The 56479-nt window shown below is 73.9% G+C and carries 47 protein-coding genes, 1 pseudogene and 2 riboswitches (2 of these 50 running past the window's edge); of the genes and pseudogenes, 23 read left to right on the top strand and 25 right to left on the bottom strand.

From position 1 onward, the window contains the following. The 3 genes and pseudogenes from J5Y04_RS15595 to J5Y04_RS41770 form a co-directional block, all read right to left on the bottom strand. A protein-coding gene (locus J5Y04_RS15595) for an MFS transporter (RefSeq protein ID WP_209412593.1) crosses the window boundary here: on the bottom strand, window positions 1–678 show its 5' portion. The gene continues 813 nt to the left of window position 1, outside the view; 678 of the gene's 1491 nt are visible here — the first part of the coding sequence; the start codon lies at window positions 676–678; the stop codon falls past the left edge of the window. 144 nt (window positions 679–822) lie between these two features. Beyond that, on the bottom strand, window positions 823–1782 hold the full coding sequence (locus J5Y04_RS43970; RefSeq protein WP_256463506.1) for a YsnF/AvaK domain-containing protein: 960 nt from the start codon (window positions 1780–1782) through the stop codon (window positions 823–825). Beyond that, window positions 1765–2145, bottom strand: a pseudogene (locus J5Y04_RS41770) (PRC-barrel domain-containing protein); the annotation flags it as partial. The pseudogene J5Y04_RS41770 and the gene J5Y04_RS43970, both read right to left, overlap by 18 nt. 223 nt (window positions 2146–2368) lie before the next feature. Next, window positions 2369–2472, top strand: a riboswitch (glycine riboswitch). A 242-nt stretch (window positions 2473–2714) separates the two neighbouring features. On the opposite strand from J5Y04_RS41770, the gene gcvP reads away from it, so the two are divergent. Then, window positions 2715–5615 carry an aminomethyl-transferring glycine dehydrogenase gene (gene gcvP / locus J5Y04_RS15585; protein WP_209412591.1) on the top strand — a complete coding sequence of 967 codons (2901 nt, stop codon included), beginning with the start codon at window positions 2715–2717 and terminating at the stop codon, window positions 5613–5615. A 147-nt stretch (window positions 5616–5762) separates the two neighbouring features. On the opposite strand, the gene J5Y04_RS15580 is transcribed toward gcvP, so the two are convergent. Beyond that, entirely contained in the window at window positions 5763–5954 is a 192-nt protein-coding gene (locus J5Y04_RS15580; protein WP_148641485.1) for a DUF5999 family protein, read from the bottom strand. A 503-nt stretch (window positions 5955–6457) separates the two neighbouring features. After that, window positions 6458–7030, bottom strand: coding sequence for a hypothetical protein (locus J5Y04_RS15575; RefSeq protein ID WP_209412590.1), 573 nt, complete (start codon window positions 7028–7030; stop codon window positions 6458–6460). A gap of 368 nt (window positions 7031–7398) precedes the next feature. On the opposite strand from J5Y04_RS15575, the gene J5Y04_RS15570 reads away from it, so the two are divergent. Both J5Y04_RS15570 and J5Y04_RS15565 read left to right on the top strand, forming a co-directional pair. Next, the gene (locus J5Y04_RS15570) at window positions 7399–8901 is read left to right on the top strand and encodes a glutamate--cysteine ligase (protein ID WP_209412589.1); all 1503 of its coding nucleotides are present in this window, start codon (window positions 7399–7401) and stop codon (window positions 8899–8901) included. Window positions 8902–8977: 76 nt separating this feature from the next. Continuing rightward, on the top strand, window positions 8978–9766 hold the full coding sequence (locus J5Y04_RS15565) for a CPBP family intramembrane glutamic endopeptidase (protein WP_209412588.1): 789 nt from the start codon (window positions 8978–8980) through the stop codon (window positions 9764–9766). On the opposite strand, the gene J5Y04_RS15560 is transcribed toward J5Y04_RS15565, so the two are convergent. The 6 genes from J5Y04_RS15560 to J5Y04_RS15535 all read right to left on the bottom strand — a co-directional run bounded on the left by J5Y04_RS15560 (window position 9744) and on the right by J5Y04_RS15535 (window position 15397). Then, window positions 9744–10277 carry an HAD domain-containing protein gene (locus J5Y04_RS15560; RefSeq protein ID WP_209412587.1) on the bottom strand — a complete coding sequence of 178 codons (534 nt, stop codon included), beginning with the start codon at window positions 10275–10277 and terminating at the stop codon, window positions 9744–9746. The two genes, J5Y04_RS15565 and J5Y04_RS15560, sit on opposite strands and share 23 nt — an antisense overlap. A 100-nt stretch (window positions 10278–10377) precedes the next feature. Continuing rightward, entirely contained in the window at window positions 10378–11655 is a 1278-nt protein-coding gene (locus J5Y04_RS15555; RefSeq protein WP_209412586.1) for an MFS transporter, read from the bottom strand. 86 nt (window positions 11656–11741) lie between these two features. Then, window positions 11742–12443, bottom strand: coding sequence for a dienelactone hydrolase family protein (locus J5Y04_RS15550; RefSeq protein WP_209412585.1), 702 nt, complete (start codon window positions 12441–12443; stop codon window positions 11742–11744). A gap of 117 nt (window positions 12444–12560) precedes the next feature. Beyond that, window positions 12561–13895: a sugar porter family MFS transporter gene (locus tag J5Y04_RS15545; protein ID WP_374106033.1), complete on the bottom strand. Its 1335-nt coding sequence runs from the start codon at window positions 13893–13895 to the stop codon at window positions 12561–12563. 204 nt (window positions 13896–14099) lie between these two features. Continuing rightward, on the bottom strand, window positions 14100–14723 hold the full coding sequence (locus tag J5Y04_RS15540; RefSeq protein ID WP_209412583.1) for an FMN-binding negative transcriptional regulator: 624 nt from the start codon (window positions 14721–14723) through the stop codon (window positions 14100–14102). Between the two features lie 11 nt (window positions 14724–14734). Next, window positions 14735–15397 (bottom strand): pyridoxamine 5'-phosphate oxidase family protein, encoded by a 663-nt coding sequence (locus tag J5Y04_RS15535; RefSeq protein ID WP_209412582.1) that lies wholly within the window; start codon window positions 15395–15397, stop codon window positions 14735–14737. Window positions 15398–15431: 34 nt separating this feature from the next. Here J5Y04_RS15535 and J5Y04_RS15530 point away from each other — a divergent pair, with 34 nt between their 5' ends. Both J5Y04_RS15530 and J5Y04_RS15525 read left to right on the top strand, forming a co-directional pair. After that, on the top strand, window positions 15432–16769 hold the full coding sequence (locus tag J5Y04_RS15530; RefSeq protein ID WP_209412581.1) for an aminotransferase class I/II-fold pyridoxal phosphate-dependent enzyme: 1338 nt from the start codon (window positions 15432–15434) through the stop codon (window positions 16767–16769). A 156-nt stretch (window positions 16770–16925) separates the two neighbouring features. Continuing rightward, complete coding sequence (locus J5Y04_RS15525; protein ID WP_307853128.1) at window positions 16926–18113, top strand: GDSL-type esterase/lipase family protein; 1188 nt, start codon at window positions 16926–16928, stop codon at window positions 18111–18113. A 74-nt stretch (window positions 18114–18187) separates the two neighbouring features. Here the strand turns inward: J5Y04_RS15525 and J5Y04_RS15520 are convergent, their stop codons facing one another. Continuing rightward, window positions 18188–19546, bottom strand: coding sequence for an NAD(P)/FAD-dependent oxidoreductase (locus J5Y04_RS15520; RefSeq protein WP_209412580.1), 1359 nt, complete (start codon window positions 19544–19546; stop codon window positions 18188–18190). A gap of 171 nt (window positions 19547–19717) precedes the next feature. Between J5Y04_RS15520 and J5Y04_RS15515 the strand changes: the two genes are divergently transcribed. The 3 genes from J5Y04_RS15515 (at window position 19718) to J5Y04_RS15505 (ending at window position 21428) form a co-directional block, all read left to right on the top strand. Then, window positions 19718–20473 carry a HipA family kinase gene (locus tag J5Y04_RS15515; protein WP_174315593.1) on the top strand — a complete coding sequence of 252 codons (756 nt, stop codon included), beginning with the start codon at window positions 19718–19720 and terminating at the stop codon, window positions 20471–20473. Further along, on the top strand, window positions 20470–20889 hold the full coding sequence (locus J5Y04_RS15510) for a DUF3037 domain-containing protein (protein WP_209412579.1): 420 nt from the start codon (window positions 20470–20472) through the stop codon (window positions 20887–20889). Before J5Y04_RS15515 ends, J5Y04_RS15510 begins: the two co-directional genes overlap by 4 nt. Window positions 20890–20972: 83 nt before the next feature. Next, on the top strand, window positions 20973–21428 hold the full coding sequence (locus J5Y04_RS15505) for a MarR family winged helix-turn-helix transcriptional regulator (protein ID WP_209412578.1): 456 nt from the start codon (window positions 20973–20975) through the stop codon (window positions 21426–21428). A gap of 48 nt (window positions 21429–21476) precedes the next feature. On the opposite strand, the gene J5Y04_RS15500 is transcribed toward J5Y04_RS15505, so the two are convergent. Continuing rightward, window positions 21477–21656 carry a hypothetical protein gene (locus tag J5Y04_RS15500; protein WP_209412577.1) on the bottom strand — a complete coding sequence of 60 codons (180 nt, stop codon included), beginning with the start codon at window positions 21654–21656 and terminating at the stop codon, window positions 21477–21479. Between J5Y04_RS15500 and J5Y04_RS15495 the strand changes: the two genes are divergently transcribed. Continuing rightward, window positions 21643–22194, top strand: coding sequence for a hypothetical protein (locus J5Y04_RS15495; protein WP_307853127.1), 552 nt, complete (start codon window positions 21643–21645; stop codon window positions 22192–22194). The genes J5Y04_RS15500 and J5Y04_RS15495 overlap by 14 nt on opposite strands. 133 nt (window positions 22195–22327) lie before the next feature. After that, window positions 22328–23758, top strand: coding sequence for an adenylosuccinate lyase (purB, locus tag J5Y04_RS15490; RefSeq protein ID WP_209412576.1), 1431 nt, complete (start codon window positions 22328–22330; stop codon window positions 23756–23758). A 7-nt stretch (window positions 23759–23765) separates the two neighbouring features. Here purB and J5Y04_RS15485 read toward each other — a convergent pair whose 3' ends face one another. Beyond that, window positions 23766–25319, bottom strand: coding sequence for an MFS transporter (locus tag J5Y04_RS15485; protein ID WP_307853126.1), 1554 nt, complete (start codon window positions 25317–25319; stop codon window positions 23766–23768). 310 nt (window positions 25320–25629) lie between these two features. Then, window positions 25630–25787, top strand: a riboswitch (cyclic di-AMP (ydaO/yuaA leader). Between the two features lie 5 nt (window positions 25788–25792). Here J5Y04_RS15485 and J5Y04_RS15480 point away from each other — a divergent pair. Next, window positions 25793–26833, top strand: coding sequence for a LysM peptidoglycan-binding domain-containing M23 family metallopeptidase (locus J5Y04_RS15480; protein ID WP_209412575.1), 1041 nt, complete (start codon window positions 25793–25795; stop codon window positions 26831–26833). A gap of 375 nt (window positions 26834–27208) precedes the next feature. Continuing rightward, a complete protein-coding gene (locus tag J5Y04_RS15475) occupies window positions 27209–28774 on the top strand; it encodes an APC family permease (RefSeq protein ID WP_209412574.1) in 1566 nt (521 codons plus the stop codon). Between the two features lie 89 nt (window positions 28775–28863). Here the strand turns inward: J5Y04_RS15475 and J5Y04_RS15470 are convergent, their stop codons facing one another. The 4 genes from J5Y04_RS15470 to J5Y04_RS15455 form a co-directional block, all read right to left on the bottom strand. Further along, complete coding sequence (locus tag J5Y04_RS15470; protein WP_209412573.1) at window positions 28864–29583, bottom strand: DUF2470 domain-containing protein; 720 nt, start codon at window positions 29581–29583, stop codon at window positions 28864–28866. Between the two features lie 168 nt (window positions 29584–29751). Then, window positions 29752–30177, bottom strand: coding sequence for a RidA family protein (locus J5Y04_RS15465; RefSeq protein WP_209412572.1), 426 nt, complete (start codon window positions 30175–30177; stop codon window positions 29752–29754). Between the two features lie 134 nt (window positions 30178–30311). Beyond that, entirely contained in the window at window positions 30312–31055 is a 744-nt protein-coding gene (locus J5Y04_RS15460; protein WP_209412571.1) for an IclR family transcriptional regulator, read from the bottom strand. Continuing rightward, window positions 31052–32323 (bottom strand): sugar kinase, encoded by a 1272-nt coding sequence (locus tag J5Y04_RS15455; RefSeq protein ID WP_245204835.1) that lies wholly within the window; start codon window positions 32321–32323, stop codon window positions 31052–31054. Before J5Y04_RS15455 ends, J5Y04_RS15460 begins: the two co-directional genes overlap by 4 nt. A gap of 129 nt (window positions 32324–32452) precedes the next feature. Between J5Y04_RS15455 and J5Y04_RS15450 the strand changes: the two genes are divergently transcribed. From J5Y04_RS15450 to J5Y04_RS15430, 5 genes are all read left to right on the top strand, one after another. After that, window positions 32453–33790 (top strand): amino acid deaminase, encoded by a 1338-nt coding sequence (locus J5Y04_RS15450; RefSeq protein WP_307853125.1) that lies wholly within the window; start codon window positions 32453–32455, stop codon window positions 33788–33790. Continuing rightward, the gene (locus tag J5Y04_RS15445) at window positions 33790–35418 is read left to right on the top strand and encodes an amidohydrolase family protein (protein ID WP_209412569.1); all 1629 of its coding nucleotides are present in this window, start codon (window positions 33790–33792) and stop codon (window positions 35416–35418) included. The genes J5Y04_RS15450 and J5Y04_RS15445 overlap by 1 nt, the downstream gene beginning before the upstream one ends. Further along, entirely contained in the window at window positions 35415–36062 is a 648-nt protein-coding gene (locus tag J5Y04_RS15440; protein WP_245204834.1) for a bifunctional 4-hydroxy-2-oxoglutarate aldolase/2-dehydro-3-deoxy-phosphogluconate aldolase, read from the top strand. Before J5Y04_RS15445 ends, J5Y04_RS15440 begins: the two co-directional genes overlap by 4 nt. 218 nt (window positions 36063–36280) lie before the next feature. Next, window positions 36281–37903 carry an alpha-amylase family glycosyl hydrolase gene (locus J5Y04_RS15435; RefSeq protein ID WP_209412568.1) on the top strand — a complete coding sequence of 541 codons (1623 nt, stop codon included), beginning with the start codon at window positions 36281–36283 and terminating at the stop codon, window positions 37901–37903. Window positions 37904–38220: 317 nt separating this feature from the next. Next, a complete protein-coding gene (locus J5Y04_RS15430) occupies window positions 38221–39306 on the top strand; it encodes a hypothetical protein (RefSeq protein WP_209412567.1) in 1086 nt (361 codons plus the stop codon). A 107-nt stretch (window positions 39307–39413) separates the two neighbouring features. Here the strand turns inward: J5Y04_RS15430 and J5Y04_RS15425 are convergent, their stop codons facing one another. The 3 genes from J5Y04_RS15425 to J5Y04_RS15415 form a co-directional block, all read right to left on the bottom strand. Beyond that, window positions 39414–40586: an acyl-CoA dehydrogenase family protein gene (locus J5Y04_RS15425; protein WP_209412566.1), complete on the bottom strand. Its 1173-nt coding sequence runs from the start codon at window positions 40584–40586 to the stop codon at window positions 39414–39416. Then, window positions 40583–41686, bottom strand: a complete 1104-nt coding sequence (locus J5Y04_RS15420) for a CoA transferase (RefSeq protein ID WP_307853134.1) — start codon at window positions 41684–41686, stop codon at window positions 40583–40585. Before J5Y04_RS15420 ends, J5Y04_RS15425 begins: the two co-directional genes overlap by 4 nt. 155 nt (window positions 41687–41841) lie before the next feature. Continuing rightward, a complete protein-coding gene (locus J5Y04_RS15415; protein ID WP_209412564.1) occupies window positions 41842–43377 on the bottom strand; it encodes an aldehyde dehydrogenase in 1536 nt (511 codons plus the stop codon). Between the two features lie 464 nt (window positions 43378–43841). Between J5Y04_RS15415 and J5Y04_RS15410 the strand changes: the two genes are divergently transcribed. Beyond that, window positions 43842–44807 carry a hypothetical protein gene (locus tag J5Y04_RS15410; RefSeq protein ID WP_209412563.1) on the top strand — a complete coding sequence of 322 codons (966 nt, stop codon included), beginning with the start codon at window positions 43842–43844 and terminating at the stop codon, window positions 44805–44807. A 168-nt stretch (window positions 44808–44975) separates the two neighbouring features. Here J5Y04_RS15410 and J5Y04_RS15405 read toward each other — a convergent pair whose 3' ends face one another. Continuing rightward, the gene (locus tag J5Y04_RS15405) at window positions 44976–46514 is read right to left on the bottom strand and encodes a PucR family transcriptional regulator (RefSeq protein WP_209412562.1); all 1539 of its coding nucleotides are present in this window, start codon (window positions 46512–46514) and stop codon (window positions 44976–44978) included. 469 nt (window positions 46515–46983) lie between these two features. Here J5Y04_RS15405 and J5Y04_RS15400 point away from each other — a divergent pair, with 469 nt between their 5' ends. Continuing rightward, window positions 46984–47781, top strand: coding sequence for a FadR/GntR family transcriptional regulator (locus J5Y04_RS15400; protein ID WP_209412561.1), 798 nt, complete (start codon window positions 46984–46986; stop codon window positions 47779–47781). Window positions 47782–48353: 572 nt separating this feature from the next. Here J5Y04_RS15400 and J5Y04_RS15395 read toward each other — a convergent pair. Together J5Y04_RS15395 and J5Y04_RS15390 are read right to left on the bottom strand one after the other, a co-directional pair. Next, the gene (locus tag J5Y04_RS15395) at window positions 48354–49082 is read right to left on the bottom strand and encodes a ferric iron reductase (RefSeq protein WP_209412560.1); all 729 of its coding nucleotides are present in this window, start codon (window positions 49080–49082) and stop codon (window positions 48354–48356) included. Beyond that, window positions 49079–49249, bottom strand: coding sequence for a hypothetical protein (locus J5Y04_RS15390; RefSeq protein ID WP_209412559.1), 171 nt, complete (start codon window positions 49247–49249; stop codon window positions 49079–49081). Before J5Y04_RS15390 ends, J5Y04_RS15395 begins: the two co-directional genes overlap by 4 nt. A gap of 794 nt (window positions 49250–50043) precedes the next feature. On the opposite strand from J5Y04_RS15390, the gene J5Y04_RS42880 reads away from it, so the two are divergent. The 3 genes from J5Y04_RS42880 to J5Y04_RS15375 all read left to right on the top strand — a co-directional run bounded on the left by J5Y04_RS42880 (window position 50044) and on the right by J5Y04_RS15375 (window position 53440). Further along, window positions 50044–51360, top strand: a complete 1317-nt coding sequence (locus J5Y04_RS42880) for a sensor histidine kinase (protein WP_209412558.1) — start codon at window positions 50044–50046, stop codon at window positions 51358–51360. Between the two features lie 763 nt (window positions 51361–52123). Beyond that, window positions 52124–52558 carry a hypothetical protein gene (locus J5Y04_RS15380; RefSeq protein ID WP_245204833.1) on the top strand — a complete coding sequence of 145 codons (435 nt, stop codon included), beginning with the start codon at window positions 52124–52126 and terminating at the stop codon, window positions 52556–52558. 162 nt (window positions 52559–52720) lie between these two features. After that, complete coding sequence (locus J5Y04_RS15375) at window positions 52721–53440, top strand: response regulator (protein ID WP_374106031.1); 720 nt, start codon at window positions 52721–52723, stop codon at window positions 53438–53440. 370 nt (window positions 53441–53810) lie between these two features. Here the strand turns inward: J5Y04_RS15375 and J5Y04_RS15370 are convergent, their stop codons facing one another. Next, complete coding sequence (locus J5Y04_RS15370) at window positions 53811–55637, bottom strand: helix-hairpin-helix domain-containing protein (RefSeq protein ID WP_209412556.1); 1827 nt, start codon at window positions 55635–55637, stop codon at window positions 53811–53813. A 644-nt stretch (window positions 55638–56281) separates the two neighbouring features. On the opposite strand from J5Y04_RS15370, the gene J5Y04_RS15365 reads away from it, so the two are divergent. Next, window positions 56282–56479, top strand: the beginning of a protein-coding gene (locus J5Y04_RS15365) for a hypothetical protein (RefSeq protein WP_209412555.1). Its footprint extends 429 nt past the window's final position; 198 of the gene's 627 nt are visible here — the first part of the coding sequence; it begins with the start codon at window positions 56282–56284; its stop codon lies off the right edge, out of view.

Here is a 56479-nt window from a genome sequence, read left to right as displayed (position 1 = left end):
GCCCTGGCTGACCGCGACGAGCAGGGCGGAGAGCCAGCCGGCCAGGGTGAGGGCGCCGAGCGGGTCGGCCCCGCCGTCCTTGTCGGTGACCGGGTCGCTGGGCACCCGCAGGGCGACCAGGGCGACCGCGATCAGGCCGAAGACCAGGCCCATCCAGAAGATCGACTTGTAGCTCCAGTGCTCCAGCAGCAGGCCGGTGGCGACCAGGCCGAGGCCGCTGCCGACGCCCATGGAGGCGCTGATGGCGGCGACGCCGCCGGTCACCTTCTGCTTCGGCAGCTCGTCGCGGACGATGCTGATCGCCAGCGGGAGCACGCCACCGCCGGCGCCCTGGAGGACACGGGCGACGACCAGCCAGGTGAAGGAGTGGGTGCTGACCGCCAGCGCGGAGCCGGCCACCAGACCGGTCAGCGATATCAGCAGCATCGGCTTGCGGCCGCGCAGGTCACCGAAGCGGCCCAGCAGGGGGGTCAGCACGGCGGCGGAGAGCAGGTTGGCCGTCATCAGCCAGGTGATGCTGGAGCCGGAGACGCTGAGCTCCTTGGCCAGCGAGGGCAGGATCGGGACGACCGCGGTCTGCACCACGCTGAACGACAGCATCGCCAGGATGAGGGCCGGCAGGACCCGGGCGCTGCTCTGCTTCTCGGCCGCGGTGGTGGGCTGTGGTGCCTCACTCACGGTTGCTTCCTCCCGTACATAGTGAATGAACTGAAGTAACCATGCAGGGAGATACTTCATTGTGTCAAATATCGATCGGTGAAGCTTTGGCAAAGTCGAAGGACCCCGGGCCGCGGCGGGCCCGGGGTCCCCGGTGAGGCGTCGTCAGGCAAGCGGCCTGAGCGTGGCCGGGCGGGACGGTTCGTCGGCCGCGGCGGAGGCCGGCGTGGGGGTCGGCGCGGAGGTGGGCTGGGCGGGGGCGTGTGCGTTCGGGGAAGTGGGGCCCGGGGTCGAGGCGGCGGCGGTGTTGTCGTGCACCTCGACGTGCTCGCGGCGCAGCTCGTCGCGGATCACCTCCTCGGAGGTGTACCGCTCGACCACCAGGCGCACCCGCTCGATCGGGGCCAGGTACTTGCGGACCACCGGGCGCTCCTCGCGCAGGGTGACCTCCTCCACCGCCTCCGCGATCTCCTTGTCGCTGAGCGAGGCCCGCTCCGTCTCGCCGACCGGCATCCGCTCCACCCGGACGCGCTCGCGGACCACCGGGACCCGGCGCTCCACCGGCTCGCTGGTCACGTACTTGCGCAGCTTCGCGGTGCCCAGGACGTGCCACTCGGTGGTGATGTCCAGGCGCTCCTCGCGGCAGGTGATCTCCACCGGGCCGCTGGGCGCGGACGAGGCCGGACCGGAGGCGGTGGAGTCGGCAGGGGTGGTGGCTGGGGTGGTGGCGGAGGTGGCCGGGGTGGCCGGTGCGGCCGCGGGGCGCGGCTCATGGGTGACCGGCGCCGCGGGGGCGGCGGGCGCGGTGGTGCTGAGGGTTCGCACGTTGGCCTCCGTGGCGGGTTCGGACGGCTTGCCGAGGTCGGCCGCCGGGGTGATGAGGGGGGACGGGGTCGCGCTGTCGGCCGAGTGGAAGCTGTCGGCCGAGTGGAAGGCGAGCGGCTTGGGTGCCGGTGCCGGTGCCGGTGCCGGTGCCGCGGCGGCGGGTTGGTCCGCGGACTTCGACGCCGGGGCCGCTGCTGCTGCGGCGGCTACCGTGCCCGCCGCTGCCGCCGTGCCCGCCGCCGTGCCCGCCGTCGGGGCCGCGGGTTGGGCCGCCGCGGGCGGGACGGAGCCGAAGTCCAGGTCGGCCGGCTCGGAGCCGGAGCCGTCGCCCGCCGACGGGCGCCCGTCCACCGGGGTGTCCAGCCCGTAGTAGCGGTAGAGCTGGAGCTCCTGGGCCGGTGACAGGTGCTGGCCAACGCCGAAGTCCGGCGACTCCTTCACCAGCGACTTGTCGTACGGAACCCGCAGCTCGTCGCCGGAGAACTCGCTCGTGGTCAGGGGGACGAAGGCGTCCCGGCCGAAGATGCCGGTCCGGACGGCGGCCCACTCGGGCTGTCCGGTGGCGTCGTCCAGGTACACCTCGTCGACCGTGCCGATCTTGTCTCCGTTGCGGTCGACCGCCTTGTGGCCGATGAGGTCCCGGGGGTCGATATCGGTCTGCACTCTTTCCTCCAGTGCGCTGCGCCTGCGGGACTCCCGCAGGCCGGCGGCCGGCCCGCCCGTCCCATCCGCCACTTCACACCAAAAGCCATGAACCGGACAGCCGCGACCGGGGCGGGGCCGGACGGGCCCGGTGGTGCGCCGTCCGGGTCACGGGCGAAGTCCCGGAGTGACCTGACGCACCCGTGATCGAAGGGCCTCCCGCTGGTACCCTGGGCGCGACCGCCGAGCCCGCTCGGGAGAGTCCCCGACAGTGAAAACCACTGGTCGGGGCGCCGAAGGAGCAACTCCTCCCCGGAATCTCTCAGGCATCCGTACCGTGTGGGATAGGTCACTCTGGAAAGCAGGGCAGGACTGCGGGCGAGGGAGCCGGCGGCCACCACCCTCACCGACGGTGCAAGCCGGCGGCGCGCCCACCGCGTGCCGCGCGGGTGAAGCTCTCAGGTCCCGATGACAGAGGGGGAGGCCTGTCGGGTCCGCCCGCCCAGGCCCGTCCGCTGTTGTCCGCAGCGGCGGAAGCCGTACGGGCGTGCGTACCCCCGCCGGTCCGTGACCAGGAGGCCTCGACCACCATGAACGCCCAGCCGAACGCGGGACGCCCCACCGGCGCCTCGACCCTCACCGAGCTTGAGCTGGCCAGCCCCTTCGAGAACCGCCACATCGGCCCCGACGCCGCCGCGCAGGAGAAGATGCTGGCGCAGGTCGGCTACGGCTCGCTGGACGAGCTCGCCGCCACCGCCGTGCCCGAGGCGATCCGCTCCATCACCGCCCTGGACCTGCCCGGCGGCCGCAGCGAGGCACAGGTCCTCGCCGAGCTGCGCGAGCTGGCCGGCCGCAACCAGGTGCTCCAGCCGATGATCGGCCTGGGCTACTACGGCACCTTCACCCCGCCGGTGATCCTGCGCAACGTCCTGGAGAACCCGGCCTGGTACACCGCCTACACGCCGTACCAGCCGGAGATCTCGCAGGGCCGCCTGGAGGCGCTGCTCAACTTCCAGACCCTGGTCTCGGACCTGACCGGTCTGCCCACCTCCGGCTCCTCGCTGCTGGACGAGGGCACCGCGGCCGCCGAGGCGATGGCGCTGGCCCGCCGCGTCACCAAGGTCAAGGGCGGTGTCTTCCTGGTCGACGCCGAGACCCTCCCGCAGACGATCGCGGTGATCGAGACCCGTGCCGAGCCGACCGGTGTCGAGGTCGTCGTCGCCGACCTCTCCGCGGGCATCCCCGCCGAGATCGCCGAGCGCGGCGTCTTCGGCGTGCTGCTCCAGTACCCGGGTGCCACCGGTGTGGTCCGCGACCTCACCCCCGTCATCGAGCAGGCCCACGGCCTCGGCGCGATCGTCGCCGTCGCCGCCGACCTGCTGGCGCTGACCCTGCTGAAGTCCCCGGGCTCGCTCGGCGCCGACATCGCCTGCGGTACCTCGCAGCGCTTCGGTGTGCCGATGGGCTTCGGCGGCCCGCACGCCGGCTACCTGTCGGTGCGTGCCGAGTACGCCCGCTCGCTGCCCGGCCGCCTGGTCGGCGTCTCCGTCGACGTCGACGGCAACCGCGCCTACCGCCTGGCGCTGCAGACCCGCGAGCAGCACATCCGCCGCGAGAAGGCCACCAGCAACATCTGCACCGCCCAGGTGCTGCTCGCCGTCATGGCCTCGATGTACGCCGTCTACCACGGTCCGGACGGCCTGGCCGACATCGCCCGCCGCACCCACCGCTACGCCGCCGCCCTCGCCGAGGGCCTGCGGGCCGGCGGCGTGGAGCTGCTGCACGGCGAGTTCTTCGACACCGTCACCGCCGTCGTGCCCGGCCGGGCCGCCGCGATCGCCGAGGCCGCGCGCGCCCACGGCATCAACGTCTACCAGGACGGCGAGGACCGGATCTCGGTCTCCACCGACGAGACCACCACCCGCGAGCACCTGGCGGGCGTCTGGGCCGCGTTCGGCGTCGAGGGCGTGGAGGTCGCCGAGGGCGCCGACGCGCTGCCGGCCGCGCTGCTGCGCGAGGACGAGTACCTGACCCACCCGGTCTTCCACAGCCACCGCTCCGAGACCGCCATGCTGCGCTACCTGCGCCGCCTGTCGGACCGCGACTACGCGCTGGACCGCGGCATGATCCCGCTGGGCTCCTGCACGATGAAGCTCAACGCGACCACCGAGATGGAGCCGGTGACCTGGCCCGAGTTCGGCCAGCTGCACCCGTTCGCGCCGATCGACCAGGCCCAGGGCTTCCTGACCCTGATCCGTCAGCTGGAGCAGCAGCTCGTCGAGGTGACCGGCTACGACGCCGTCTCGATCCAGCCGAACGCGGGCTCCCAGGGTGAGCTGGCCGGCCTGCTGGCCGTCCGCGCCTACCACCACGCCAACGGCGACACCCAGCGTGACGTCTGCCTGATCCCGTCCTCCGCGCACGGCACCAACGCGGCCTCCGCCGTGATGGCCGGCATGCGCGTGGTCGTGGTCAAGACCCTGGTCGACGGCGACGTCGACGTGGACGACCTGAAGGCCAAGATCGAGCAGCACCGCGACCAGCTCGCGGTGCTGATGGTCACCTACCCGTCCACCCACGGCGTGTACGAGACCGAGATCACCGACATCTGCGCGGCGGTGCACGAGGCCGGCGGCCAGGTCTACGTGGACGGCGCCAACCTGAACGCCCTGGTCGGCCTCGCCAAGCCGGGCAAGTTCGGCGCGGACGTCTCGCACCTGAACCTGCACAAGACCTTCTGCATCCCGCACGGCGGCGGCGGCCCGGGCGTCGGCCCGGTCGCGGTGCGCGCGCACCTCGCGCCGTACCTGCCGAACCACCCGCTCCAGGCGGAGGCGGGCCCGGCCACCGGTGTCGGCCCGATCTCGGCCGCGCCGTGGGGCTCGGCGGCCATCCTGCCGATCTCCTGGGCGTACGTCCGGCTGATGGGCGGCGAGGGCCTCAAGCGCGCCACCCAGGTCGCGGTGCTGAACGCCAACTACATCGCCAAGCGCCTGGCCCCGCACTTCCCGGTGCTCTACACCGGCCCCGGCGGCCTGGTGGCGCACGAGTGCATCATCGACCTGCGCCCGCTCACCAAGGAGACGGGCGTGACGGTGGACGACATCGCCAAGCGCCTGATCGACTACGGCTTCCACGCGCCGACGATGTCCTTCCCGGTGGCCGGCACGCTGATGATCGAGCCGACCGAGTCCGAGGACCTGCACGAGATCGACCGGTTCTGCGACGCGATGATCGAGATCCGGGCCGAGATCGAGAAGGTCGGTTCGGGCGAGTGGGCGGCCGAGGACAACCCGCTGCGCAACGCCCCGCACACCGCCGCCACGCTGGCCGGCGACTGGGCGCACGGCTACTCGCGGCAGGAGGCGGTCTTCCCGGCGGGCGTGAACCCGGCGGACAAGTACTGGCCGCCGGTCAGCCGGATCGACGGCGCGTACGGCGACCGCAACCTCGTCTGCTCCTGCCCGCCGCTGGACGAGTACGGCGTCTGACGCAGGGCGTCCCACGGACGGTGTCCGTGGAGGACGACAGGTGGCAGGGCCCCGGCGGAACACTCCCGGTCTTCGACTGGGAGGTGTTCCGCCGGGGCCCTGCCCGTTCCGCTGCGTCTGTCGGCCGCCGCCCCCGCCGGCGGCGGGTCAGGCCGCGTGGGCGACGGGGCGGCGCGGGGCGATCACCCGGCCGTCGGGCAGCAGTTCGCCGGTGTCCTCGAAGAGCAGGACGCCGTTGCAGAGCAGGCTCCAACCCTGCTCCGGGTGGCAGGCCACCGGTACGGCCGCCTCGCGGTCCTCGGACTCGGCCGACGGGCACTCAGGACGGTGCTGGCACATACGTACCCTCGCTTCGCTCTGCGATCCTCCCCGTGGTGCGGCGCCGTTCGGATGGCCGTCGGGAGCCGCCGCGGTAGTCGGATCCTGTCCGGCGCCGGGCAGGTGTGGACCGGCGCTCAAGTGGGTAGGACAGGTGGTCCTTCCACGCTGGTTCCCAGTGTCGGCATCCCGGGACGATCGCGCAGCCATTTGGTGACATGCGCCACAACCCGGGGGCAGAGATCACCCGTTCGGGTGGCGGCGGACGGAAAAAGCGCCCGGACGGGCCACCAGGTGGCTGGCCCGGTGGGGCCATGCCTGATGGCCCGTCCGGGTGGGGCGGGCGAAGCGGAGCGTGCGACGGCGGCCGGCCGGGGCGACCCGGCGACCGGGGGGGACGACCGGCGGGGGAGCCCGCCGGGGAGCGCTCGGGCAGGGGAGTGCTCGGGTTGGGGAGCGTCCGGGCCGAGGGGTGCTCAGGTCGGGGGGTGCTCAGGCCCGGGAGCGTCCGGGCCGAAAGGTGCTCAGGAGGAGCCGAGCAGCAGGGGGCGGCCCAGCGGCGCCCGGGCCAGCACCGGCAGCAGGTCGGCCGCGGGGTAGGCGCGGTGCGCGGTGACCCCGAGCGGGGCCGGCGCCAGCGGGATCAGCAGGTCCGATGCCGGGTCGGCGTCCGGCCCGTGCAGCCACAGCGCCGTCGCGTACTGGCCCGGGAAGGTCAGCAGCCGGGGCTGTCGGCGGGCCCGCGAGGTCTGGGCGAGCTGCCAGGCCTGGCGCAGTGCCCGGACGGTGGAGTCCAGGTAGGGCCCGGCGGTGAAGTGGGAGAAGGTGTGGCCCTCGGCCCCCTGCACCACCTCGGCCGCGGCGGCGACCTCGCTGCCGTCCTTGATCAGGAAGCGCCAGCCCGTCCGCCGGGCGGCGGTGAGCTCCGGGCGCGGCCCGTCCAGGACGTGGACCGCGAGCGGGTGCGCGGGGAGCAGCGGTCCGGCCGGATGACGCAGCGCTGCGGCGGCGGGTTGGCGCAGCGCGTCCTCCGAGTCGAGCGCGGCGAGGACCGCGCGCAGGGCACTGGGCGGGGGCTGGGGGGTCTGCAGAGTCATGGCGGGGTCGCCTCTCCGTGCGAGATCGGCGTGCGAGTGCGGCATACCGGCATGGCGCGGTGTGTCGTCGGTGACGGGACCTGGCCGTGTCCGGTTGTGCATGATCGCGGTGCTGGTACGGCCGCTGCCGTCGACGAGGTTTTCGGAGCAGCAGCGGGCCGGCCTTGGCGCAGTGCGAATTCTATCGAACAGGTGCGCAGGGTGACCTGTTTATCACAGGCGGTGGCGCCGGGCAAGTCGGCGGATGTGCTGAAAGTCCGTCAGTTTCCTTGCATTGCAAGCCGTTCGAAGCAATCGGGTATCGATCTTCGAGGTGGGCATGATGCATGCACGGTCGCTCGGCCGGGCGGCTCAGGAGGAGGGGACCCATGGGCGAGAAGGTCGTGGCGACGCGGGCTGACCTGTCGGACCGGCAGCTCTACCGCCGCAAGCTCCAGTCCTGTCTCGACGCGCTCGGACGGATGCTGCGGGAGGACCGCTTCGACCGGCCCCGGGCGGTGATGGGCCTGGAGATCGAGCTCAACCTGGCCGACGAGCAGGGCCTGCCGGTGATGCGCAACGCGGAGGTGCTCAGCGCCATCGGCTCCAGCGACTTCCAGACCGAGCTGGGCCAGTTCAACATCGAGGTCAACATCACCCCGCACCGGCTCTGCGGCCACGTGTTCGAGGAGCTGCGCGAGGAGATCGACACCGGGCTGCGCTACGCCGACCGGCGGGCGGCCGAGGCCGGCGCGCGGATCGTCATGGTGGGCATCCTGCCGACCCTGGAACACGACCACACCGGGCTGGACGCGATGTCCCTGAACCAGCGGTACAGCCTGCTCAGTGACCAGATCCTGGCCGCGCGCGGCGAGGACATCACGCTGGACATCGAGGGCGTCGAGCACCTCCAGCTGGAGTCGATCACCATGGTCGCCGAGGCCGCGGCGACCTCGTTGCAGCTGCACCTGCAGGTCACCCCCGAGCGGTTCTCCTCGGTCTGGAACGCCGCCCAGGCGATCTGCGGCCCGCAGCTCGCGCTGGGCGCCAACTCGCCGTTCCTGTTCGGGCGGGAGCTCTGGCGGGAGACCAGGCCGGTGCTCTTCCAGCAAGCCTGCGACACCCGTTCGGCGGAGCTCAAGGCGCAGGGCGTGCGCCCGATCACCTGGTTCGGCGAGCGCTGGGTGGACTCGGCGTACGACCTGTTCGAGGAGAACCTGCGGTACTTCCCCGCGCTGCTGCCGATCTGCGACGACGAGGACCCGGGCAAGGTGCTGGCCTCCGGCGGCGTGCCGCGGCTCGCCGAGATGCGGCTGCACAACGGCACCATCTACCGGTGGAACCGGCCGGTCTACGACGTCAGCGGCGGCGTGCCGCACCTGCGGGTGGAGAACCGGGCGCTGCCGGCCGGGCCGACCGTGGCCGACACGCTGGCCAACGCGGCCTTCTACTACGGCCTGGTGCGGGTGCTGGCCGAGCAGCCCCGGCCGATCTGGACCAGGCTGCCGTTCGAGCGGGCCGACGAGAACTTCCGGCAGGCCGCCCGGTACGGCATCGACGCGGTCTTCCAGTGGCCGCGGCACGGCCGGGCCGGGCGCGGCGGCATGACGACCGTCCCCGCCGTCGACCTGATCCTGAACGAACTGCTCCCGATGGCCCATCAGGGGCTGGACGAGTGGGGTGTGGAGCCGGCCGACCGGGACCGCTACCTCGGCATCATCGAGCAGCGCTGCCTGCGCCGGGTCAACGGCGCCTCCTGGCAGAGCGCCACGTTCCACCGGCTGCGCGAGCAGTTCGGGATGGACCGGCCGGCCGCGCTCGCGGCGATGACCCGGCGCTACGTCGAGTACATGCGCGGTGGCGAGCCCGTCCACACCTGGCCGGTCGGTTAGCACCCCTCCTGTGGAAGGATGACCGCTCCGGTGGTCGGCCGACGGCCGGAGCGACGCCGCACCGCTGGAGCACGCCGTGACCACCGCCTCGACCGAACCGGAGACCGCGAAGCCGACGCGTCGGCTGCTCGGCGTCGAGCTGCTGACCGTCCTCGGCCTCTCCCTCGGGGCCAGCGGCATCGGCGCGCTGATCAGCTTCACCGGCTCGCTCACCGAGACGCTCAACCTCGGCCAGCAGGTCGCCACCCTGAACGCCTCGCGCGCCCCCGGCCGCCCCTGGCTGGACCTCGCCTGGCAGCTCTACTACATCGGCCGCGGGCTCATGCCGGTCGTCCTGGTCGGCTACCTGCTGGTGCGCGAGGGCGTCTCGCTGCGGGTGCTCGGCTTCGACCTCGGGCAGAAGCTGCGCGACCTCGGCCGCGGAGCCGCCGTCGCGGCCGCGATCGGCGGCTCCGGGCTGGCGCTCTACCTCGCCTCGCAGGCGGCCGGCTACAACCTGACGGTGGCGCCGTCCGGGCTGCCGGACGTCTGGTGGCGGATCCCGGTGCTGGTCGCCTCGGCCTGGCAGAACGCGATCCTGGAGGAGGTCGTCGTCCTCGGCTACCTGCTGCGCCGGCTCGGGCAGCTGGGCTGGTCGTGGCCGGCCGCAGTGGTGGCCAGCTCGGTGCTGCGGGGCTCGTACCACCTGTACCAGGGGGTCGGCGGGCTGGTCGGCAACATGGTGATGGGCGCGGTGTTCTGCCTGCTGTACCGGCGGTGGGGGCGGGTGATGCCGCTGGTGGTGGCGCACGCGTTGATCGACACGGTGGCGTTCGTCGGGTACGCGCTGCTGGCCGGGCACGTCAGCTGGCTGCCGACCGGCTGAACGGCGACCGGAAGGCCGGGGCGCGCGGCGGGCGGGCGAGCAGCCGGTCGACGTGCCGGCGCTCCAGGCCCTGGCCGGGGTCGATCGGGAGCAGGACGCGGTCGCGGCGCCAGAACGCGTTGCGCACCAGCCGGCCGGGGATGACGTCGTCGATCCAGGCGAACGGGCGGCCGCCGGCGTAGCGCAGCAGCGGTGCCCACTTGCGGGCGGAGAACAGCTCCATCAGCGGCACCCGCGGGTCGCCGGGCTGCGGGAGGTAGCCGGTGAAGCGGACCACCGGCAGGTCGGGCAGGCCGATCGCCGGGGCGACGTGGGTGTTGGCGTGCTCCTCCCAGGTGGTGGCCCAGACCAGCTCGTACGCCTCGGCCAGTTCGCGCAGCCAGCTGCCGTGCCGGGCGGACAGCAGCACGGTGTGGCCGAGCAGGGTGTGCGCGTCGAAGTCGCCGTCCGGCCCCGGGCAGACCGGGTTGAGCACGCCGTCGACGTCCAGGAACAGCAACGGCTTCGGCATCGGTGCCCCCCAGGAGTGACTCTGTCATCACCTGGTCGGACGAGCGGCGCCCATCGGTGGTTGCGGACCGGAGGGCGCACGCGGGGGCGCATCGGGCGCGTCAGCGTGCGGAGGCGGGCTCCGAGGGTGCGTCGGCGGGCCGGCCGAGGGTGCGCCGGGAGAGGCGGCGGACCTGCGGGTCGAGCAGGACGACGGCGCTCAGCACCAGGCAGAGCGCCGTACACGCCCAGAGCGCGCCGGACAGGCCGAGCGTGTCCGCGGCCGGGCCGGCCAGTGCGGTGCCGACCGGGGCCAGCGAGAGCGAGCCGAGGTGGTCGTACGCCGAGACGCGGGAGAACGCCTCGGCCGGTATCTCCTGCTGGAGCGCGATCATCCAGTTGACGCCGAAGACGGTGACCCCGGCGCCGGAGAGGAACATCGCCGCGACCAGGGCCGGCAGCGGCGCGGTCAGGGCCAGCGCCAGGGCCGGCAGGCCGAAGAGGAAGACGCCCCAGTTGCCGACCAGCAGGATCCGCCGCGGCTGCCAGCGGACCATCACCAGGCCGGTCACCACCAGGCCGACGCCGTGTGCGGCCAGCGCCAGGCCCCAGTCGCGGGCCCCGCCGAGCCGCTGCTCGGCGACGATCGGCCCGTACACCGCGTCCACGGCGGTGATGCAGGCCATCAGCACGGCGAACTGCAGCACGATCACCCAGAGCCAGCGGCGGGAGGCGAACTCCTGCCAGCCCTCGCGCAGGTCGCGCAGCATGCCGCCGCCGGGTTCGGCGGGCGCGGCCGCCTCGGCCTCCAGGAGGAACCGCAGCGAGGCGGCGAGTAGGAAGCAGCCGGCGTCCAGGGCGAGCACCCAGCCGGGGCCGACGGCGGCGGTGAGGGCGCCGCCGAGTGCCATGCCGCCGATCTGGGCGGAGTTGAGCGCCAGCCGGAAGACCGAGAAGGCCCGGCCGGCGTGCTCGGCGGCCACGCTCTGCATGATCATGCCCTCGGAGGCGGGGGCGTAGAAGGCGTGGCCGGCGCCGCCCGCGGCGGAGAGCAGCATCAGCTGCCAGAGCTGGACGTTCCCGGCCAGCACCAGCGCGGCCAGCACGGCCTGCGAGACGGCGCTGAACAGGTTGGCCGCGACCATGACGTGGTGGCGCGGCAGGCGGTCGGCGAGCGCACCTCCGACCATCAGCAGCAGGACCACCGGGACCAGCCGGGCGGCGGTGACGTAGCCGACCTCGGCGGTGGAGCCGCCGCTCTCCATGACGGCGAAGGCGGTGGCGATCGGGGCGCCGGCGTTGCCGAGGCCGCTGATCACGGTGGCGGCGGTCTGGATGCGGAAGTTGCGGCCGGCCCAGGGGAAGCGGCCTCGGTGCGGGGGTGGGGGATGGCTCTGCACCTGGTGACTATGGCCGGGGAACTGTCAGCTGTCCAGCCGGTTTTCGGGTCTTACCGGCCCATCGGCGCGGGCCGCTGCCGGCCGGCCTACCCGAGGTGTCCCCAGAGGAAGCTGAGCGTGCGGCGCCAGGCGATCCGGGCCTGGAGCGCGTCGTAGGTGCCGAGCAGGTTCTCGTCGTTCATGAAGGCGTGCCCGGCCGGGTAGAAGTGGATCTCGGGCCGGACGTCGGTGGCCTCGCCGATCCGGATCGCCGCCTCGTCGACGGCGTCCATCGGGATCGAGCGGTCGTGCTCGGCGTAGTGGCCGAGGACGTGGGCGGTCAGGCCCCGGTAGTCGAAGTCCGGGTCGGGCGGCAGCCCGTAGAACGGGACCGCCGCCGCCACCCGGTCGCCCTCGGCGGCGGCCAGCAGCAGGGCGAAGCCGCCGCCCATGCAGAAACCGGCCACCCCGACCGCGTCGCCGACCACGCCGTCCAGCCCGAGCAGGTGGTCGACCGCGCCGCGCAGGTCCACCACGGCCCGCTCGACCGGGAGTTCGCGCTTGAGTCGCGCGGCCTCGGCGGTGTCGTGGGTGGTCGCGCCGCCGAAGAGGTCCGGCGCGAGGACGGTGAAGCCCTCGGCGGCGAAGCGGTCCGCCATCGCCGCGACGTGCGAGGTGAGGCCCCACCACTCCTGGACCACCACCAGGCCGGGGCCGACGCCCTGCGGGGGCCGGGCCAGGTAGCCGTGGGCCTCGCGGCCGTTGCTCGGGAAGGTGACGTTCTGCCGGGAGCCGCCCTGCTCAGGCATGGCTTCCTCTCGGTGGGACGGGCCGCCGACGGCGGCGTGGACGGTGCTGCTGCGGACGGGGGCGCGGACGGGGGTGGCGTGGACGGTTGCGTGGACGGCGGTGCCGCGGGCGGTGGGTCAGCCCATCTCCTCCAGCGCGCGGCCCTTGGTCTCCCTGATGCAGAAGGCCACGAAGGGGATGGAGAGCAGCGCGAAGCAGGCGTAGATCACGTACGTCGCCGACAGGTTCCAGTCGGCGAGGTCGGGGAAGCTGACCGTGATCGCCCAGTTGGCGATCCACTGGGCCGAGGCGGCGACGGACAGGGCGAGTGCCCGGATCCGGTTGGGGAACATCTCGCCGAGCAGGACCCAGACCACCACGCCCCAGGAGAAGGCGAAGCAGAACACGAACACGTGCGCGGCGACCAGCGCGACGGTGGCGTACGTGTCGGCCAGCGTGGCGGTGTCGCCGGTGCCCTGCCGGTAGGAGAAGGCCCAGGCCGCGGTGCCCAGGGAGAGCGCCATGCCGGCCGACCCCGCCAGCGCGAGCGGCTTGCGGCCGATCCGGTCGACCAGCACCATCGCGACCACCGTGCCGATCACGTTGACGATCGAGGTGGAGAGGCTGATCAGCAGCGAGTTGGCCTCGTTGATGCCGACCGACTGCCAGAGGAACGAGGAGTAGTAGAAGATCACGTTGATGCCGACGAACTGCTGGAACACCGAGGCGCCGATACCGACCCAGACGATCGGCAGCAGCCCGAACCGGCCGCCCAGCAGGTCCTTGATCCGGGGTTTGTGCGAGGACTCCAGCACGGCGCGGATCTCGGCGACCCGGGAGTCGAGGTCCACCCCCTCGCCCTCCACCTCCAGCAGGACCTTGCGGGCCTGCGCCTCGCGGTGGTCGGCGATCAGGTAGCGCGGGGACTCCGGGATGGCCAGCGCCATCAGCCCGTAGACCAGGGCCGGGACCGCCTCCACGCCGAGCATCCACTGCCAGGCCTGGACGCCGCCGAGGTGGCCGGTGGACTCCCCGCCGGCGGCCTGGTTGAGCGCCCAGTTGGCGAGCTGGGAGACGGTGATGCCGAGCACGATCGCCATCTGCTGGAAGGAGGCCAGCCGGCCGCGATAGGCGGTGGGCGCGACCTCGGCGATGTAGGTGGGCGCGATGACCGAGGCGATGCCGATCGCCACGCCGCCGACCACCCGCCAGGTGGCGAGCACCTGGATGGTCGGCGGGAACATCGAGCCGACGCCGCTGATCGCGAACAGCACGGCGGCCAGCAGCATGGTGCGGACCCGGCCGAGGTGGTCGGCGAGACGGCCGGCGGCCACCGCGCCGGCCGCCGAGCCGAGCAGCGCGATGGCCACCACGAAGGCCGTCTCGCCGTTGCCGACCCCGAAGTGCTTCTGGATGCCGGTCACAGCGCCGTTGATCACCGCGCTGTCGTAGCCGAACAGGAACCCGCCCATCGCGGCCGCGGCGGAGATGAAGACGACGTGCCCGAGGTGCGCCTCGCCGGATGCCGGATGGGTGTGGGTGGTGGTCACACGCGCTCCCCGAGTGGACGGGCCCGCCGGCACGGCCGAATGGGCAGGATTCGTCCCACATTCGATCAGGGGTTGCGCCGGCCCGCCCGGGAACGGGTCCGAACGGGTGACGCCACGTCAGTGCCGTTACCCCGTACGGCGGGCGTTGCGGCGGAGCAGCTGGGCGCGGACGCCCGCGTCCCGGCCGTGCCCGCGCGCGGCGAGCCGGTCCGCGAGGGCGTGCTGCTCGTGGACGGGCTTCTTGTCGTCGTACTTGAACTTGGCCCGCACCTCGCGCACGGTCAGCCGCAGCCCGCGCAGGCCCGGCAGGAGCCGGCCGAACGGGCCGTCGCCGGGGGTGACCCGGGTGTCCGGCGTCTCCGGCTGGAAGTGCGCCAGCTGGCGGTTGAGGATCCGCGCCTTCCCGGCCGCGTCCTCGACGACCTCGGCCGTGCAGACGAAGTGCACCGAGGCGTAGTAGCTGGTCGGCGTTCCCGGCTCGCCGCGCCAGTGGCCGGGGGCGAAGGCGTAGTCGTCGGTCACCGCGAGGGTCACCGCGGGGTCGGCGCGGACGGCGGCGAGCAGCGGGTTGGGTGCGGCGAGGTGGAGCAGGATCTCGCCGGCCTCCGCGTCGAGCAGGAAGTGCGTCGGGACCAGCACCGGGCCCTCGCCGTCGCGGCCGTTGGCGGCGAGCAGGCCGAAGTCGCGCCCCTCGGCGAGCCAGGCCCGCCATTCGGCCTCGTCGCCCCTGTCCCAGGACCTGATCAGCATCGGCGGGCCCGTCAGCCGGTGAAGTCGCGCAGGTGCGCGGGGAGCGGAACGGTGGTGGAGGCGTGCGGCACGGGCGTGCCGTACACCGTGGTCACCGGCACCACGCCGGCCCAGTGCGGGAGGCCGAGGTCCTCCTCGTCGTCGTCGGCGTCGTCGGCCCGGGTCTTGGCGGAGACCTCGTCCAGGACGAGGCGGATGACGGCGGTGGCGGCCAGCTCCTTGGCGTTGGCCGGGCGGACCTCGGCGGAGCGGCCGGGGACGGTCTGGTCGACCAGTGCGTCCAGTGCGACCGACAGCTCCTCGGGGTCGGTCACCTGGTGGGCGGTGCCGTGGGCGACCACCGAACGGAAGTTGATCGAGTGGTTGAAGGCGGACTTGGTCAGCACCAGGCCGTCGACCAGGGTGACGGTGACACAGACCGGCAGGCCTTCGTCGCCCTTGGCGCCGCGCATCGGCCGGCTGCCGGTGGAGCCGTGGATGTAGAGGCGGTCGCCCACCCGGGCGTAGATGGTCGGCAGCACGACCGGGGCGCCGTCGGCTATGAAGCCGAGGTGGCAGAGGTAGCCGGCGTCCAGAATGGCGTGGATGGCGTCCTGCTCCCAGGTCGCACGCTCCTTGTAGCGGGTCGGGGTGGTGCGCGGGGTGCGGGAGTAGGACGCGGCGCTGCCTGACATGACAACCTCTATGTACTAGTGCATAATCCGTTTTGTGCTAGGAGACTATCCGATCAAGGGGCGGCGCGCCAGCGAAATCGCGGCCGACGTCGAGCAGGGCGTCAGCTCCGGACGGCTCGCGCCGGGTACCGCGCTGCCCCCGCTGCGCGACCTGGCCGGCGAGCTCGGCGTCAACCCCAACACCGTCGCCGCCGCCTACCGGCTGCTCCGCGACCGGGGCGTGATCGAGACCGCCGGCCGCAAGGGCAGCCGGATCCGTCCGCGGCCCGCCACCACCCCGCGCGACCAGATCCGGATGCCCGTCCCGCCGCACGCCCGCGACCTCTCCAACGGGAACCCGGACCCGGCGCAGCTGCCCGACCTCACCCCGGCCCTCGCCGCCGCGGCCGCGGCCGCCCGCCGGGACCCGGTCCGCTACGGCCACCCCGCCGCCGACCCCGGGCTGCTCGCCCTCGCCGCCGAGGGGTTCCGCGCCGACGGCCTGCCCGCCGGTCCGGTCGCCATCGCCTCCGGCTCGCTCGACACCATCGAACGGATCCTCGTCACCCGGCTGCGCCCCGGCGACACCGTCGCCGTCGAGGACCCGGGCTGGGGGAGTCTGCTGGACCTGCTGCCGGCGCTCGGCCTGCGCGCCGCGTCCGTCCGGCTGGACGACGAGGGGCCGCTGCCCGACGCGCTCGCCCGGGCGCTGGAGGGCGGTGCCCGCGCGGTCATCGTCACCTGCCGGGCGCAGAACCCGACCGGAGCCGCGCTGACCGCCGGGCGGGCGCAGGCGCTGCGCGCGGTGCTGGCCGAGCACCCCGGTGTGCTGCTCATCGAGGACGACCACGGCCACGGCATCGTCGACCAGCCCTACCACCCGCTGGCCGGCGCCGGGTCGGAGCACTGGGCGGTGGTCCGTTCGGCGGCCAAGGCGTACGGGCCGGACCTCCGGCTCTCCTACGCGGTCGGGGACGAGGAGACCATCGGGCGGGTACTGGGGCGCCAGCGGCTGGGCGCCGGCTGGGTCAGCCACCTGTTGCAGTGCACCGTCGCCGAACTGTGGCGCGCCGACGCCGCGCCGCCGGCGCGGGTGGCCGCCGCCTACCGGGCGCGGCGGGACGCGCTGATCGGCGAGCTGGCCGCGCGCGGCATCGAGGCCCACGGCGCCAGCGGGCTCAACGTCTGGGTGCCGGTCCCGGACGAGACCACCGTGCTGGGCGCGCTGGTGCAGCGAGGCTGGGTCGCGGCGCCCGGCGCGCGGTTCCGCGTGGAGTCCCCGCCCGGCCTGCGGGTCACCGTGGCGGAGCTGGATCCCGCCGACGCGCGGCGGCTGGCCGACGATCTGGCGGCCGTACTGGGAACGGGCGGTGACGTCTCGCGACTGATCTGAACCGACCGGTAACACAGCGAGAAACCTGGTGCAGATACCTAGCGGTAACAAGCGCGGGCATGTCATGTTCTCCTCGCCACCGGCCGGCGGCCTACCCTCACCTACGCGTCTCCCCGCCCCCACACAGCGGGCGAGACCGACCGCAGGAGTTCCGCCGTGCCCGAAAAGTGTTCGAGCATCACCCGCAGAACCACCCGCTTCACGAGGCGACTGCTCGCCGCAGTCCTCACCCTTCCGCTGAGTGCGGCCGGCCTGGTCGCCTTCGCCGCCGCCCCCGCCCGGGCCGCCACGCCCTCCGGTGCGACGGCCAGCGTCAGCATGGGTGACAGCTACATCTCCGGCGAGGCCGGCCGGTGGAAGGGCAACTCCGTTGTCACCAGCGGCAGTCGGGCCAGTACCGACCGGGCCTGGACCGGCACTGCGTACGATCCGGCCCGGGTGTACGGCGCGACCTACGCGAGCGGGTGCGACCGCTCGGACGTCGCCGAGGTCCGCAGTGCCCCCGTCACGCAGACCCAGCTCAACCTGGCCTGCTCCGGAGCCGTCGCCGCCAACGTCTACCGCGCCGCCAACGGCGGCCAGTCGTTCAAGGGCGAGGCCCCGCAGGCCGACCAGCTCGCGGCCGTCGCGAGCCAGTACAACGTCAAGCTGATCACGCTCTCGATCGGCGGCAACGACCTCGGCTTCTCCGATGTGATCACGACCTGCGTCTCCGACTACCTGGTCTGGTACTCCTACTGCAACGACGACCAGCAGGCCGCGATCGACTCCCGGATGCCCGCCGCGATGGCCGGCGTCGGCAAGGCGCTGGACGAGATCCGGGCCGTGATGTCCGGTGCCGGTTACACGGCCGGGGACTACCGGATCGTGCTGCAGTCCTACCCCTCGCCGATCCCGCGCAGCGCGGAGATGCGCTACCCGGAGAGCGGCTGGAGCCGCTCCGACACCGGCGGGTGCCCGTTCTGGAACGGGGACGCCGACTGGGCGCGGGACTCGCTGGTGCCGCAGATCTCCCGCGCGCTGGCGGGCGTCGCGGCCTCGAAGGGCGTGCAGTTCCTCGACCTCGGCGACATGCTCCAGGGCCGTGAGGTCTGCTCCAAGGCGACCCGGCAGGCGACGTCCACCACCGCCCCCTCCGCCACCACCAGCGAGTGGGCGCGGTTCGTGGATGCCGGGCTCAGCTCCTCGCAGGGCACCGTGCAGGAGTCGATGCACCCCAACTACTACGGCCAGCAGGCCCTCGGGCAGTGCCTGACCCTGCTGTACGCGCGGCCGAGCGGCAACTACGCGTGCCGCAACACGGCGGGGCAGGACGCGAGCGGGATGTACCTGACCGCGAAGTAGCCCGTGAGGAAAGGACGTTGCCCCCTGCCCCCGGTCGTCGGGGGCAGGGGGGCGGCGGCTGTGCCGGTTCGGGGTCAGCCCTTGGCGAGCAGGGCCTGGGCGTGCGCCCGCACCTGATCCTTCGTCAGATAGGCGTCGGTGTACTCGAAGTCGCGCAGCCGGGCGGGCTGGCGGGCCAGGAAGCCGGTGCGGACGAAGTCGTCGCCGGCGGTGGCGTTGAGCAGCCAGTTGGCGCCGACCCGGAACTTGGCCACGTTGGTGCGCATCGCCATCAGGTGGTAGCCGCGGGCCACCAGCTGGGCGGGGACGCCGCGCAGCTCGACACCGACCGGCTTGGACACCGCGTCCTTGCCGCCGAGGTCCACCACCAGGCCCAAGTCCTTGTGGTAGTAGGGCTCCAGCGGCTGGTTGCGCAGCGCCGCGATCACGTTGTTCGCCACTGCCCGGCCCTGGCGGGCCGAGTGCTGGGCGGTCGGCGGGCAGACCGCGCCGTCGCCCTTGGCGAGGTCCGGCACCGCGGCCGCGTCGCCGAGGGCGAAGACCCCCTCGAACTGCGGCACCCGCATCTCGGCGGTCACCGCGACCCGGCCGCGGACGGTCTCCGCGTCCAGGGTGCCGATCAGCGGGCTGGCCGCGACCCCCGCCGTCCAGATCAGCGTGCGGCAGGGGAGCACCCGGCCGTCGGTGAACTTGACGGACTCGGCGCCGACTTCGGCCACCGAGACGCCGAGCGAGACCTCGATGCCGCGGCCGCGCAGCACCTCCAGGGCGGCGGTTCCGAGGGCGTCGCCCAGCTCGGGCATCAGCTTCGGGGCGATGTCGATCAGGTGCCACTTGATCTGCCGGGCGTCCAGCCGCGGGTAGCGCTGGGCCGCCGCGGTGGTCAGGCGCTGGAGGCAGGCCGCCGTCTCGGTGCCCGCGTAGCCGCCGCCGACCACCACGAACTGGAGCCGGGACTCGCGTTCCTTCTGGTCCAGGGTGGCCGAGGCGAGGTCGAGTTGGGCGATCACGTGGTCACGGACGTAGGTCGCCTCGGCGAGCGTCTTCATGCCGCGGGCGTAGTCGGTGAGGCCCGGGATGTCGAAGGTGCGGGTCACGCTGCCGGGGGAGAGCACCAGGTAGTCGTACTTCTGCGCGACCACCTCGTCGGTGATCTTGCGGACCACGCAGACCTTGGAGCGCGGGTCGACCCCGATCGCGCCGCCCGGGACGATGTGGGTGCGGCGCAGCGACCGGCGCAGCGAGACCGCGACCGACTGCGGGGTGAGGACGCCGGCCGCCACGTGCGGCAGCAGCGGCAGGTAGAGCTGATAGCTGAACGGCGTGACCAGCGAGATCTCCGCCTCCGAGGGCGAGAGCTTGCGTTCGAGGCGGCGAGCGCACTCCAGTCCGGCGAAGCCGCCGCCCACGATCAGGATCCGAGATCGTTCCATCGCTCATCCTCACAGTGCAGGTCGTACCGCGCGGGGTCCGAGACCACTACTGCCCGCCACACTGGCACGGTGCGGTGCGGGGTGCCACCGGGGCGGTGCGGATGGCGGAGGCGGTGGCGGACGCCGTCCGGGAGGGCACCGGCCGCGCAGGTGCCCGATAGGCTGTCCGGCGTGCTCCCCGAGGTGACGGCGGTCCGCTATGTGACCCCACTGCGAGAAGGCGGCTCGATGCCGGGCCTGGTCGAGGCCGACGACCGGCGGCTCTACGCGCTGAAATGGGTCGGCGCCGCGCAGGGCCGCAAGGCCCTGGTGGCGGAGGTGCTGGCGGGTGAACTCGGCCGTCGGCTCGGCCTGCCGGTGCCGGAGCTGGTCACGGTCGACCTCGACCCGGTGCTCGCCCGCAGCGAGCCCGACCCCCAGGTCCAGGACCAGATGCGGGCCAGCGGCGGCGTCAACCTGGGCATGGCCTTCGTCAGCGGTGCGCTCAACTTCGACCCGCTCTGCTTCGACGTGGACGCCGGCCTGGCCGGGCAGGTGCTCTGGTTCGACGCGCTGATCGGCAACGTGGACCGTTCCTGGCGCAACCCCAACCTGCTGGTCGCCACCGGCGGCCTGCGGCTGATCGACCACGGCGCCAGCCTGATCTTCCACCACCACTGGGCCGGCGCCGCCGGGTGGGTCCGCCGCCCGTACGACGCCTCCGACCACGCGCTGTTGCGGGCCGAACCGGACCTGGTGGCGGCGGACAAGGCGCTCGCCCCCCTCGCCGAGGCGGCGGTCGAGGCGGCGGTGGCGCAGATCCCGGACGTCTGGCTGGTGGACGAGCCGGGGTTCGACTCGCCCGAGGCGGTGCGCGCCGCGTACCGCGCCCAGCTGACCGGGCGACTGGCCGGTCCGCGCGACTGGCTGCCGGAGGTGTCCGCATGACCGGGTCCGTACCGACGGCCGCCCTGCCGGCCGTCGCCGAACTGCACGACTACGAGTACGCGGTGATCCGGGCGGTGCCGCGGGTCGAGCGCGGCGAGTGCGTCAACGTCGGTGTGCTGCTGTACTGCCGGCAGAGCGCGCACCTGGCCGCGCGGACCCACCTGGACCAGGCCCGGCTGCTGGCGCTGGACCCGGTGGCGGACGTCGCCGGGGTGCGGCGGGCGCTGCACGGGATCGAAGCGGTCTGCGCGGGCGGGCCGGCGGCCGGTCCGGCCGCGGCCGACAGCCCCGGGCAGCGGTTCCGCTGGCTGACGGCGCCGCGCAGCGCGGTCGTCCAGCCGGGCCCGGTGCACACCGGTCTGACGGCGGACCCGGAGGCGGAGCTGCGGCGGCTCTTCGACCAGCTGGTGCTCTGAGGTGCCGTTCGGGCGGTTGGCCCGAGGACCTTTGCCGTGGTCAAAGCTTGAGTTGCTGAAGCACTCGGCCGTACGCTGACCCCATGGGTTCGACAGCGACGACGACCGTACCGACCAACGCCGAGCTGATGGAGGCGCTGGCCGCCGTCGGCGCCGCCTACTTCCAGGACTTCGCGGCCGCGGCGGCCCGGCACGGGCTCTCCTCCTCGCAGGCGAAGGCGCTCGGCGCGGTGCAGGAGCCGGTGCCGATGCGCGCGCTGGCCGGGCGGCTCGGCTGCGACGCCTCCAACGTGACCGGGATCGTCGACCGGCTGGAGTCGCTGGGCCTGGCCAACCGCGAGGCGGCGGCCGGTGACCGGCGGGTCAAGATCGTCGTGATCACCGGGCAGGGCCGGGAGATCCTGGGCCTGATCCGGGCCGAGATGGCCCGCACCCACCAGGCCTTCGAGGCGATGACGGACGACCAGCGGGTGTCGCTGCACTCGATCTGCGCCCAGGTGCTGCCGGTGCTGACCGGCCGGGCCGCGGGCGGTCAGTAGTCCCCGACCGCCCCGCCCGCGCTTCCGCCCCGCCCCGCCGGGCGCGGGTCAGGGCGCCAGGAGGCGCAGGGCCGTGCTCTCGGCCAGTTCCTCGGCGTACGGGGGCAGGGTCGCGCCGGCGCGCAGGTGACGGCGGGCGATGGCGAGCGGCAGGTCCACCAGCGCGAGGGCCACGCGTGCGGCGTCCACCGGGGCGGTCGCGTCGAGCCGCCGGGTGAACGCCGCCACCGCCTCCCGGATCCCGGCGTTTGCCGCGGTCCGCCCGTGCGGCCTGTTCGGCGAGCCACTCGGCGCGCCCGAAGTCGTCCGGCCCGTAGGACAGCAGCGCGGCCCGCAGGGGTTTCGCCGGCACCAGGCGACCGCCTCGCGGGCCGCCGCCGTACCCGCCGTCGCCGGGTCCGAGGAGGGCGCCGCGGGCGGGCACGGACCGGTGCGGTACACGGTGGCGGCGTACGTCCCCGGGCGGTGGGTGCGGTTCGCCTTCACCGGGCCGCGCGGCTTCGACGGCTTCCACGAGTGCACCGTCCACCGGGCGGACGGCGGGCGGACGGTGCTGCGGCACACCCTGGCGATGCACGCGCGCGGCCGGGCGCTGCTGAGCTGGCCGCTGCTCTTCCGGCCGTTGCACGACGCGCTGATCGAGGACGCCATGGACCGGGCCGAACGCGCCTGCACCGGCGCGGTGGCCCGGCCGGCACGCTGGAGCCCGCTGGTCAGGCTGCTGCGGCGGGCGCTGCGGGCCGGGGCGCGACGGGGCGCGGGGTGAGCGGTGTGGTCGGGGTGGGCGGGCGTTGTGGGGAGGGGGTGCGGCCGCCGCGTGCGGGCCGCGAGAGGATGGCGGTCCGGCCCACCCGATCCGGCGGCGCTCCGGCTGACCTCGGCTGTTAGGCTTGCGAAGCGTGAGCGCGAAGCCCCAGATCCCCAATGTCCTGGCCTCCCGGTACGCCTCGGCGACCCTGGCCCAGCTGTGGTCCCCCGAGCACAAGGTGGTCCTTGAGCGCCACCTGTGGCTCGCCGTCCTGAAGGCCCAGCAGGACCTCGGCGTCGAGGTGCCCGCGGGCGCCGTCGCCGACTACGAGCGGGTGATCGACCAGGTCGACCTCGGCTCGATCGCCGCCCGTGAGCGGGTCACCCGCCACGACGTGAAGGCCCGGATCGAGGAGTTCAGCGAGCTCGCCGGCCACGAGCAGATCCACAAGGGCATGACCTCCCGGGACCTGACCGAGAACGTCGAGCAGCTGCAGATCCGCCAGTCGCTGGAGCACGTCCGCGACCGGACGGTCGCCGTGCTGGTGCGCCTGGGCCGGCTGTCCGCCCAGCACGCCGAGCTGGTCATGGCCGGCCGCTCGCACAACGTCGCCGCGCAGGCCACCACGCTGGGCAAGCGCTTCGCGACCGTCGCCGACGAGCTGCTGGTCGCCTTCCGCCGCCTGGAGGAGCTGATCGCCCGCTACCCGCTGCGCGGGATCAAGGGCCCGGTCGGCACCGCCCAGGACATGCTGGACCTGCTCGGCGGCGACACCGACAAGCTCGCCGAGCTGGAGCGCCGGGTCGCCGGCCACCTCGGCTTCGACAACGTGCTGACCTCCGTCGGCCAGGTCTACCCGCGCTCGCTGGACTTCGAGGTGCTCACCGCCCTCGTGCAGCTCTCCGCCGCGCCGTCCAGCCTGGCCAAGACGATCCGCCTGATGGCCGGCCACGAGCTGGTCACCGAGGGGTTCAAGGAGGGCCAGGTCGGCTCCTCCGCGATGCCGCACAAGATGAACACCCGCTCCTGCGAGCGCGTCAACGGCCTGGCCGTCATCCTGCGCGGGTACGCGTCGATGACCGCCGAGCTGGGTGGCGACCAGTGGAACGAGGGCGACGTCTCCTGCTCGGTGGTCCGCCGGGTCGCGCTGCCGGACGCGTTCTTCGCCTTCGACGGCCTGCTGGAGACCTTCCTGACCGTCCTCGACGAGTTCGGCGCCTTCCCCGCCGTGATCGAGGCCGAGCTCGACCGCTACCTGCCGTTCCTGGCCACCACCAAGGTGCTGATGGGCGCGGTGCGCGCGGGCGTCGGCCGGGAGACCGGGCACGAGGTCATCAAGGAGCACGCCGTCGCCTCGGCGCTCGCCATGCGGGCCGGTGCCCGGGAGAACGAGCTGCTGGACCGGCTGGCCGCGGACGAGCGCATCCCGCTGGACCGGGCCGCCCTGGACGCGCTGCTCGCCGACAGGCTCTCCTTCACCGGCGCGGCCGGTGCGCAGGTGGCCGAGGTGGTCCGCCGGGTCGAGGCCGTCGCCGCCGCCTACCCCGAGGCTGCCAAGTACGCGCCTGGTGACATCCTCTGACGTTCCGTCAGGCCTTCGAGGGCCCCGTCGCCGATCCGGTGGCGGGGCCCTCGCCGTGTTCGGGGGCCGTCGCGGTGCCGGGGTGGCCGGGGTCCAGCGGCGGGGCGTTGGTGCCGCAGGAGTAGCGGCAGTCCGGCTCGGCCACCGGATGGTCCTCGGGAGCGAGGACGTTGCCGCGGACGGTGGCGGCCGCGATGAGCCCGCCCGTGGCGAGCAGTCCGGCGCAGATCAGCATCGCGGTGTGGAAGGCCGCGTCCACCGAGGCGGGCACCCGGTAGGCGTCGCCGCTGAGCCCGGCCAGGGCCGGCAGCGCCGCGACCGCGAGCAGGCCGGCCGCGCGGGCGGCGGCGTTGTTGACACCGCTGGCGATGCCCGCGTGCCGGACCTCCACCGCCGCCAGCACGGTCGCCGTCAGCGGTGCGACCAGCAGCACCATCCCGCAGCCCATCACGGTGACGGCCGGCAGCACGTCCGTCCAGTACGAGGCGTCCGCGCCGATCCGCAGCATCAGCAGCACGCCGGCCGCGCAGAGCAGCGGGCCCACGGTGAGCGGCAGCCGGGGGCCGATCCGTTTGCCGAGCCGGCCCGCCCGGGCGGAGAGCGTCAGCATCAGCAGGGTGATCGGCACCAGGGCGAGTCCGGAGACCAGCGGGGAGAAGCCGGAGACGATCTGCAGCTGCACGACCAGCAGGAAGAACACCCCGCTGAAGGCGGCGTAGACGCAGAGGGTGACCAGGTTCACCGAGGTGAACAGCCGGGAGGAGAAGAGGCCGAGCGGCAGCATCGGCTCCCGGGTGCGGCGTTCGACCACGACGAAGGCCGCGCCCAGCAGCAGCCCGGCCACGCCGGTCACCCAGACCCCGGCGGAGAGCCCGTCGCCCGCCGCCGTCAGCGCGTAGGTGACGGAGCCGAGGGCCAGTGCGGCGAGTGCCGCGCCGAGCACGTCGAACCGTCCGGTCGCGCTTTCGTCCCGGGTCTCCGGCACGTGGCGGGCGGCCACCAGGACGACCAGGGCGGCCAGGGGGACGTTCAGCAGGAAGATCCACCGCCAGCCCGGGCCGTCCACCAGCCAGCCGCCGAGGAAGGGGCCGACCGCGGCCGACACCCCGCCGAGGCCGGACCAGAGGCCGACCGCCGCCGAGCGGTCGTCCGGGTGGTAGACGGCCTGGAGCATCGCCAGTGACCCGGGGGTGAGCAGGGCCCCGCCGATTCCCTGGACGGCGCGGGAGGCGACCAGCACCTCGATGGTGGGCGCGGCGGCGCAGGCCGCCGAGGCGGCGGCGAACCAGACCACGCCGAGCAGGAAGACCCGGCGCCGGCCGTACCGGTCGCCGAGCGCGCCGCCGAGCAGGATCAGCCCGGCCAGGGTGAGCAGGTAGGCGTTGAGCGTCCACTGCAGGGCGGAGAGCGGGGCGCCGAGATCGGTGCCGATCCGGGGCAGGGCGACGTTCACGACCGTGCCGTCGAGCATCGCCATGCTGGAGCCGAGCACCGTCGCCAGTAGTACCCAGCGGCCCTGCGCGGTGCCCAGGCGCAGGGTGCCGGCCTCGGAGGTGGCCACGGCCCGATCGTCCGCCCCGGGGGCTGACGTGACAAGGGTCACCGGGGGTGTGTCGGTGAATGGCTTTCCGTAGGTGATCGCATGCGGACGGACACCGAAATCGGCGGAGCGTCGTGGATCAGTGGCGCGCGGTTAATCGATTGTGCACGTACTGTGCAGCCGATCATTCGGAGCGTCACTGCGCCCCCGGCTTTTGTTGCCGGTTCAAGAGATCGACATTGCTTCACCCGGACGGATGGGTTTTAGTTCAGCGACCGCCCGGCGTTGGCCCGGGTGGCCACCGGGTGGAACGCCTAGTCCTGCCGCTGCCCGGTGGTACGAACTGAACTCTGTACGGCAGGAGCGGGGGACCCAAAGGTAAGTCGCCGGACCGGAATTCACGGTCCGGCTTGGGGTGAAGCCGCGCATGCGGCCGGGCAACTCCAGCCCGAACCCGACAGCTCACCTCGCAGGCGTCGGAGAGGAAATCCCCCATGGCCGTACAGGCTCGTCGTATCGCCCTGCCCCGCGCCGCCCGCATCGGTATCGCCACCGCCGTCACCGGCGCCGCGTTCGCCCTTCCGCTGGTGACCACCATCAGCGCCCAGGCCCACACCGCGCCGGCCGCGAAGCCCGCGCAGACCAGCACCTGGACCGGCGCCACCAGCGTCGACGCCGCCCCGGCCGCCGCCGCGCAGCCGGCCGCCGAGGCCCCCGCCCCGGCCGCCGCTCCCGCCGCCGCCCCGGCCGAGGAGAGCTACAAGGTCGTCGGCGGGGACACCCTGTCGAAGATCGCCAACGCCAAGCACGTCGAGGGCGGCTGGCAGGCGCTGTACGACCACAACCGCACGGTCGTCGGCACCAACCCGAACCTGATCTTCCCGGGTCAGAAGCTCGCGCTGGGCGCCAAGGCCGCCGCCCCGGCCGCCGCTCCCGCCGCTGCCAAGCCGGCCGCCCCCGCGAAGTCCGCCTCGCAGGACTCCGTGAAGCCGGCCGCCCCGGCCGCCGCCCCGAAGCCGGTCCAGGCCGCCAAGCCCGCGCAGGCCCCGGCCGTCAAGCCGGCCCCGGCCGCCGCGAAGCCCGCCGCCCAGACCCCCGCCCCGGCCCCGGCCGCGGTGGCGAGCACCTCCGGTTACGTCTCCCCGATCGCCAACCCGAAGCTCGGCACCGCCTACGGCGTGGCCGGCTCGATGTGGGCCTCCGGCCACCACACCGGCGCCGACTTCGTCGCCTCCACCGGCACCCCGCTGCGCGCCGTCGCGGCCGGCACCGTGGTGAAGGCCGGCAACGGCGGCGCCTACGGCAACGAGGTCGAGATCAAGCTCGCCGACGGCAAGTACGCCCAGTACGCGCACCTGTCCTCGATCGGCGTGAAGATCGGTCAGACCGTCACCGCCGGCCAGCAGATCGGCCTCTCCGGTGCGACCGGCAACGTGACCGGCCCGCACCTGCACTTCGAGATCCGCACCGGCTCGGAGTACGGCTCGGACATCGACCCGATCGCCTACCTCCGGGCGCACGGCGTCTCCATCTGACCCTCCGGGCAGAGACCACCGCAGGGTGCAGGGCGAAGTGATCTCCGGGATGGTCATGTCGGGTGACCGCTCGACCGGGTGATCTCCGCACCTACGGCGGAACAACGGGCGCGGGACACGCCCAGGCCGGCCCGGCTCGCGAACCTCCTTCGCGAGCCGGGCCGGCCGCCGTTTTTCCGGGGGTGTTCGGGGTGCTCCGGGGCCGAAACCGTTCGAACACGGCGGGCTCCGAACCGAACAAGGCGTCAACTTCCCACCCGTGTTACCTGACTACCTGTCCGTTGCGGGCGTGTTCGCCGGGCCCCGATGCTGTCGGGCAGTCATCGTCCGACCGGTCAGGCGGGCGGCAGGGGCACGGCGGGTGAAGGGGGCCGGATGGCCATCCAGAGCGGGGACGCGGCGGGTGCGGACGCGGACGGAAGAGGCGGCGGTGCGGTCAACCGCCTGAAGGCGGACTCGGTCGGGCTGGTGGGCGTCGTCTTCATGGCGATCGCCACCGCCGCCCCGATCACCGCGATGACCGGCAACCTGCCGATCATCGTCGGCCAGGGGAACGGCGTGGGAGCCCCCGCCGCGTACATCTTCGCGACGCTGGTGCTCACCGTGTTCTCGGTGGGGTACGTGGCGATGGCGCGGCACATCACCGCGGCCGGCGCGTTCTACGGGTACATCTCGCACGGGCTGGGCCGGGTCGCCGGGATGGCCTCGGGGCTGCTGGCGGTGCTCGCGTACGTCGTCTTCGAGGCATCGATCATCGGCTTCTTCGCGTACTCGCTGCGCGGACTGGTGAAGTCGCAGCTGGGCCTGGACGCGGGCTGGGGCTGGTACGCGCTGTTCGGGCTGCTGGCCATCGCGGTGATGGCCTGGTTCGACCTGCACCTGACCGCCCGGGTGCTCGGCGTCGCACTGGTGCTGGAGATCACCGTGCTGAGCGCCGTCTCGCTGGCGGTGCTGTTCACCGGCGGCGGGCCGGACGGCTTCGCCGCCGAGGCGGTCAACCCGCTGAACGCCTTCCACGGGGTGGGCGGTTCGGGCGCCGCGGCGGCCGGCCTCGGGCTGTTCTTCGCGTTCTGGTCCTGGGTGGGCTTCGAGTCGACCGCGATGTACGGCGAGGAGTCCCGCGACCCCAAGCGGGTGGTGCCGCGGGCGACGCTGATCTCGGTGGTCGGGGTGGGCCTGTTCTACGTCTTCGTGTCGTGGATGATCGTGGCCGGCAACGGGGTCGGCCACGCGGTGGACGTCGCCAACGGGCTGGTGCCGGGCAAGGACGGCAACAACCTCTTCTTCGACCCGCTGGGAGCGCACCTCGGCGCCTGGGCGGTGAAGGTCTTCCAGTGGCTGGTGGTGACCGGGTCATTCGCCTGCGCGATGGCCTTCCACCAGTGCGCCTCCCGGTACCTGTACGCCATCGGCCGGGAGGGGTTCATCCACCCGGCGCTGGGTCGCACCCACCCGCGGCACGGTTCGCCGTACATCGCCTCGCTGGTCCAGTCGGTGATCGCGGTCGGGCTGGTCCTGGCCTTCCTGGCGGCCGGGATGGACCCGTACGTCCACCTGTACACGCTGCTGGCGCTGCTCGGGACGATGGCGATCCTGATCGTGCAGACGCTCTGCTCGTTCGCCGTGGTCGGGTACTTCCACGTGCAGGGGAAGCACCCGGAGACCAGGCACTGGCTCCGGACGCTGGTCGCGCCGGTGGTCGGCGGGGTGGCGATGGCGGGCGTGGTGGTGCTGCTGGTGATCAACAAGGACACCGCGGCCGGGGCCGCCGCCGACACGCTGCTCTTCCGGCTGATCCCGTACCTGGTGATCGGCACGTTCGTGGGCGGGATCGGGCTGGCGCTCTACATGAGGAGCCGGCGGCCGGAACGGTACGCCCGGATGGGGCGGATCATCCTGGAGGACGCCGGGGAGCGTCCGCAGGCCCCCGTCGGCGTCTGATCAGCGTTCTCCGGTTCACGGCTTCCGGTCCGCTGTCGCAGACCCGCTATGCCTGATGGTCCGTCAGTAGCGGCTGCCCGTCCGTCCGGTCAGGACCGGTGGGCGGGCAGCCCGCTGTGCGCGGCGGTCAGCAGCTGGTGCACCCGGTGCCCGAACTCCTCGGCTTCGCGGGCGGGTTCGGCGAAGACCAGGCGGACGTCGCGATGGCCGTCCGGGTGGTCCAGGCGGAGCACGAGGCCGTACCGGTCGAGCGCGAGCGGGCGGATCTTCGGCCGCCCGGCGAGGAGTTGGGGGTCGAGCAGCCGGGTCAGCACGGCGATCGCGTCGCGGTGGTCGTCCGCGAGATGGGTGAGCAGGTCGGCCTCAAGGCGGGCGAGCGGGTCGGGGGAGGCGAGGGCGAGGTCGGCGCCGGTGAGCGCGCTGGTGCCGTACGGGGTGGCGAGGACGGCGTGGGCGACGTCCAGGTGCAGGTGGACGCTGACGCCGTCGTCGGCGAGGTGGGCGAGGCGGAGGCGGCCGGCCAGGGTGAGGCGTCCGCGGACCCGGTCGCGGACGGCGACCGGGGCGACGTCAGTGAGGTCCAGCACGACGGCGAGGCCGTCCGGTTCGCCGGTCGCCGCGAGGGTGAGCGGCGAGTCGAGCGGGGCGCTCAGGCGCAGCCGGGACCCGTGCACCGCGACCGGGGTGTCGAGGTCGTGGTGCTCGCCGCAGGCGCGGATCGCCACCGAGGAGGTGGCGTCGAGCAGGCTGCAGACCCGTTCGGCGGCGGTGGGCTCGGAGACCTCGACGTCGGCGGGGACGGGACTCATGGCGACCTCCAGTGAGTTAGGTGAGCCTAACCTAATGAGTTTGCCGGGCGAGGGCAAGGTGAGGGCGGGGTTCCGGAGGGGGTCCGTCGTGGCGCGGTGCCGTGCGGCGCCGGACGCGGGAGGGCCCGGACGGTCGGCCGTCCGGGCCCTCCGCGGGTGCGCGGGCGGTCAGCCGATCACGGCCTGCGCGTCGATCTCGACCAGCATCGGCTCCTGCGGCAGCTCGACGAAGACCGTGGTGCGGCAGGGCTTCACGCCGCCCGGCTTGATGTTCTCCGCGATGAACTCGGCGTAGACCTCGTTCATCAGCGGGAAGTCGGCCCGCTTGGTGAGGTAGACGCGGAACATCACCACGTCCTCGACGGTGGCGCCGCCGGCCTCGACGATCGCCTTGACGTTCTCCAGCGTCCGCCGGGTCTGCGCCTTCACGTCGCCGTGGTGGAGGTACTCGCCGGTCGCCGGGTCCTGCGGGCCCTGGCCGGAGACCTGGAGGATCGGGCCCTTCCGGACGCCCTGGGAGAACATCCAGGCCGGGGCGGGGGCGCCGTCGGTGCGGATCTCGGTCTTCTGGTGGAGGTCGGGGTGCTCGCTCATGCGTTTCCTATCGCTCGTGCGTCGCCCTTGTCGGGGCGGGTGTCGGGTGGGGACGGGTACCGGGGCTGACCGGGGCTCCCGGTCCTCAGCCGGTCGGGGGCGTATCCGGCACGCCCTACGGCGTCCGGCGCTTGCTACGGCGTCTGCCCGCAGTCGGCGGAGACGGCGCGGGTGGTGGCGAGCAGCTGCGGCAGCAGCTCCAGTACCTGTTCGTAGGGGAGGACGACGTCCGGGACGGAGATCGAGGCGGCCGCGACGACGCGCCCGCTGGCGTCCCGGATCGGCGCGGCGACGCAGTTGATGAACGCCTCGTGCTCGGCGTGGTCCTGCGCCCAGCCCTGGACGGCGACCTTCTCCAGCTCGGCCAGCAGGGCCTCGGGGGTGGTCAGCGTCCGGGCGGTGTGCGGGGTGAAGTCGATGCCGGCCACCACGCGGCGCCGCTCGGGCACCGGCAGGTCGGCCAGCAGCACCTTGGAGACCGCCGCGCTGTGCAGCGCCGCGCGCAGGCCGATCCGCGAGTACATGCGCACCGGGTGGCGCGAGTCGTACTTGTCGATGTAGACCACCTCGCCGCCCTCGTACGCGGCCAGGTGCACGGTCTGGCCGGTGGCGGCGTTCAGCTCGGCCAGGTGCGGGGCGGCGATCCGGCGGATGCCGCGCTGTTCCAGGGCGAGGCCGGAGAGGGCGAAGAGGCCGGCGCCCAGGTGGTAGCGGTAGGCCGGGTCGCGGTAGACGAAACGTTCCTCTTCGAGGCTCTGGAGCAGCCGCAGCACCGTGGTCTTGTGCACGCCGAGCACCTCGGCGAGCTGGTCCAGGGAGCGCTCGCCCTCGCCGAGCTCGGCGAGGATGCGCAGGGCGCGGGTGACGGTCTGGCTCATGGTGCTCCAAGGGCCGGGGAGGGGGCCGGTCGAGGGTCTGTGGCCGGGCGGGGGCGCGCGGCGGTGCCCGCCGCCGGGCCCGCGATCGTCGGCTGAGTCGCTGCTGTCGTCGGCGGGGCTGCTGTCGCCGGCAAGGACTCTGTCGCCGACGGGCCGCCTCCCGCCGGCAGGGGTGCGGTCGCCGAGAGGATCGCAATGGCCGGCAGGGCGGGGGACACGATGCCGTCCGCCGAGACGCGGGTCGCCGCCCAGTCCTCGGCGGAGGCCGCCAGCAGGGCGTCGACCGCGGGCGCCGGGGGCAGCTCGGCCTGGTCGCCGTGGGCGGTCAGCGCGCAGGCGGCGCTGAGGTGGCCGAGCCGCAGCCGACGGCGCTGGTCCAGGCCGCGCAGGGTGCCCGCCAGGTAGCCAGCCGCGAAGGCGTCGCCCGCGCCGGTCGCCTCGACCACCTCGACGGCCAGCGCCGGTTCGCTGACGGCCGTGCCGTCCCGGTCCAGCGCGGTGACCACCCGGGCGGCGTCCTTGACCACCACGGTCGCCGGGGAGGGGAAGCGGCGGCGGAGCGCCTGCGGGTCGCCGGTGCCGAAGGCGGCCTGCGCCTCGTCGGCCCCGAGCAGCAGTACGTCGGCGGCGTCCAGCAGCGGCGGCAGCACGGCCGGATCGCGCTCGCGCCAGAGGGCGGGGCGCCAGTTGAGGTCGAAGCTGACCAGCCGGCCCGGGCGGCGCTCGGCGAGCAGGGCGCGCAGCAGGGCCAGGCAGTCGTCGGAGAGGGCGGCGGTGATGCCGGACAGGTGCAGCAGCCGGGCGCCGGCCAGCAGCCGGGCGGCGGACGGGTCCGCCAGCAGGGCGGGGGAGAGCGCGGCGGCGGCCGAGCCGCGGCGGTGGTAGTGCAGCCGGCTGCGCCCGGGCCCGAGGTCGTGGTGGCGGCCCGTGCTGCCGCCGACCTCCTTGAGGTAGAGGCCGGTCGGGCGGTGCGGGTCGACGGCGACCGCGGAGACGTCCACCCCGCGGGCGGCGACGTCGGCGAGCAGGCGGCGGCCGAAGCCATCGTCGCCGACCCGGCTGATCCACGCGCTCGGCACGCCGAGGGCGGCCAGCGCGCCCGCCACGTTGGACTCGGCGCCGCCGACCGCGAGCCGGAAGTTCTCCACCGATTCCAGCGGGCCCGGCCGGTCCGGCAGCAGCACCGCCATCGACTCGCCGACACAGACCGCCGTCGCAGGTGTGGGCTGCGCGGTGCCCGAGCTCGCGGCGGTGTCCTGTCGGGGCATCTGCTGGGCTCCTCGCGTGCTGCGGCCGGCCGTTCCGTTGACCTTGGTCCGGCGCCGATGCTAGAACCGTGATGCCAGCATGTGCAACCCTCATTGCACATGTTGCAACCTGGCAGATGGAGGAAGATCGTGGACCGGACCGTGGACCAGACCAACGCAGGCGCAGCCGCCGGCACCTTCGCGAGCGCCGGCACCGGGCCGGCGATCGACACCGGCAAGGTGGCGGCCCTCGCCGACGAGGTGCTCGACTGGCGGTTCAAGGCGCTGCCGCCCGCCGCCTGGGGCCTCAGCGCCCGCGACTACCTCGCCACCGGGCCCACCCTCGCGGGGCTCGGCACCCCGCTGCTGACCCTGGACGCCGCCGCCGTCGGCCACAACGTCCGGACCATGGCCGACTGGTGCGCCAAGGCCGGCGTCGCCCTCGCCCCGCACGGCAAGACGACGATGGCGCCGGCGCTCTGGCAGGCGCAGCTCGACGCCGGCAGCCACGGCATCACGCTGGCCAACCTGCCGCAGGTCCGCGTCGCGCGGGCGTTCGGCGTGCAGCGGATCCTGCTCGCCAACACCCTGCTCGACCCGGCCGGGCTCGGCTGGCTCGCCGCCGAACTGACCGCCGACCCCGGGTTCGCCTTCGTCTCCTGGGTCGACTCCGCCGAGAGCGCCCGGCTGATGGACGAGGCGCTGCGGGCGGCCGGCGCCGAACGCCCGGTCGAGGTGCTGGTCGAACTCGGCGGCCCCGGCGGGCGCACCGGCGCCCGGGGCGTCGACGCGGCGGTCGAGGTCGCCGCCGCGGTGCTGCGCGCGCCCACCCTGCGGCTGGCCGGCATCGGCGGGTACGAGGGCGCGCTGGCCCACGACGCCGGCGCGGAAGGGCTGGCGACCGTCCGCGGCTACCTGCGGGACCTCGCCGAGCTGCACCGGCGGCTCGCCACCGCCTACTCCGACGCCGCCGCGCCGCTGGTCACCGCCGGCGGCAGCGCCTACTTCGATCTGGTGACGGAGGAGTTGAACGCCCTCCCGGACGCCTTCGTGGTCCTCCGCTCGGGCGCGTACATCGCCCACGACGACGGCTTCTACCGCGGGATCTCGCCGCTCGTGCGCGGCGCGGGCGACGCGCCGTTCCGCGGCGCGCTGCACGGCTGGGCCCAGGTGGTCTCCCGGCCGGAGCCGCAACTCGCCCTGCTGGACGCCGGCAAGCGCGACCTGCCGTTCGACGAGGGCATGCCCGAGCCGCAACTGGTCCGGGGCGGCGCCGATCTGACCGGTACGGCGGCCCGGATCACCGCCCTCAACGACCAGCACGCCTTCCTCCGCGACGCCGGCGACCTCGCCCCGGTCGGCGCCGTGCTGCGGCTCGGCATCTCGCACCCCTGCACCGCCTTCGACAAGTGGACGTTGATCCCGGTGCTGGACGACGCCTCCGCGGCCGAGCCGAAGGTCACCGGCCTGGTCAGGACGTTCTTCTGATGGAGGCCGGCCCTCCGGCGGACGCCGGCCCGCTCGTGTTCAAGGGCGCCACCGTCGTCGACGGCACCGGCGCCGACCGGTACCGGGCCGACGTCCGGGTCGACCACGGGCTGATCACCGGGATCGGCCGAGGCCTCGGCGCCGTACGGGAGGTGGACGCCGACGGGTTGGTGCTCGCCCCCGGGTTCATCGACATGCACGCCCACTCCGACCTCGCCCTGCTGCTCGAACCCGAGCACCCGGCCAAGGTCACCCAGGGCGTCACCTGCGAGGTCCTCGGCCAGGACGGCCTGTCGTACGCGCCGGTCGACGACATCACGCTGCCCGCGCTGCGCCGCCAGATCGCCGGCTGGAACGGGGACCCGGAGGGCTTCGACTGGGACTGGCGCACGGTCGGGGAGTACCTGGACCGTCTCGACCGGACGGGCGTCGGGGTCAACGCCTGCTACCTGGTCCCGCACGGCTCGCTGCGGATGCTCGCCGTGGGCTGGGAGAACCGGGCGCCGCGACCGGCCGAACTCGACCGGATGCGCGCACTGTTGGCGGAGGGGCTGCGGCAGGGTGCGGTCGGGATGTCGAGCGGCCTCACCTACACGCCGGGGATGTACGCCGGAACCGCCGAACTGGTCGAGCTCTGCCGGGTGGTCGCGCAGTACGGCGGCTTCCACGCGCCGCACCAACGCTCCTACGGGGCGGGGGCATTGGAGGGCTACGCCGAAATGGTGGAGATCGCCCGGCGGTCCGGCTGCCCGGTCCACCTGACCCACGCCACCATGAACTTCGGCGTCAACCAGGGGCGGGCCGGCGAACTGCTCGACCTGGTCGACCGGGCACTCGCCGACGGCGTCGACCTCACCCTGGACAGCTACCCGTACCTGCCCGGGTCCACCACCCTGGCCGCCCTGCTGCCCGGCTGGGCCACCGAGGGCGGCCCGCGGGCGACCCTGGCCCGGCTCGGTGAGCCGGACGCGTGCGAGCGCATCCGGTACGAGGTGGAGGAGAAGGGCAGCGACGGCTGTCACGGGGTCGTCACCGACTGGGCGACCATCCAGCTCTCCGGCGTCCGGGACCCGGCGCTGGCGGGTGCCGTCGGGCGGACCGTCGCCGAACTCGCCGCCGAGCAGGGCCGGAGCGGGACGGAGGTCTTCCTCGACCTGCTGCGCCGGGACGAACTGGCCACCACCATCCTCCAGCACGTCGGCCACGAGGAGAACGTCCGGGCGATCATGCGCCACCGCGCGCACACCGTGGGCAGCGACGGCCTGCTGGTCGGCGCCCGGCCGCACCCCCGCGCCTGGGGCACCTTCCCCCGGTATCTGGCGCGCTACAGCCGGGAGTCGGGTGTGCTCACGCTGGAGGAGGCGGTCGCCCGGATGACCGGCCGTCCCGCCGCCCGGCTCGGTCTCGACCGGCGCGGCCTGATCGCCCCCGGCCACCACGCCGACCTGGTGCTCTTCGACCCCGGGACGGTCCGCGACACCGCCACCTTCGAACAACCCCGGCAGCCCGCCGCAGGCATCGAGCACGTCTACGTCAACGGCACCGCCGTCGTCCGGCAGGGCCGAACCACGGGCGCCCGGCCCGGGCGCGCCCTGCGCCGAACCGATCGAGGGACCCGAGCCGCATGAACCCCACGCCTTCCGTCCTCGCCCGCATGCGCGCCGTGCTGGCCTCCTCGCCCGTCATCGCGGTGGTCCGCGCCCCCCGCATACCGGATGCGGTCGCGCTCTGTGCCGCGCTCGCCGAGGGAGGCATCAACCTGACCGAATTCACCTACACCACACCGGATGTGACGGACCATCTGCAACGCGCCGCGCGGAAGGGCTGGCGGGTCGGGGTCGGCACCGTGCTGACGGCGGAGCAGGCCGAGCGGGCGCTCGCCGTCGGTGCCTCGTTCCTGGTCACCCCCGGGCTCCGGCCCGAGGTGGCGGAGTGCGCGCACACCGCCAGGATGCCCGTGGTGCTCGGCGCGCTCACGCCGACCGAGGTGCTCCAGGCCACCGAACTCGGCGCCGCCGCGGTCAAGATCTTCCCGGCCCGGGCGTTCGGCCCCGGCTACTTCAAGGACCTCCGCGGCCCGTACCCCGACGTCCCGCTGGTCGCCTCCGGCGGCGTCAACGCGGGCAGCGCCGGTGAGTTCCTGGCGCACGGCGCGGCCGCGGTGTGCGCCGGGACGGACGTGGTGGCGCCGGACGTCGTGGCGGCCGGCGACTGGGCCGAGATCACCCGCCGGGCGAAGGCGTTCACCGAGGCGTGCGGGGCGCGGGGCTGACGGTGGCCGGCCCGGCCGGCCGGCGGCTGGGCGGCCGGGTGCGGTGGCCGGTGGTTGGTGGTCGGTGGCCGGGTGCGGCGGGCGGTGGTCGGTGGTTGGGCGTCGGGCGCCTGGGCCGGCGGGTCGGGCCCGAGTGGGTACGTGGGCTGTCGGGACGGCCGGGATTGGACGAGAATCGGTGCCCCCGGCCCCCGGTACCCGGCAGGAGGATCCATCCCATGACCTCGACCCGCCCCGGCCCCGACTGGCTCGCCGACGCAGTCCTCTACCAGATCTACCCGCAGACGTTCGCCGACTCCGACGGCGACGGCGTCGGGGATTTCGCGGGCATCGCCGAGCACCTCGACCACCTCGCCTGGCTCGGCGTCGACACGGTCTGGCTCAACCCCTGTTTCGCCTCGCCGTTCCGCGACGCCGGCTACGACATCAGCGACTACCTCGCGCCTGCCCCGCGCTACGGCGCCACCGAGGACTTCGCGGCGCTCGTCGAGGCGGCGGGCCGCCGGGGCATCCGGCTCCTCCTCGACCTGGTCGCCGGCCACACCTCCGACCGCCACCCGTGGTTCGTGGCCGCCGCCGAGGACCCGTCCGACCACCGCTACATCTGGTCCGACCGCCCGGCCGACGGCTTCGTCGCCTCGCCCGGCAGCCGGCCCGGCTGGTACCGGCCGAACTTCTTCGACTGCCAGCCCGCGCTCAACTTCGGCTACGCGCGCACCCGTTCCGACCAGCCCTGGCGTCAGCCGGTCGACGCCGAAGGCCCGCGCGCCAACCGCGCCGCACTGCGCGAGATCATGGCGCACTGGCTCGGCCTCGGCGTGGCCGGCTTCCGCGTGGACATGGCCTCCTCGCTGGTCAAGGACGACCCGGGGTTCACCGAGACGGCCAAGCTCTGGACCGGGCTGCGCGACTGGCTCGACCGCGCCCACCCGCAGGCCGCCCTGTTCGCCGAGTGGGGTGACCCGGCGACCGCCGTCGCGGCCGGCTTCCACGCCGACTTCTTCCTCCAGTTCGGCGGCGCCGACCGCGGCCTGCCGCTGCGCTCGCTCTGGAACAACAACGCCGGCACGGTGGAGGAGTACTGGAAGCAGGGTCCCTGCTACTTCGAGGCCGAGGGCCGCGGCACCCCGCAGGTCTTCCTGGATGCCTGGCGCTCCGCCGCCGAACTCACCGAGGGCGCCGGGTACATCGCCCTCCCCACCGCCAACCACGACTTCTCCCGGCTGGCCACCGGCCCGCGCACCGCCGAGCAGCTCGCCCCCGCCTTCGCCCTCCTGTTCACCTGGCCCACCCTGCCCGCCGTCTACTACGGCGACGAGATCGGCATGCGGTACGTGCCGGGCCTGCCCGACGTCGAGGGCAGCGTGCTCGGCCCGCGCTACAACCGGGCCGGCTCGCGCACCCCGATGCAGTGGGCGCCCGGGCCGAACGCCGGTTTCTCCAGCGCCCCGGCCGAGCGGCTGTACCTGCCCGTCGACCCCGACCCGCGCCGCCCCGACGTCGCCACCCAGCGGGCCGACCCGACCTCGCTGCTGCACACCGTCCGCCGTCTCATCGCGCTGCGCCGGGCCCACCCGGGGCTGGGGGCCGAGGGCGCGGTGGACGTCCGGCACGCCGGGTATCCGATGGTGTACACCCGGGCGGGCCGGTACCTGGTGGCCGTCAACCCGCGGCGGGAGCCGGGCACGGTACCGCTCGGGCCGCCCGCGGCGCTGCTCGGGCCGGGTGCGGCGGGGGCCGGGCCGGTCGTCGCGCGGCCGCTGGAGGTGCACGGGGTGCGGGTGACGGACGGGGAGCTGCGGGCGGAGGGCTTCTCGTACGGGGTGTTCGAGCTGGGGTGATGCCGTTCCGGGGTGATGTCGTTCGAGGGTGACGGCGCCCGGGGTGACGGCGCCCTGGGGGCCCGACGTGGGCTGACGATGTCCCGGCGGGCTCCTGTCCCGGGCTGACGATGTCCCGGCGGGCTCCTGTCCCGGGCTGACAGCGTCCTGGTGCCGCCCCGGGCCGACGGCGATGCGGCGGTTGCGGCTCCTGTGGCTCCCCGTGGTCCCCCTGGGTCCCCGTGGTTCTCTCCGAACCCAAACTGGTTGTACACTGCATCTAGATAGTTGCATTTACCACTCTTGTGGATCCAGTACCGGAGGACGGAACGAACGCCATGAGCACACCCCGGACCACCGCCGCAGCGCCCGCCCTGGGGCACTCGCTCAAGCACCTCGCCATCCACCTGATCACCCCGCTGCTGATGTGCCTCGGGATGGCCCTCGCCTACCAGGGCGCCTTCCACCAGCCCGAGCCCAACCACCTGAAGGTCGCCGTCGTCGGCACCACCCCGCAGGCGCAGGGCCTTGCGGACGCCGTCCGGGCCAAGGCGGGCCCGGCGCTCGACGTCAGCACGCTGCCCAGTCGTGACGCCGCCGAGCAGCAGCTGCGCGAGCGCGAACTGGTCGGCGCGTTCCTGCCGGACGCCAGGAGCCCCGAGCTGATCGTGGCCAAGGGCGGCTCCGACACCTCCGCGATGGCGGCGGAGGCGGTGTTCCAGAACGTCACCGACAAGCAGGGCGTGCCGTTGCACGTCACCAACCTCACCGCCCTGAGCAAGGGCGACCCGACCGGGCAGGGCCTGTTCTTCCTGCTGGTCGCCCTCAGCATCGGTTCCTACGCGAGCGTCGCCGTGATCGGCGCGGCCGGTGCGGCGCTGGGCATGCGGATCCGGGCACTGGTCGGCCTGGCCGTCTCGCTCGTGGTGAGCGTGATCGGGATCGTCACCGCCGGGCCGGTCTTCCACGTCGTCGACCACCACCAGGCCGCCGTCTGGGCCCTCGGCTGGCTCTACTCGGCGGGCATCATCGCGGTCGGCATCGGCCTGCACACCTTCCTCAAGCGGTGGACCACGCTGGCGATGATGGTGCTGTTCGTGATGCTGAACTTCACCACCTCCGGTGGCATCTACCGGCCCGACCTGCAGAACGGGTTCTTCGGCGGCCTGCACTCCTTCTGGACGGGCGCCGGATTCATGGAGGGCGCGCGCAGCATCCTCTACTTCGACGGCGGCGCCGGCCTCGGCCGGCACGTGCTGACGTTGGTGCTCTGGCTGCTGCTCGGCGGCGCGGTGATGGCCGGTGCGGCCCTCCACGAGAACCGCGGGCGGGCGGCGCTGCGGCGGAAGGGCGCGGTCGAGGCCGGGGAGGAGACGGCCGAGGAGTCGGCCGAGGAGGAGATGGAGGAGGCGGTCGCGGTCTGACCGCCCTCCCGGCGAGAGCTCCACCCGGCGCCAAGGGCATCGGCGCCGGGTGGAAACCCGGCGGGCCGCGCCGGCCCCGGACAGGCCGGGCGCGGCCCGCAGTACGGCTACTTGTACGCGGCCTGCCCGGTGAGCGCCTGGCCGATGACCAGGGTGTGGATCTCGCTGGTTCCCTCGTAAGTGAGCACCGACTCCAGGTTGTTGGCGTGCCGGAGCGGCGAGTACTCCAGGGAGATCCCGTTGGCGCCGAGGATCGTCCGGCACTCGCGGGCGATGGACAGTGCCTCGCGCACGTTGTTGAGCTTGCCGACGCTGATCTGCTCGGGCCGGATCCGGCCCCCGTCCTTCAGTCGGCCGAGGTGGACGGCGAGCAGTGCGGAGTTCCCGAGCGCGACCGCCATGTCGGCCAACTTCCGCTGGGTGAGCTGGAACCCGCTGATCGGCCGGTCGAACTGGATCCGCGAATCGGCGTACCCGAGGGCGGCCTGGAGCGAGTCCCGGGCGGCGCCGACCACGCCGAACAGGATGCCGAACCGGGCCTCGTTCAGGCAGGAGAGCGGACCGCGCAGCCCCTCGGCCTCCGGCAGCCGGGCGTCGGCCGGCAACCGGACGTCGTCCAGATGGAGTTCGGACGTGACGGAGGCGCGCAGGGACATCTTCTGCTTGATGTCGCGCGTGGTGAAACCGGGAGTGCCGCGCGGGACGAGGAAGCCGCGCACGCCGTTCTCGGTGGCGGCCCAGACGGTGGCGACGTCGGCGATGCCGCCGTTGGTGATCCACATCTTGGAGCCGTTGAGCACCCAGTCGTCGCCGTCGCGCACCGCGCGGGTGCGCATCCCGGCCGGGTTGCTGCCGAAGTCCGGTTCGGTGAGGCCGAAGCAGCCGATCGCGGTGCCGGCCGCCAGTTGCGGCAGCCACTGCTGCTTCTGCTCCTCCGAGCCCCACCTCCGGATGGAGTACATCGACAGCGAGCCCTGGACCGAGACGAAGCTGCGGAAGCCGGAGTCGGCGGCCTCCAGTTCCATGCAGGCCAGCCCGTACGAGACGGCGTTGGTGCCGGCGCAGCCGTAGCCGTCCAGGTGCATCCCGAGCAGACCCAAGGCACCCAGTTCGGGGGCGAGTTCGCGGGCGAAGTGGGCGTTCTCGAACCACTCGCCGAGGTGCGGGCGGACCCGGTCGGCGAGGAACCGGGCGACGGTGTCCTGGATCTCGCGCTCCTCGTCGGTGAGGAGGGAGGAGAAGTCGATCAGGTCGAGCGGGTCGGCAAGGGGCTTGGTCATCGGGATTCCTCGTTTCGGTGGGGGAGCCGGTCGTCCAGCCAGGCGCTGAGCTCGACGGTGTGTTCGCCGAGTGCCGGCGGGCGGCGCTCGTAGCGCGGGGGCGTGCGGGAGAGGCCGATCGGGTTGGCGACCAGGTCGAGCGGTTCGCCGTCCGGGCCGGGCAGAGAGGCGCGCGGCTCCAGGCCCAGGGTGTCGGCGAGTTGGAAGGCTCCGGCCAGGTCGTTGACCGGTCCGCACGGCACGCCGAGCGGCGTGAGGAGGGCGAACCACTCGGCGGCGGTCCGGTGCCGGAGACGGTCGGTGAGTTCGGCGGCCAGCGCGTCGATGTGCGCGACACGCTCGGGGTTGGTGGCGAACCGGGCGTCGGCGGCGAGCTCCGGTGCCTCCAACCCCCGGCAGAGTGAGGCGAACTGGCGGTCGTTGCCGACGGCGATCACCAGCGGCCGGTCGGCGGCGGTGAACACCTCGTACGGCGCGATCGACGGATGGCGGTTGCCGAGGATGCCCGGCACCACGCCGGCCAGGGTGTACCCGGCGGACTGGTTGACCAGGCTGGAGAGCAGCGTGGAGAGGAGGTTGACCTCCACCAGCTGGCCCTCACCGGTGGCGTCCCGCTCGCGCAGCGCTGCCAGCACCCCGACGGCGGCGTGCAGTCCGGTCAGGACGTCCACCAGGGCCACCCCGGTCTTCACCGGCACGCCCGGCGCCGGGCCGGTCACGCTCATCAGCCCGCCGACGGCCTGCACCAGCAGGTCGTACCCCGGCAGTGCGGCACCCGCACCGGGCCCGAAGCCGGTCACCGAGCAGTAGACGAGCCGGGGGTTGAGGGCACGGGCCTCCTGGTGTCCGAGGCCGTGCTTCGCCATCGTGCCGGGCCGGAAGTTCTCCACCAAGACATCAGCCCGGCGGATCAGTTCGACCGCACGGGCGTGGTCGGCGGGGTCGCGCAGGTCGAGGGCGATCGAGCGCTTGTTGCGGTTGACGGAGAGGAAGTAGGTGGCCTCGCCCTGTGCGTGGGGCGGGCCCCAGGCGCGGGTGTCGTCCCCGGTACCCGGCTGCTCGACCTTGACCACGTCCGCACCCAGGTCGGCGAGGAGCATCGTGGCGTACGGGGCGGCGAGGACGCGGCCGAAGTCGGCCACCAGGACGCCGGCGAGGGGGAGGGCTGCCTGGCCTGCCGGTGCGGCCGGGGTCGTCGGTGCGGTAGGGGTGTCCGGTCCGGTCGGGGTTTCGGGTGCTGTGGTGCGCTGCGGATTCACCGGGCACCCCCGGCGGAGGCGCGTACGTACACCGTCCGGGTGGTGGTGAAGAACTCCCGGGCGGCGCTCCCCTGTTCCCTCGGCCCGTAGCCGGACCGTCCGGCCCCGCCGAACGGGCCGTGCGGATCGGCGCCCGCCGTCTCGGAGTTGATGTGCAGCACGCCCACGTCCAACGTGTCGATCGCGGCGGCCACGTTGTGCAGGTCGTTCGTGAAGACGGCGGCGGCCAGGCCGAACGCGCTGTCGTTGACGAGTCGGAGCGCCTCCCGGTCGTCCCGCGCGCGGCGGACGACCAGGACCGGGCCGAACAACTCCTCGCGCCAGAGCGGGTCGTCGTGCCAGAGCGGTTCGTCCCCGGTCAACTCGACGACCGTGGGCGGGAGATAGGCGCCCGAGGCGAGTGGGCCACCGTACGGGCGGCCGCCCGTCAACACCTCGGCACCCGGGCGGGCCGCGGCGGCGTCCACCGCGTGCTGGAGCTCGTCGCGCGCCTGGAGCGAGACGACCGGGCCCATGTCGGTGGACGGCTCCAGCGGATCGCCGACCCGCAGTGCTGCCGCCCGGTCCACCACGCGGGCGATCAGCTCGTCCGCCACCGCGTCCGCGACGATCAGCCCCGAGGTCGCCGTGCACTTCTGCCCCGCCGAACGGAACGCCCCGGCCACCACCTCGGCGGCGGCCAGGCCGAGATCGGCGTCCGCGAGCACGGCCGCCGCGTTCTTGCCACCCAGCTCCGTCTGCACCGGTCGGGCCAGCGTGCCGCACGAGGCGATCAGGGCCCGCCCGACGGCCGTCGAGCCGGTGAAGGTGACCGCGTCCACCCCCGGGTGGCCCGCCAGTCGAGCCCCCAACTCGCCGTCCCCGTGGAGCAGTCCCAGCACCCCGCGCGGCAGTCCGGCCTCGACCAGGGTCTCGGCGAGCCGCTGCGCCAGCAGGGGCACCAGGCCGGACGGCTTCCACACGACGGTGTTGCCGAATCCCAGCGCCGGCCCGATCTTCCACGCGGGGACGGCGATCGGGAAGTTGAACGGCGTCACCGCCGCGACCACGCCGACCGGCCGGTGCAGCACCTGGATCTGCTCGCCCGGGCGCGGGGAGGCGAACACCTCTCCGGCCGGCCGTGACGCCTCACCCGCGCAGTAACGGAAGACCTCCGCGGTCCGGCGGACCTCCCCGACGCCCTCGGCCCGGGTCTTGCCCTCCTCCCGGGCCAGCTCCTCGCCGTACCACTCGGCCCGTCGGTCCAGCAGCGCGGCCGCGTGCGCCAGGACGCCGGCACGGCCGTGGTGCGGCGTCGCCGCCCACCCGGGGAAGGCCTCGCGGGCCGCTGCCACCGCATCGTCCAGATCCCGTGCCTGCGCGAGCCGGCCGGTGGCCACCACCTCCTTCGGCCGTGCCGGGTTGACCGAGAGCAGCTCCCGCCCGCCACCCGCGCGCCAGCGTCCGCCGACCAACTGGCGCAGCCGCTCCACCGGCGGGCTCGGCCGCTTCGCCCGTGGGGCGGCGGGCGCCGTCCCTGCTCCCTGCTCCATGAGGGCCATGGCTCTCCCTGTCGCTCGCCCGGCTTCACCGCCGGGCCTGTCCGCTGGGGTGCGGATCATTCTGGGCGGCAGGAGCCGGTGACGCAGTGGACGGGATGTCCTGCGAAGCGGTGCGTCGGCTGGACGTTTCGTCGGGCGGACGATTCGTGAGGTGCCTTCGGACGCGGTGGCGGCGCGTACTCGCCCGGAGAGGGGTCACCCGGACAGGGGCGGCCCGCCCGGGGGATCTGCCGGGGCACGGCGGTCCGGTGCGGATGACGGCGGTGGCGGGCGTGTTCTGCTGGCAGCTGCGCGTCCGGCGCGGCCTGCTTCGGGGCGCCGGCTTCGAGGTCCGTCGCCGGTTTCGAGGCCCGGTTTCGAGGTCCGTCGCCGGGTTCGAGGTCGGTTTCGAGGCTGCATCGCGGTTCGACGTGCGGTTCGACATGCGGTTCGACTTCGAGTTCGAGGAGCCCTCCATGACCCGCCCTCCCCGCCACCTCACCGGCCTGCTCGGCACGGCCGTCGCGGCCTCCGCAGCCCTCGGCCTGCTTGCCGCGACTCCCGCCGTGGCCGTGGCACCGCCGCTCTCCCAGCCGCGGATCATCGCCCACTTCGACCTGGCCCAGGGACTCCAGCCGGAGAACATCGCGCTCGAACCCGACGGCTCCGCCGACCTCAGCTTCTCCTTCGCACGCCAGATCGGCCGGGTCGACACCGCCGGGAACCTCACCGTCCTCGCCACCCTCCCCGCTCCCGCGAATCCCGCCACGCCACTGCTGGGCGCGGCCGTCGTCTCCGGTATCGTCCGCGCCCACGACGGCACCCTCTACTTCGCCTACGCCACCGGTACCGAGGACCTCACCGGCATCTGGCGGCTCTGCCCCGGCGGCACCCCCGAGCGCATCTCCGCCTTCCCCGCCGACAGCCTCCCCAACGGCCTCGCCCTCGACGAGCGCGAAGGCCGGCTCTACTCGGCCGACTCGGCCCTCGGCGTGGTGCGGATCGTCCCCGTGGAGGGCGGGGACCCGGTGGTCTGGTCCGACGACGCCCTGCTCAAGCCTACCGGCGGGTTCGGCGCCAACGGTCTCAAGGTGCACCACCACGCCGTCTGGGTCGGCAACACCGACACCGGCAACCTGCTGCGCATTCCGATCCGGCACGGCGGCTCCGCCGGCCCGGCCGATATCCGCGCCACCGGGCTCGGTGGCCTCGACGACTTCGCCTTCGTCGGCCACGGTGACAACCTGATCGCCGCCCTCAACCCTGCCAGCGAGGCCGTCCTCATCGCGGAGGACGGCACCCACCACACGGTGCTGACCCAGCAGGACGGTCTCTCCAACCCGACCGCGGTGGCCGTCCGCGGCGACACCGTCTACGTCCCGAGCGCGGCCTTCGTCACCCGTACCGACCCGAACCTGCTCCTGGCGACGTTGGATCGGTAGCGGGTAGCGGGCAGAGGGCGCGAGCGGTGCCGGCCCGGGCGGCTCAGCCCGGGCCGGCGGGTTCGTGGAGCGGCGCCGGTGGCCACCGGCCCCGGCGCGGCAGCCCTCGGCCGGGCACCGGGATGCCGATCTCGGAGGCCCTGGCCGCCCTGGCGACGGGCAGCGCTCCTACTCCCCCGGCCAGGCGGTGAGGGCGAGCAGCAGTTCGGCGCGCACGTGCGCGGAGTCCAGGTCGACGGCGAGCAGGGTGCGAGCCTTGTCGAGGCGCCCGCGCAGGGTGTGGCGGTGGATGCCGAGTGCGGTGGCGGCCGACTCCCAGTGGCCGTGGTGCTCCAGGAAGGTACGCAGGGAGAGGAGCAACTCGCTGCCGTGGGTGCGGTCGTGGGCGGCGAGCGGGCCGAGCCGGGTCTGCGCGAGGCCGGCCAGGACGGCCCGGGTGTCTGGATCGGCGATCAGCACCTGGCCGGCCAGGGACTCGTAGTCGACGAGTTCCTCTCTCCGGGCCGGGCCGAGGGCCGCGGCGTTGAGCGCCTCGCGCAGGGCGCCCCCAGCGTCGGCCGGGGCATGGACGGCGGAGAGCCCGGCCCAGGGGCGCGGGCGCAGGCGGGCGGCCGCGCCCCCGGCCAGGGCCCGTGCCGCGCCCGGGTCGTCGCCCGGCAACAGGACGACCGCACAGCCCTCGCGCACCGCGCCGAACAGTGGCAGCCCGCGGGCGGCGAGGTCCTCGGCGGCGGCGTCCAGCACCCGCCGGGGCGTACTGCCGCGCAGCGCGAGCACCCGGACGCCGGCCTGGGACGGGAACCCGGCCTCGGTGAGGTGCTCGCGGGCCGCGGCGGGGGTGAGCGCGCCGTCCAGCAGCAGGCCGAGGACCAGGCCGTGGACGCGGTGCTGTTCGTCGCGCAGGCGCAGCGGCTTCTCCGCCTCCAGGGCGAGCAGGGAGGCGGCGTGGCCGAGCAGCAGGTGGTCGACGGGGGTGGGGGAGTGGTCGGTGACCAGTACCAGTCGGCCGTGCGGCCGCAGGCCGAGCCGGACCTGCTGGACGGTCACCGTCCTGTGCGGTGAGGCGCTGACCGCGCTCGCCGCCCGGGTGCGCAGCATGCCGGCCGGTCCCCGTTCGCCGGTGTCGGCGAGCAGACCAGGGGCCAGGTCGGCGGCCTCGGCCGGGTGGGCGGCGAGCAGCTGGCCGTCGTCGGTGAGCAGCAGCACGCCGGCCTCCGCCGCGGAGGCCAGTTCGCGGACCACGGCACGGGCTCCGCCGCGCAGTGCTGCCCGGGTCATCCGGGGCTGGCTGCGCGAGGCCCGGACCACGCCTTCGTACTGGAGCTCGGCGAGCCGTTCCATCAGCGCCTTGGTGATGGCCACGAACGGTGTGGGGAGCGGGACTTCGAGCAGGACCAGGCCGGTGGCACGGGCGTTCTCCACCAGGGCGGGCGGCACTCGGGGGTGGGAGAGGCCGACGCCGAGGCCGAGTGCGGCGACGCCGGCCGCCACCAGTCGGCGGACGTACGCGGCGGCGCCGTCCGCGTCCTCCGGCGAGAGCCGCAGGCCGGTGGTGAGGACGAGTTCGCCGCCGCTCAACCAGGGGGTCGGATCGGCGAGTTCGATGCTGTGGGCCCAGGTGACCGGCCGGTCCAGGTCGCCCTGGCCGGCCAGTACCCGCAGACCGAGGTCGCGCCGCTGCACGAGCCATCGGACCGGGACGCTCAACGTGGTCTCCTTCGGATCGCTTTGGTGGCGGTGGTGCTGGCGGTACCGGTGGTGCTGACGGTGGCTGTGGCGCTGGCGGTGGCGAGGGAGGCCGCGAAGAGTGTGCAGGCGCCGGCGGCTGGGGAGAGATAGGTGAACCCACGGGAGAGGTCGGTCCGGAGGTTCATGTCGCTCTTGAACGCGGAGGTGCAGCCGAGGGCGGCGAGGCGTTCGGCATCGCGTCGGCGTCGGGGTCGGGGTCGGCGTCGGGGTCGGCGTCCGCACCGGTCGGGAGGGGTGGTGGGGTGTGGGGGGAGTGGCACGTGCGCTGGCATCGGTCATGACCGCCTCCTGGGATCGTGACGTGACGCTCGGGGTGAGGGTGCGGGAAAACATACGAGACTGAGTTTCCAGCGGCAAGGGCGTACCGCCGTTTGCGTTGTACCCTGCCGGAAACACTCAGCAGGACGGTGATCGGGGAGGGCCCGCCATGACCAGCACCGGGAGTACGACCCCGCTGCTCAGCGCCGTCCTCGCCCCGCTCACCGACCTCGGCCGGGCCGACGCCGTCGCACGCCGGATCACCGAGGCCATCGCCCTCGGCCTGGTGGCCGACGGTGACCAACTGCCCAGCGAGAACGATCTCGCCGATCAGCTCGGCGTCGCCAACGGCACCCTCCGCGAGGCGCTCGCCCTGCTCCGCGACGCCGGGCTGATCGAGACCCGGCGCGGCCGCAACGGCGGCAGCTTCGTCCGCACCCCGGCGGAGGGATCGGACCGCCTCCAGCTCGCCCGCCTGCGCGAACTCGGCACCGTCGAGCTGCGCGACCTGGGGGACGAGGAGTTGGCCGTCGCCGGCACCGCCGCCCGGCTCGCCGCCGAACGCGCGCCCGCCGACCTCGCCGACCGGCTCACCCGGTTGGTCACCGCGCTGCGGGACGCTCGCACTCCCGCCGAACTGCGCCGCGCCGATGCCCGCTTCCACATCGAACTCGCCGTCGCCGCCCAGTCGGTGCGCCTCACCCAGCTCGCCGTCCGCCTGCAGGCCGAACTCGGGCCACTGCTCTGGTTGCCGGCGCCCTACGCGCCCGACCAGGAGCGGTTCGCCGACCAGCACCGGGAGATCCTGGTCGCCGTGGTCGCCGGGGACGGGCCCGGCGCCCGGGCGGCGGCGGAGGCGCACACCGTCGCGTGCGTGCACCATCTGGTGCGGGGGCACCTGGAGCTGACGGGCGCTGCGGGGCCCTCCCGGCCGGCGCCGCCGGCCTTCCTCCCGGAGCGCTCATGACCGGTATCGGCTGACCGGTAGCAGCCCGAATCCACGGGCCGGGCACGTTCGCCGTGCGGGGCGGGGGCGGGGGCGGGGCGGGGGCGTGGGGCGTGGCCCGCACGTGGACCTCCACGGCTCCAACCGGTACCGGCTCTGCTTCGCCCGCCCCCTGGCAGCGGGCCTCGGACAGACCGGTTTCGCGGGCGGCGTGGTGGCCGCCGATGTGCCACTCGCCGGGTTGGAACGGCGGTTCGTCCCACCGCTGCGTGCCCTCGCCGGCGACGCAGCCGTCGTCAACGCCGAGGGCCGGGTGCCCGCCGTCGACACCCCCGTCGTGGCCCGGTCGGCACGTTCGCCCGCGTCCTGGTCGCGGAAGGCGGGTCGGGCGGAGCGGCGCCGGTGCCGTCGGCGGCGGTGGATCGGGCGGTCGTCCAGGGCAGCTGCTTGACCTTTATTGCCGGATGTATTTCCTGGGCAAGGGGTCGGTTGGTTGGGGTGCGGGGCTGGGGTGGTTGGGGTGTTCATGGCGGAGGAGTGGGTCGCGGACAGCCTGGCGACGATCCCCCGTCGGACGGGCGGTGGTGGGGCGCTCAGGTACGGCGGGGTGGCCGGGTGAAGCAGCAGTCGCCGCAGACGCCCGCGCCCGGGCCGACGCGGTAGTAGAGGCAGCAGCTGTTCCGCCGGAAGGCGCTGCCGTCCAAGGTCCCGGTGCCGGCCAGCGGCGCCCGGTCGAGCAGTCGTGCGACCAGCGTCCGGGCCCGGCCGGGAGTCGTTCGGGGCCCGAGCATGCGCAGCGCCCCGGCGAGTGCGGACGCGGCGTTGCCCTGGAGCAGCCGCTCCGACAGCGGCACGGTGGCCCGGACGGCGGCGCCTAGCGGCGCCAACTGGCCCTGGACGAGCGCCCGGTGGAGGTGCTCGGCGAGGGCCTCGTCGTCCGCGACCCGCGCGCTCCGCGGTTCGGGCGCGTACGGGGTCCAGAGGTCGATCGGCCCCTGGTCCGGCACCCGTACGTACGCGCGGTCGGGCTCCAACGCGGGGACCGTGCCCAGCAGGACGGCCGCGCCGAGGCTCACCGAGCAGAACCGGGCGGCCAGCCCGAGGTGCAGGATCGAGGCCGCCACGCGCGGTTCGGCGGTCCCGAGCCGTCGCGCGACCTCCCGGACCCGTGCGGCGAGCGGCGAGTCCGGCCCCGCCGCGTAGAGCTCGCGCAGCGGTCGGTAGCCGGCAGGCGGCGTGTCGGAGGACGCGGCGGCGGCGTCCAGCGCGAAGTACGGTCCGACGGCGGCGAGTCGGCGGTAGTCGGGCGCGGCGGCGGTCATCGGGCGGCCGACGTGGAGGTGGTGGGCGCGACGGTGGGGGCGGGCACCGCGGTGGGGGCGGGCGCTGCGCAGGCCCGCCGTCGGCTGTTGCCGGGGACGGGCGGGGCGCTCTCGACCGGTGGCGTGTGGCGGGCGGGACGGCCGGCGGGCGGGCGGACGTCGGTCATGCGGGCGTTCCTCTGGATCGGGTCGGCGGTCGGGGGGTCGGTCCGTACGGCGGAGTTGCCGTTGGCGCTCCCCGGGAACGGTACCGCGCCCTGGCAGTCCGTGATCGGTACGCCGACGGCTCCCGGGAGATGCCTCCGGATGGTCGGCACGAGCCGCAGCGCCCGTCCGGCCAAGGCTGTTGGCGCGGTCGTGGCGGCGGCGATCCGGCTCGCCACCGCCGGCCCCGCCGACCCCGCCGGTCGGTGGCCCGTAGGTCCGCTGCGGGGCGACGGGCAGCGCCGCACGCCGCTTCCGGTTCGGGACCGATGCGAGGGGCAACGACGGCAGCTGCACCTACCCGGTCGGCCGGTTCGGACCCGACGCCCTGCGCGCGCTCAAGGCGTTCCAGCCCTACGGGAACCTGCAGCCGGACGGGGTCGTCGGCCCCGACAGCGGCACCCCTGGTCCACGGCCTCGGAGAGGAAGCTGCTCCACAGGCAGCACTCCACGTGCCGACCGCACGGCGGCACGACCTGACGGCGGCGTGGTGGCATTGATGAACGGGCGACGAGGACCGGTCCGTGCTCTGGCGGTCTGCCACGACTCCTTCTGTGGCGGGGACCGGGCCGATCCCGGGGAATGCCGGGCCCGAGACGCATCGCGCGACCCCCGTAGGCTCGGGCGCATGCGTACCGAAACCCCGGCGTCGGACGGCCGGTTCACCTCTGCCGCGCATCCTCATCCTGACCCGGCTTCATCGGCTCCGTCGGCTTCGTCGGCTCCGTCGGTTCTCCCGGCCCGAGCGACGGGCGGCTTGGCGGTACGGCTCCGCCGGCCGCTGAGCGTCGTCGCGGTGCTCGGTGTGCTGGCGCCGGTGGTGTTGGCTCACCCGGGGCAGCGGGCGGCCGCGTTGCTCCTCGCCGCCATGTCGGCGTTCGCGGCGGCGGTGGCCGTCCTGCCGTGGCCGTTCCGCCGGGTGACGTTGGCGGGGGCGACGGGACTGGCCGCGATCGCCTCGCTGGCGCTGGACGTTGGTTACTCCGGCCCGTACCGGCTCGCCGCGTTCTGGCTGCCCTTCGAGTGGCTCGCCCTGCTGGTGCTGCTTGGACGGGCGGCGCGGCGGGTGCCCGGTCGGTGGGCGGGGCCGGTGGGGGCACTGGTCGGCCTGGCCGTGCTGCTGGTGCCGCTGCGCTTCGCCCTCCGGGTTCCCGAGGGCGGCTGGACCGGTTCGCTGATCGTCACGCTGCTCTCGTTGCTCCCGGCGGTCGGCGTGGCCGGAGCCGGCCTCTACCTGCGGGCCCTGGACGCCCGCCGGGAGCGCGCGGTCGCCGGCGCCCGTCGGGAGCAGCGACTCGAAGTGGCCCGCGGGCTGCACGACTTCGTCGCCCACGAGATCACCGGCATCGTCCTGGAGGCGCAGGCCGGCCAGCTGCCCGGCCTGGATGCGGCGGAGACGGGCGACCTGTTGCGTCGGCTGGAGGAGGCAGGACTGCGGGCGCTGGACTCGATGGACGCGATGGTGGGAGCGCTGCGCGACCCGCAGGCCGACGAGGTGGGGGAAGGCCGTGCCGTCGGGGCCACCCGGGTCCACGGGCTGGCCGACCTGGCGGAACTGGTCGGGCGCTTCTCGGGGACCGGTTCGACCCGGGCCAGCGTCGAGCTGGCGCCGGAGGGCGCCGGGTTGTTGTCGCGCGACGCCGAGGCGACCGCGTACGCCGTCGTCCTGGAGGGGCTGACCAATGTGCGGCGGCACGCGCCCGGTGCGGGGGAGGTGGTCGTGCGGGTGGCGGTGGTGGACCGTCCGGAGGGGCGGGGTGGGGTGGGAGAGTCCGGTGGTTCGGGTGATGCCGGTGGTTCGGCGGGGAGAAGTGGTCCGGAGGGGCGGGGTGGGTCGGCGGGTCGGGGTGGTCCGGATGGGTCGGTGGTCCGGGTGGTGGAGGTGTCGGTGACGGACGACGGCGGGCGGGGGCGCGCGCCAGGCCCGAGGGGCCTGTGGCGGCGACTGCCGGGCAGCGGCGGCACCGGGCTGGCGGGGATGGCGGAGCGGGTGGCCGCCCACGGCGGGACGCTCGGCGCGGGCCCGCACCAGCCGTCGGGTTGGCGGATCACCTGTGAGCTGCCGGTGCGCTAGCCGCCGCATCAGGCGGCCTTTGCCCCGAGGACTGTCTCCACGGCCCGGCAACGTGGGGGAACACACTGGCCGACCGGTTGAGGCAGGACCTTGAGGGCGTTGCGGAGGTCGGGCAACGGGACGACGGTTGGTTCCGGGATGTCGCGGTCCGCCCTCGGCATGTGGGTCCGCTCGGCTTCACCTGGCTGTGGCAGGGAGACTCCGCAGCCATCGTCCTCGGGGTCGAAGCAGGTGGTGTGAGCCGGGAACCCGGCCGGTCCGTGGAAGAACTGGATCTGGTGGAGGCAATCATCGACGCCCTCCTGACGGGCAGCGCCACGGCCGTCTCCGCCCCGGGCCGATGCGAGGTGACGGTGCCCCGTGGCGACGGCCGCAAGGAGGTGCAGGGCAACCGCGGCTTCCCGTCCGGCTTGTCTGCCCCTTCCCGGGGGCGCGCTGGGGACGATGTGTTGACTACGGGCAGTACAGGCCGTACGGGGCGGTACGCGCCGTCAGCAGATCGGCCCGGCCAGTGACCGACGGACCCTGTTTCCTTCCCTGCCCGACTGCGGAGAGCACGCCACTCGGACGGCCGGTGGGGTGGCCCGTTCGGCAGGGGTCGGCAGCGGAAGTGGGGCTGAACGGGACGAAATCGAGGCCGGATATCTGCCGAACGGCAGATGGCAGGGCGAAGCGGAACGGGCAAGCTCGTAGCCGTAGCCGTAGCCGTAGCCGTAGCCGTAGCCGTAGCCGTCATCGTCGTTCGCGTTGGAGGAGCCACCCCATGACCACCACACCGGCCGTGCCGGACACGCCTGCTCGTCGAGCGTCCCTTCGTCGGGTGGTTGCCGCCGTGGCCGCGCTGGTCGCGTTTGCCGCGCTGGTCACCGTCACCGGCTGTGCGAAGGCCGACGAAGCCGCGCCGGAGGACAGGACCTTCGGCTACAGCGGTACCACGCTCAACGTGGTCTCCCGTCACCACGTCCCGACGGATCTGGTGGCGACGGACCGTCAGGACGTCAAGGTCACGCGCTGGTTCAAGGCAGAGGTCCTGGGCAAGCAGAGGAGCGAGTGGGTGCTGGACGGCGACACCCTCACGCTGGAGGCGAGTTGCAGCGGCGTCTCCAACTGCGACGCCCGGTTCAGGGTCGAAGTCCCGCCGCACATAACCGTGCTGCGCGACGGCCGGGCGACGGAGCTCACGGGCAAGGCCGCCTGAACCGGCGCGCGGCTCATGGCGGGCCCGGCGGAGCGTGCGAGACTGCTCCCCGTGACGAGTCCTCATCCGGAGCACGGTCCGAACGATCCGGTGCCCTCCGCGGTGCCTGCCATGGTGTCCGGTACGGCACCTGTCGCTGCGCCCGGTACGGTCACCGCTGCCGTGTCTGCCGCCGCGTCCGCCACGGTGGCCGGCGCCGAGCCGCTCGGGGCCGGCCCGGCCCGCATCCGCACGCTGATCGCGGACGACCAGGAGGCGGTCCGCCGGAGCGTCCGGCGGATCCTTGAGGCCCAGCCCGACATCACCGTGGTCGGCGAGGCGGCCGACGGCGTCGCCGCACTCGAACTCGCGGGGCAGCTGCGCCCGGACGTCGCACTGGTCGACATCCGGATGCCCCGGATGGACGGCCTGGAGCTGACCCGGCGGTTGGCCGGACCGGGTGCCGTCACGCCGGTGCGGGTGGTGGTGCTGACCACCTTCGACCTGGACGAGTACGTCTACCCGGCTCTTCAGCACGGCGCGTCGGGCTTCCTGCTGAAGCGTTCCGGTCCGGCGCTGCTGGCCGAGGCGGTCCGGGCGGCGGCGAGCGGCGAGAGCCTGATCAGCCCGTCCGTCACGGTCCGGTTGTTGAAGCACGTGACGGCGCCCCGGCGCCCGGAGAGCCGTCGTGCCCCCGTGGTGCCGCTCACCGAACGGGAGGTGGAGATCGCCGGCCACGTCGCGGCGGGCCGTACCAACGCCGACATCGCCGCCGAGCTGTTCATCTCACCGGGCACCGTGAAGACGCATGTCGCCAGCATCCAGCGCAAGCTGGGCGTGCAGAACCGCGTCGGCATCGCCGTGCACGCCTGGGAGATGGGGTACGCGGTCCCGACCGCGTAGCGGTGTCCGCCGCACGGACCTCGCCGTGTACGGCCAGTCCGGTCCCGTCCGGTGCAGTACGGCCAGTCCAGTGCAGTACAGCCAGTGCGGTGTACGGCCAGTGCGATGCGGGCACGCGGAACCTGCGAGGCGGGGGTGGCCTCCGGACGTCACGTCCTCCGGCCTAACAGTTCGATCGTCGACCGAGGTACCAGCGGCAGACCCTGATCCGTCTCGATCTGTCGCCACTGCCTCCTGCGGTCGAACTCCCTCATCTACCTCGCAGGTCCACCTCCATGATGCTCCTCCCACGTCGGTTGCACCAGGGTTTTCCACCGTGAACTCGGGCAAACTTCACAGGTCGGATGCGAGGTGGAAGAGGGGTCCGCCGCTACCGCAGCGCGTCCTTGCGCAGGAACCGCTTCAGCCGTTGCCACGGCCAGGTGTTGATCACGTCCTCGGTGGTCAGCCAGGCGCGCTGGGCCGTGCCGATCCCGTACCGCGGGTAGGCGAGGTGACCGGTGGCGTGGGCGTCGCTGTCGATCGAGAACTTCACGCCGTACCGCTTCGCCCGCAGCACGTCCTCGTCGCGCAGGTCGAGCCGCTGCGGTGAGCTGTTGATCTCGATCGCAGTGCCGGTGCGGGCGGCGGCCTCGAAGACGGCGTCCAGGTCGACGTCGATCGGCCCCCGCCGGCCGATCCGGCGGGTGGTGAGGTGGCCGATGACGTGGACGTGCGGGTTCTCGCAGGCCCGGATCAGCCGACGGGTCTGGGTCGCCCGGTCCGCGCCGAAGTGCGAGTGGACTGAGGCGACGCAGACGTCGAAGCCGGCCAGGAACTCGGCGGCCCAGTCGACCCCGCCGTCCGGCCCGATGTTGAGCTCGGTGCCGTGCAGCAGGCGCATCTTCCTGTGCCGCCCGGCGAGTTCGCGCAGCTGTTCACGCTGGGCGAGCATCTTCTCGTCGGTCATCCGCTGCATGACCAGGTCGGGTGCGTGGTCGGTCACGGCGTAGTACGCGTAGCCGCGCGCGGCCGCCGTGTCGATCATCTCCTCCAGGCCGGCGAGCCCGTCCGTGAGGTTGGTGTGGGTGTGCAGGTCGCCGCGGAGGTCGGCCTCGGTGACCAGTTCGGGCAGTTCGCCGCGGAGCGCCGCCTCGATCTCGCCCCGGTCCTCGCGCAACGGTGGTGCGATCCACGGCAGTCCGAGTGCCGCGTAGACCTCCTCCTCGGTGGCCGAGACCACGTTCGCGCCGCTCGCGCCGCTCGCGCCGCTCGCGTTCCTCTCGGCCTCCTGGGCCGCCTCCCCGGCCTCGGCGCTGTCCCCGTTCCCGGCCCTCTCCCCGTTCCCGGCGTCCGCCACCTCGAACAGCCCGTACTCGGAGAGTTTCAGGCCGGCCCGGACGGCCATGGTGCGGAGCTTGATGTTGTGCGCCTTCGAGCCGGTGAAGTACAGCAGCGCCGCGCCCCAGTCCTCCTCCGGCACCACCCGCAGGTCCACCTGGAGGCCCTTCGCCGTGCGCACCGAGGTCTTGGTCGGGCCGCGTACGATCACCTCGGCCACGTAGGGGAGTTCGGTGAGCGCGGCCATCAGCGGTGCGGAGTCCTCGGCGGTCGCGAGCACGTCGATGTCGCCGACCGTCTCGCGCATCCGGCGCAGTGAACCCGCGTACGTGCAGCGGGTGCAGCCCGGCACGGCAGAGATCGCCGCGACGACCTGCTCGGCCTGCTCGGTGGCCGCGTCGAGCAGTGTCCGCCCGCCGGACTGCCGCATCAGCTCGATGCCGTGCAGGATCTTCTCTCCGCTGCGCTCGCCGAATCCGGCCACCCCGCTCAGCCGGTCCGCGCGGATCGCGTCGGCGAGTTCATCGACCGAGGCGATGCCGAGGTCCTGGTAGAGGGCGAGGGCGCGTTTGGGGCCCACGCTGGGGACGGCCATCATCTCGCGCACGCCGGGCGGGATCGCGGCGCGCAGTGTCTCCAGGGCCTCCATCCGGCCGGTGGCGAGGTACTGGGCCACCTTCTCGGCGGTGGACTTCCCGACGCCGGGGATCTGTTGGAGGCCCTTGGCGTCCAGTCCGGCGACGTCCTGCGGGTAACCGCCCACCGCTCGGGCGGCCTTCTCGTAGGCGCGAGCCCGGAAGGCGTCCCCGCCGGTGATCGAGATCAGGTCGGCGTACTCCTGGAGCAGCTCCTGGACCTGGTCGTTGAGCCGGGTCATGGGGTCAGTCTAGGTTCGGCGGCCGGATCGGGCCGGGCGGCAGTGGGCCGCGTGCCCCGAGGGCCCTGGGCGGCTGCGGGCCGTGTGCCCCAGGGCCCCGTGCCCAGCCGCGCGACCCCGGGGCGTGTGCCCGGAAGGCCCCGGGCGCGTACCCGGAGCACACGGTCCTCGGGGGTGTGGGGCCCGCGAGGTGGATCCCCGCCCCGTCGGTCGGCCGGGACGACACCCGCCGACCGGCGGGGTGCGGTGGCCGATTTGCGCCCATGAGCCGGATTGTCACCCGGGTGGCGGAGGCGCAGGCTTGGCGGAGGGGGCCCGAAACGCGGCCCTGTCCGGCCTGCCGCGCGATCGGCGGTGGCGGCCGGTGATGCACGAGGGGCAGGGCGATGGCACGCGGGAAGCTCTGGGGCTATGTCGCGTCGGGTGCCCGGGTACTCGGTGGGTTCGGTGCGTTCGGGGGCCTCGGCGGCCCGGGCGGGTCCGGGGCGTCCGGGCACCGTGGCGGTTCCGGCCGGGACGGTGGCTCGGGTGGTGGCCGGGACGACGGGTTCGGGGGTGGTGCGGGCGGCGCCGAGGGCGCGGACGGGTTCGGCGGTGCAGGTTCCGGCTGGGCCGGTGGTCCGGGGCGGCCGCCACCCCGGGAGATGGCCGCACCGCGCCCGCTCACCCGGCCCGAGCTGGAGCGGGTGCGCTGGACCGAGCGCAGTGAGGGGTGCAGCCCGGAGGCGCAGCACGTCCAGATCGGCGAGGTCGTGCGGCGGGTGCTGCGCGGCGGCGGGCGTGCGGCAGCGGTCGCGGTGCGGATACCGGCCGGTCTGCCGGTGGTGGCCGTGGACGCCCGG

Origin of the sequence: Kitasatospora sp. RG8 (genome assembly GCF_017813315.1) — a bacterium.
Taxonomy (GTDB): Bacteria; Actinomycetota; Actinomycetes; order Streptomycetales; family Streptomycetaceae; genus Kitasatospora.
This window is presented reverse-complemented; position numbering and strand designations above follow the sequence as displayed.

Bases quoted from the DNA above. Each gene is read 5' to 3' on its own strand.
- gcvP (WP_209412591.1), top strand. From the start codon at position 2,715: ATGAACGCCCAGCCGAACGCGGGACGCCCCACCGGCGCCTCGACCCTC.
- J5Y04_RS15580 (WP_148641485.1), bottom strand. From the start codon at position 5,954: ATGTGCCAGCACCGTCCTGAGTGCCCGTCGGCCGAGTCCGAGGACCGC.
- J5Y04_RS15575 (WP_209412590.1), bottom strand. From the start codon at position 7,030: ATGACTCTGCAGACCCCCCAGCCCCCGCCCAGTGCCCTGCGCGCGGTC.
- J5Y04_RS15570 (WP_209412589.1), top strand. From the start codon at position 7,399: ATGGGCGAGAAGGTCGTGGCGACGCGGGCTGACCTGTCGGACCGGCAG.
- J5Y04_RS15560 (WP_209412587.1), bottom strand. From the start codon at position 10,277: ATGCCGAAGCCGTTGCTGTTCCTGGACGTCGACGGCGTGCTCAACCCG.
- J5Y04_RS15550 (WP_209412585.1), bottom strand. From the start codon at position 12,443: ATGCCTGAGCAGGGCGGCTCCCGGCAGAACGTCACCTTCCCGAGCAAC.
- J5Y04_RS15545 (WP_374106033.1), bottom strand. From the start codon at position 13,895: ATGGGCGGGTTCCTGTTCGGCTACGACAGCGCGGTGATCAACGGCGCT.
- J5Y04_RS15540 (WP_209412583.1), bottom strand. From the start codon at position 14,723: ATGCTGATCAGGTCCTGGGACAGGGGCGACGAGGCCGAATGGCGGGCC.
- J5Y04_RS15535 (WP_209412582.1), bottom strand. From the start codon at position 15,397: ATGTCAGGCAGCGCCGCGTCCTACTCCCGCACCCCGCGCACCACCCCG.
- J5Y04_RS15520 (WP_209412580.1), bottom strand. From the start codon at position 19,546: ATGGAACGATCTCGGATCCTGATCGTGGGCGGCGGCTTCGCCGGACTG.
- J5Y04_RS15510 (WP_209412579.1), top strand. From the start codon at position 20,470: ATGACCGGGTCCGTACCGACGGCCGCCCTGCCGGCCGTCGCCGAACTG.
- J5Y04_RS15505 (WP_209412578.1), top strand. From the start codon at position 20,973: ATGGGTTCGACAGCGACGACGACCGTACCGACCAACGCCGAGCTGATG.
- J5Y04_RS15480 (WP_209412575.1), top strand. From the start codon at position 25,793: ATGGCCGTACAGGCTCGTCGTATCGCCCTGCCCCGCGCCGCCCGCATC.
- J5Y04_RS15475 (WP_209412574.1), top strand. From the start codon at position 27,209: ATGGCCATCCAGAGCGGGGACGCGGCGGGTGCGGACGCGGACGGAAGA.
- J5Y04_RS15470 (WP_209412573.1), bottom strand. From the start codon at position 29,583: ATGAGTCCCGTCCCCGCCGACGTCGAGGTCTCCGAGCCCACCGCCGCC.
- J5Y04_RS15465 (WP_209412572.1), bottom strand. From the start codon at position 30,177: ATGAGCGAGCACCCCGACCTCCACCAGAAGACCGAGATCCGCACCGAC.
- J5Y04_RS15460 (WP_209412571.1), bottom strand. From the start codon at position 31,055: ATGAGCCAGACCGTCACCCGCGCCCTGCGCATCCTCGCCGAGCTCGGC.
- J5Y04_RS15455 (WP_245204835.1), bottom strand. From the start codon at position 32,323: ATGCCCCGACAGGACACCGCCGCGAGCTCGGGCACCGCGCAGCCCACA.
- J5Y04_RS15445 (WP_209412569.1), top strand. From the start codon at position 33,790: ATGGAGGCCGGCCCTCCGGCGGACGCCGGCCCGCTCGTGTTCAAGGGC.
- J5Y04_RS15440 (WP_245204834.1), top strand. From the start codon at position 35,415: ATGAACCCCACGCCTTCCGTCCTCGCCCGCATGCGCGCCGTGCTGGCC.
- J5Y04_RS15435 (WP_209412568.1), top strand. From the start codon at position 36,281: ATGACCTCGACCCGCCCCGGCCCCGACTGGCTCGCCGACGCAGTCCTC.
- J5Y04_RS15430 (WP_209412567.1), top strand. From the start codon at position 38,221: ATGAGCACACCCCGGACCACCGCCGCAGCGCCCGCCCTGGGGCACTCG.
- J5Y04_RS15425 (WP_209412566.1), bottom strand. From the start codon at position 40,586: ATGACCAAGCCCCTTGCCGACCCGCTCGACCTGATCGACTTCTCCTCC.
- J5Y04_RS15420 (WP_307853134.1), bottom strand. From the start codon at position 41,686: ATGCTCCTCGCCGACCTGGGTGCGGACGTGGTCAAGGTCGAGCAGCCG.
- J5Y04_RS15415 (WP_209412564.1), bottom strand. From the start codon at position 43,377: ATGGAGCAGGGAGCAGGGACGGCGCCCGCCGCCCCACGGGCGAAGCGG.
- J5Y04_RS15410 (WP_209412563.1), top strand. From the start codon at position 43,842: ATGACCCGCCCTCCCCGCCACCTCACCGGCCTGCTCGGCACGGCCGTC.
- J5Y04_RS15400 (WP_209412561.1), top strand. From the start codon at position 46,984: ATGACCAGCACCGGGAGTACGACCCCGCTGCTCAGCGCCGTCCTCGCC.
- J5Y04_RS15395 (WP_209412560.1), bottom strand. From the start codon at position 49,082: ATGACCGCCGCCGCGCCCGACTACCGCCGACTCGCCGCCGTCGGACCG.
- J5Y04_RS15390 (WP_209412559.1), bottom strand. From the start codon at position 49,249: ATGACCGACGTCCGCCCGCCCGCCGGCCGTCCCGCCCGCCACACGCCA.
- J5Y04_RS15380 (WP_245204833.1), top strand. From the start codon at position 52,124: ATGACCACCACACCGGCCGTGCCGGACACGCCTGCTCGTCGAGCGTCC.
- J5Y04_RS15370 (WP_209412556.1), bottom strand. From the start codon at position 55,637: ATGACCCGGCTCAACGACCAGGTCCAGGAGCTGCTCCAGGAGTACGCC.